The organism is Psychrobacillus sp. INOP01, from assembly GCF_018140925.1.
In the GTDB taxonomy this organism is placed as follows: domain Bacteria; phylum Bacillota; class Bacilli; order Bacillales_A; family Planococcaceae; genus Psychrobacillus.
Genome location: NZ_CP073315.1, coordinates 230,686 through 288,356, shown reverse-complemented (window position 1 = coordinate 288,356; position 57,671 = coordinate 230,686). Strand labels below are relative to the sequence as shown.

Genomic DNA, 57,671 nt, shown 5'->3' with positions numbered 1-57,671 from the left:
GCAGTTGCACATGGTTGTACAGGTAAAGGGAATGACCAAGTACGTTTTGAGGTTTCTATTAAAGCTTTAAATCCAAATTTAGAAGTAATTGCACCAGTTCGTGAGTGGAGCTGGAGTCGTGAAGAAGAAATTGCTTATGCAAAAGAAAAAAATATTCCGATTCCGATTAATTTAGATAGCCCATTCTCTATCGATCAAAACCTTTGGGGTCGTGCAAATGAATGTGGTATTTTGGAAGATCCCTGGGCTGCTCCACCTGAAGAGGCTTATGATTTAACAGTTTCTTTAGAAAATGCACCAAACACTGCCGATGTAATTGAAATTGAATTTTTAAAAGGAGTACCTACTTCCATAGATGGAGTAGAATATCCATTACATGAATTAATATTAAAATTAAATGAATTGGCTGGAAAACATGGTGTTGGACGTATTGATCACGTTGAAAATCGTTTAGTTGGTATTAAATCACGTGAAGTATATGAAATTCCTGGTGCGCATACCTTACTTCTAGCACATAAAGAATTAGAAGATATAACATTAGTAAAAGAGTTGGCACACTTTAAACCAGTAATGGAGAAAAAGTTAACGGAACTTATATATGAAGGGCTTTGGTTCTCTCCACTTAGAACTGCGCTTGAGGCATTCTTGAAGGAAACACAGCAATATGTTAACGGAACAGTGCGTGTAAAGTTATTTAAAGGGCATGCTATTGTAGAAGGGCGTAAATCCCCTAATTCTCTATACAATGAGAAATTAGCAACGTATACAAAGGATGATGAATTTAATCATGCTTCTGCTGTAGGATTTATCGAGTTATGGGGTCTACCAACAAAAGTTCACGCAATGGTGAATAAGGGAGCAGAGAAGGTGGAAGTATGACAAAACTATGGGGAGGCAGATTTCAAAAATCTGCCGAACAATGGGTCGATGAATTTGGAGCATCAATTGGGTTCGACCAAACTTTAGTTTTAGAAGATTTAGATGGAAGTATTGCACATGTTCAAATGCTAGGGGACTGCGATATACTTCCACCTGATGATGTTCAAAGTATTTTAGGTGGCCTAGTTCAATTAAAAAAACTTGCTGTTGAAAACAAATTAGAGTTCACAGTTGCCAATGAAGATATTCATTTGAATCTAGAAAAAATGCTCATCGATTTAATCGGACCTGTTGGTGGTAAGCTGCACACGGGGCGTAGTCGTAACGATCAAGTAGCGACTGATATGCATCTATTTTTGAAAAATAGAGTAGTTGAAATAATTGAGCTGATCGAGCTTTTCCAACAAACACTAATAGCGCAAGCTGAAACACATGTGGAAACACTTGCACCAGGCTATACTCATTTACAAAGAGCACAACCAATTTCATTTGCCCACCATTTAATGGCTTACTTCTGGATGCTAGAACGTGACAAAGATCGTTTTAAAGATTCTATGAAGCGTATCGACATTTCACCGCTTGGAGCAGGTGCTCTCGCAGGGACAACCTTTCCAATAGATCGCAAAATAGCCGCTGATTATCTCGGTTTTGTGAATGTTTATGCAAATAGTATGGATGCCGTAAGTGATCGAGACTTCATCGTAGAATTTTTAAGTAATTCTTCTATGCTGATGGCTCATTTATCTCGATTTGCTGAAGAAATTATTTTATGGTCTAGCTCTGAATTTAACTTTATTGAACTAGATGATGCTTTTTCGACTGGTTCAAGTATTATGCCTCAAAAGAAAAATCCAGACATGGCGGAGCTAATACGTGGGAAAACAGGTCGTGTTTATGGAAATCTGATGGGGTTACTAACGGTGATTAAGGGACTTCCACTTGCTTACAACAAAGATATGCAAGAGGACAAAGAGGGTATGTTCGATACTGTACATACAATCGTTGGATCATTGAAAATTTTTGAAGGCATGGTTCGTACGATGGATGTTCATACAGACAGACTGCACGATACTGTCCACAAAGACTTTTCAAACGCAACAGAACTTGCTGATTATTTAGCTGCAAAAGGTCTTCCATTCCGTGAAGCACATGAGGTAACTGGGAAATTAGTGTTCCTATGCATTCAACGTAATTATTTCTTACTGGATCTACCGCTTGAAGATCTTCAGCAGGCAAGCAGTCTGATTGAGTCGGATATATACGATGTATTATCACCGCTAGCTGCGGTTAGAAGACGAAATTCACTTGGAGGAACTGGGTTCGATCAAGTAAAAATCCAAATTTCAGAAGCAAAGACGCGACTAGCATAACAAAACCTGTAGACACTCGTATGATTACGAATCTGTCTACAGGTTTTTTTTATACTTTTTCTAGTTTTTTTTTTCAATAGTTGAGCAAATAATCTAAATATATTATACAATTTATTGACATTTTGAAATTATATATTTATAGTTAAATGTAAGGGCTTACAATTTATTATTATCAACTAAAACGTTTTTGAAGAATGCTCAGAAGGAATTCTCCATAAAAACGTTTTTTTTTCTATAATACTAAAACGTTTTCGTAACGTTTTACATGTGCTTTCGGAAAGGGGATTTTAAGTCACATGATAAAGTATTCACATGGTAAAGGAGACCTTGAGAATTGGCTTGTTTCGGAAGAGGAATTCCAACCAGATACGCTTGGGAAAAGTGAAGCAATTATGTACCTTGGTAATGGTTATATGGGATTGCGCTCTGCCACTGAAGAACCGTACATGAAAGAAACTAGAAATTTATTTGTCGGAGGTACTTTTAATAAAGCTGGAGAAAATGAAGTAACAGAATTGCCAAACATAGCTGATGTAACGAGGTTTGATATTCGAGTAGATGGTGATCAATTCAGCCTTGAATTTGGAAAAACAAAGGATTACATAAAACAATTAAATTTAAAAACAGCAGAGTTGAGAAGATATTTTGTCTGGACATCTCCAAGAGGAAAAGTACTACAGTTTGAATTTAAACGATTTGTATCTCTAGATAATTTACATCTAATTAGCATGAAAATGTTTGTTAAAAGCTTAACAGAACCTGTTAAAATTTCTTTTGATACTGGAATTGATGCACAAATGAATAACTCAGGCTCGCAGCATTTTCTAGAAGGTGAACGGAGAATATTTGATAAAAAGGATATTCAGCTAGTCCAAACAACTAATGAGTCTAAAATAGATGTGGTGATCAATTCTACTCACAGAATTACTATCAATGATGAACAAAGAATTGCTGATCCTGAAATGAACATGTCTCGTAGAAAAGTATGGCTTACCTATGATATTAATCTTCGGCCAAACGATAGGTTAGAAGTGGAAAAGCTAACAACAGTGTATACAAGTCGTGATAAGGATTTAGATATTACTGAATATACTACTAGGCAGCTTCGAGAAAAATCATTAAATGATGCACGAAACTGTGCCATGAAAGGATACGATTCACTCCTTCATTCACATACAGAAGCTTGGAATAATAGCATATGGAATGCATACAAATTAGAGATTAATAGCGATAATCCATATGATCAACTTGCATTGCGATTCTCTCTATATCATTTAACGATTATGGCTCCTGCACATGATGAGCGAATGGGAATTGCAGCAAAAGGATTGAGTGGAGAAGGTTATAAAGGGCATTCATTTTGGGATACAGAAATCTTCATACTTCCATTTTTCATTTTTTCCAATCCAGCAGTTGCAAAATCCCTATTAACTTACCGCTACAACGGTTTAACAGGAGCTAGAAAAAAGGCAAGGGAAAACGGATATAGCGGCGCAATGTTTCCTTGGGAGGCGGCTTGGCCCTCTGACGGAGAAGTAACTCCGAAACTAGGAGACATTGATATTGTTACAGGGGAACAAACGAAAATTTGGTCAGGAATCATTGAACAACATATTTCTGCTGACATCGCGTTTGCAATTTACCAATACTTTAATGTCACTGCTGATCATGAATTTATGGACCATTATGGATATGAAATAATTTTTGATACCGCAAGTTTTTGGGCAAGTCGGCTTGAGTGGGATGCAGGTAAGCAAGAATACCATATAAATAAAGTTATAGGTCCTGATGAGTATAAGGAGCATGTAAACAACAATGCTTTTACGAATTACATGGCTTTTTTTAACCTGAAACTAGCAATACGTTATTATGAAGCGTTAATGAAAGAAAACCCAAGACTAATAGAAGTATTGAATAACAAATTAGATTTGAAAACAGCTTATCCAATTTGGCAATCAAAAGCAAAAAAAATCTATTTGCCACAGCCAAGTGAAGAGGATTTGGTAATTCCTCAGGATGATACTTATTTAAAGCTTAAAGAAATTGATCTTACGAAATATAAAAATCAAGAAAAATTAAGAACAATATATCGTGATTATAATCCAGAACAAATTAATACCCTTCAGGTTACGAAGCAAGCAGATATATTACTCTTATTTTACCTGTTAAACCAAACTTTTTTACGGGAAGATATGCAGCTATCAAATGCTATAAAAGAGGCTAACTTTTATTATTACGAACCGAAAACATTACATGATTCTTCGTTAAGCTTGGCAACACATTCCATTTTAGCAAATGATATCGGTGACGCAGATTTAGCTTATTCTCTTTTCAGGAAATCTACAGAAGTCGATTTAGGACCCCAAATGAACACATCAGATGATGGTATACACGCAGCATCCATGGGCGGTATTTGGAAAGCAGCTATTTTCGGCTTTGCTGGTATTAGACTCGTAGATGGGAAACTTACGATAAATCCGAAATTACCAAAGCAGTGGCACCATATGAAGTTCACTATTCAGTGGAAAGGTCAGCCAATCACATTATTCTTAACAAAAACTACTTTATCTGTAAAAGTAGAAAACAAGAAAAAAATAGAATTTGAGATTCAGGATCAAATCTATGCGTGTGATGATGAAATAAATATAGAGTATGAAAACAAAAATAGGTAGTTATAAAATGAACTTTCATTTTATTTACTATAGAATTTCAAATCGTAGGGGGAGGAATTTAAATGAAGTTCCAAAAAAGAACGTGGAGTAGTCTATTTATAATCGCTTTGCTATTACTATTAAGTGCTTGTAGTGGCAGTGATGAAGGTTCAACAGGAAAAGAAAATAATGGTGATAGTGATGAAGCTTCTACCCAAAAAATTACTATCTTCCAAAGTAAAGTAGAAATATCCGATCAATTAGAAGCACTTGCGAAGGAATATACTACTGAAACTGGCGTTGAAGTGGAAGTATGGGGAACAACAGGTGATGATTACTTTGAACAGCTACAAATTCGTTTGAATAGTGATCAAGGTCCATCCATATTCAGCCTTCAAAATGTAACGGAAGCTGAAAAAATGAAATCTTATGTAGCTGATTTGTCTTCTGAAGAATATGCAAAAGACATTGCTCCAGGAATGGAATTAAAAGTAGATGACCAAATCGTAGGAGTTCCTTATGGAGTAGAAGGATTTGGATTAGTTTATAACAAAGATTTAGTGAAACCAGAAGATGTTGCGGATTATAAATCTTTTGTGAGCACATTAGAAAAACTTAAAGCGGAAGATATTACTGGACTTGGCCTTTCAAAAGAAGCTTATTTCTTAATTGGTCATATTAGTAACTATCCATTTTCTTTGCAAAGCGATCACTATGAATTCATCGATAACCTAACAAGTGGTGATGTAACAATGGCAAAAACGAAAGAGTTCCAAGAGTTCGGTAAATTTATGGAAGCTATAAAAGCCAATACACCAAGTCCTTTAGATGTGACATACGATAAAGAAGTGGGTGACTTTGCAGCTGGAAAATCAGCAATGATTCATCAAGGTAACTGGGCTTATGGGATGCTTGCAGATTTTGATGTAGATTTTGAGGTTGGCATGCTTCCATTCCCATTAAATGGTACGGATAAATTAGCAGTTGGTGTAGGAAATAACTGGGCAGTCAATGGGAAAAAGGATGAAGCAGAAACGAAAGCAGCAAAAGACTTCTTAAATTGGATGTTTACAAGTGAAACAGGTCACCGATACATTGTAGAGGAATTTGGATTTGTTCCTGCGCTTACAACTATCGAAGCAAATGACTTAGATCCACTATCACAAGACGTATTAAATGCTTCCAATAGTGGTCAAACAATTCCTTGGGCACAAAATTATTACCCAGCTAATATTGTTCCGAACGATTTTGCTCCAAAAGCAGAAGAATTCTTTTTATCAAAAGATATGACTGGTGAAGAATTTATAGAAAATTTAGATGATGCTTGGAAAAACGCTGTAAAATAGTTTAAATTCACTAGGAAGATAGTTTAATAAAGGCTGGGCACACCATTTTAGGGTGTCCAGTACTTACCTATTCGATCCATTTATAAACTATTAGAAAGGAGTGTTTTACATGCAAAATAAAATTAATAAAGGGTGGTATTTATTATTTACTGCACCGTTATTTATTATTTTTTTGACAGTAGTAGTTATTCCATTCGTAATTGGAATATATTATTCCTTTTTTAAGTGGGATGGTATTGCAGCTAATCCAAAGGTGTTTGTTGGCTTTGATAATTTTATCAAGTTATTTGGTGATACACGTTTTCTTGAATCTACATGGAAGACAACTTTATTTACCATATTAGCGGTTATCTCCGTAAATATAGTTGGACTTGTTTTTGCTCTCTTGGTGACATCAAAACTTAGAACATCCAATGCTGCACGTACTATGGTATTTATGCCTTATTTGATAGGTGGATTAATATTAGGTTATATTTGGCAGTTTATCTTCTTAGATGTTTTTACATTGATCGGCGAAGTAACTGGTCTTGAAAATGTCTTTTTTAATTGGCTTATCGATATGGATTTTGCCTTATATGCTTTAGTTTTCGTTTTTACTTGGCAAATGGCAGGATATATTATGATTATTTATATCGCAGGAATACATAGTATACCTAACGATGTAATGGAGGCATCTATGATTGATGGTGCGAGTTGGTGGCAAAGGTTAAAAAATATTACATTTCCTCTGTTAATGCCTGCGTTTACAATTAGCTTGTTTTTAACGCTTTCATCAGCATTTAAAATCTACGATGTTAACCTTTCTTTAACGGGTGGAGGACCTGCAAATTCCACTGAAATGTTTGCGATGAACATTTATAACGAAATCTTTGGATATGGTAATTATGGATATGGTCAGGCTAAGGCAATTATTTTCTTCTTAATAGTAGCTGCAATAACACTGACACAAGTTTATATCACGAAAAAGAGGGAGGTAGAATTGTAATGAAAAAGTTTTATAAAATTATAAAAGAGCTTTTACTCCTCATTGCTGCACTATTCTTTCTATCTCCCATCTATATAATTATTGTCAACTCATTTAAAGATCGACAGGAATTATATGAAAATGTTTTAGCACTTCCTAAAGAATTCAGTTTCCAATACTATATAGAAGCGATGGAAAAAATGAACTTTTTGAATGCCCTTGCTAATTCATTATATATAACTATACTCTCTGTTCTAATTATTGTTGTATTATCCTCTATGACTGCTTGGATGCTAGCAAGAACGGATAATAAGTTAAGTAAAATTATTTTCATGATTTTCATAGCAACCATGCTTATTCCCTTCCAAACATTAATGATGCCTTTAATGCAATTCATGAGCACTATAACTAATACGTTACATATTCCAATGATTAATACTCGTGAAGGCTTAATATTTATGCATATTGGTTTTAGTTCTAGTATTTCCGTCTTCCTGTACCATGGATTTGTTAAGTCTATACCAATTACATTAGAGGAAGCAGCTACAATTGACGGTGCATCGAAGTTTGGGGTTTTCTGGAGAATTATTTTTCCAATTCTAAAACCAATCACAGTTACAGTAATGATTTTAAACGTTATTAATATATGGAATGATTACCTACTACCTTCTTTAACACTTACTGATAAGGGACTTCGAACAATCCCACTATCTACTTTTTATTTCTTTGGAGAATTTACGATTCAGTGGAACTTAGCAATGGCTGGCTTGATGCTGACGATCATTCCTGTTGTAATTTTCTATGTTCTTGCACAAAAACATATTATTAAAGGTATTGGGGAAGGGGCTGTAAAATAAAGTCTATTTCTGTGGGAGGTAAGTAAATGCAAGGATTCTCAGGTTTTACAGGAGCATTGTACAGTACAACCGAATGGATTATGCGATTTTCTGTTGTTAATATTTTGTGGATGATTATCAATCTTCCTATTGCGGTTATTCTATTAAGTTTGTACGTTAATAGTTTCAGTATGGAGTTTGTACTTTACTATGTGCCTTTAATACTTCTAGTCCCTATATTATTTGTCCCAAGTACGATGGGATTATTTGCGATGGCTCGTGATTGGGTGTTGAAGATAGATCATCCATCACTTATGAGAGCGTATTTTTCGCATATGATATCTAATTACAAAAAGAGTGTTTTAGTTGGTCTAATGTTGACCTTTATATGGCTTATTTGGATAATGGATTTTTATTTTTTTACTGATGAAAACGATTTATTGCTTATGGTATTTTCGATTGTGGGACTTGTGTTATTTGTCTTTACGATTAACTTTTTTTCATTGAATGTGCATTTTCAGATGAACATTCGAGAATTGTTAAAGAATACGTTTTTTGTAACGATTGGAAGTCCGCTATTATTTTTTGTAATCCTACTTAGTAATTCATTTTTGTTTTACTTAAGTGCTACAAAGCTTATTGTTTTTTTTCTATTTTTTATAGGTTCTCTAAGTGCCTATTTCTCTTTTGCTATATTCTATAGATTTTCATTGAAGATGCAAGAAAAAGCTATCATTAATAAAAGTACTTAAGTATTTTAGAGTCTTAGACAGTTAGCTCTCCGTAGAATGAAGGTTTACACAATAAATTTAGGAAGTGATTTATAGAAGTGACTACTATAAAAGATGTTGCAAAAGAAGCTGGAGTTTCAGTAAGTATTGTTTCAAAAGCCTTTAATAATTATACGGACGTTAATGAAAAAACAAGACAAAGAATTTTCGAGATTGCCAACCAGATGGGCTATACGCCAAATATAGTAGCGAAAAACTTATCATCCAAAAAGCAAATGACTATTGGATTGATTTCATCTGGTGTTCTTAACAATAGTGAAAAAGATAATAATGCATTTAATATATTCAAAGGAGTATATACAGCCGTGTCGTCTAGTCAGTTTGAATTGTCCATCTACTTAATAGATTCACAGCGTCAGAAGAAAAAGAGCTATGCTCAGTATTGTCGAGAACGAAATATTGGCGGTGCACTCTTACAGGGAATACGTATTGACGATCCATACTATATGGAGTTAATTGATACAAATATACCTTGTGTTGTTCTCGATATTATTCCTGAAACGAATAATGGGCTAGTTGGAAGTGTTTCAATTGATAACGTAAAAGCTAGCAAAGAAATTGCCTTGTATTTAATTGAACGAAATCATCGAGATATTGCTGTGGTGGCAGGAAGAAAAAAAACTTATGTAAATTCAGAGCGGATTAAAGGAGTTACAGAAGCTTTTAAGGATAATGACATAGAGCTAAATACTGAGGAGATTATGTATGCTGATTTTTCGGAGCAAGTAGCATATGAATTAGCAAAAGAATATTTGAAAACAAAGCGTCCTACTGCTTTTCTTTGTTTTAGCGATCTAATGGCATTTGGAGTCATGAAGGCAGTAAAGGAAATTGGTTTGAATATTCCAGGGGATATATCTATTACTGGATTTGACAATTTAGTATTTAGTAGTTATACAGATCCACAACTCACAACAATAGGTCAAGATTTTTTTGAAATCGGGAAAGTAGCAGCGCAATTACTGCAAGACTTAATGGAAAATAAACTGGATCAGAAGCATGTAAATGTGGAACATCGATTAATAGAACGGGGAAGTGTCAAGACAATTTAGCTTTAGTTAAAGCTTTCCCATTCCATCTAATAATTTTCGAAGAAAGGAAAGGATATAAATGACTCAGTACCCAAAAGCCTTTATATATGATTTGGACGGTGTTATTACGGATACAGCAGAATTTCACTATTTAGCATGGAAAAAACTTGCAGAGGAGCTTGGTATCTCATTTGATAGACAATTTAATGAGCGACTAAAAGGAATTAGCCGCATGGAGTCTCTTGAGCTAATTCTACAATTGAATCCTTCTTTGTTAAAGATGAGTAATGAGGAAAAAGTAAGATTAGCCAGTAAAAAAAATGAATTCTATTTAGAATTAGCAGAATCAATAAATGAAGAAAACGTTTTACCAGGAATTGAAGATTTACTAAAAAACAATAAAGAACAAAATATTAAAATTGCTCTTGGTTCAGCAAGTGAAAATGCAAAAAATGTAGTAGAAAAACTAGGACTCATTAGTTACTTTGATTATATTGTAGATGCATCGAAGGTTTCTAAGGGAAAGCCTGATCCTGAAACGTTCACAACTGCAGCTGATTACTTAGGTATCCCATATGAGGAGTGCATTGGAATTGAAGATGCAGCAGCTGGCATAGAAGCCATTAACAAAGCGAATATGTTCTCGGTTGGTGTTGGTTCACTAGAACATTTATCTCAGGCAGACTACTTAGTTGAAGATACTTCTAAGTTAGATTTTAAAGAAATAATGAATAAATACAGCGAAAAAAATAGCTGAGGTGAAATTTAATGACCTGGAAACTAACTAAATCAGAAATAGATAACCAAAGTCTTCTGCTAGATGAAAGTCTTTTGTCCATAGGGAATGGTTATCTAGGTGTTAGAGGAAATTTTGAAGAGGGATATAAAAGTGCATATAGCTCTATTCGAGGTACATATATTAATGCTTTTCATGATGAAACGGAGATTAGCTATGGTGAGAAACTCCATGCATTTCCAGATATACAGCAGAAAATCTTAAATGTCATTGATGCACAAACGATAAATATTTATTTGGATGATGAGCAATTTTCGTTATTTGATGGGGAAATAGTACAATTAGAACGAAATTTGCATATGGATGCGGGTTATGCCGAGCGAATTGTACATTGGAAATCTGCTAAAGGCAAGGAAGTCAAAATTCATTTTAAAAGACTTATTTCGTTAGTTACGAAAGAATTATTTGCGATAGAAGTCAAAATAGTGCCAATAAGCAATATTCAACTAGTTAAAATTGTTTCTATAGTCGATGGTAACGTCTCCAACTTTGTAGATAAAAACGATCCTAGAGTTGCTTCTGGCCACGCTACAAGACTTCATGTAGCAGAAATTCGAAAGGAAGAAAATTATAGTATTGTGAAAAATATTACGTATGCAACAAAGCTAGAAGTTGCTTGTGTTTCCTCTTCTATGATTGATAAAAATGAATACGAGTATTCGAGTAAATTAACAGAAAGTAGTGTCGAAGAGACCTATTTATGTAACGGAAATGAGCCTATTCAATTTACAAAATATAATGTGTATACAGACACATTAAGACATGGGGATGCTATTATTGATGAAGCGCTGGCTATTCAACAACAGTTAAAAGGGACATCTTTTGAAGGTCTTTTATTAAAACAAAAAGAGTACTTAAATAAGTTTTGGAGTACAGCTGATGTGAAAATCAATGGAGATGCTTCCCTTCAGGAGGGAATTCGTTTTAACCTTTATCAACTTTTACAATCAGTTGGAAAAGACCCGGTAAGTAATATTGCTGCAAAAGGTTTATCAGGAGAGGGATATGAGGGACATTATTTTTGGGATACTGAAATTTATATATTCCCAGTCTTCTTAATGACGAATCCGGAAATTGCCAAAAATTTATTAATACAAAGATATTCTATTTTGGATAGTGCTAGAGAAAGAGCGAAGGAAATGGGACATAAAAAAGGCGCGTTATTTCCGTGGAGAACCATCACGGGACCTGAAAGTTCTGCATTCTTCCCAGCAGGTACAGCACAGTATCATATAAGTGCAGATATAGCCTATAGTTATATTCAGTATTATTTAGTAACAGTGGATGAAGCATTTTTAAGAGATTATATGGCGGAAATTCTTTTTGAAACTGCTCGTCTATGGATTGATGTAGGGCATATGAAAAATAGACTTTTTAGAATTGATAGTGTAACGGGACCTGACGAATATACATGTATTGTAAATAATAATTACTACACAAATGTCATGGCAAAACATAATTTGCTATGGGCTGTTAAGGCATATAATCTTTTGAAGGTAAAGAATAGCGATTTACTGAACCAATTAAGCGATAAATTAAATTTATCTGAACTAGAAGTAAGTGAATGGACAGACGCTGGCGAGAAAATGTACCTTCCATACGATGAAAAGCACAAAATCAATGCACAGGATGATAGTTTTTTACAAAAGGATCGTTGGGATTTAGAAAATACGCCAAAAGATAAATTCCCACTTTTACTGAATTATCATCCATTAACCCTTTATAGATATCAAGTATGCAAACAAGCTGATACAGTACTTGCTCATTTTTTATTGGAAGATGAACAGGATTTTGAAACGATGAATAATTCGTATAATTACTATGAACAAATTACAACTCATGATTCTTCCCTGTCTTCTTGTATATTTAGTGTGATGGCTTCCAAATTAGGTGATAAAGAGAAAGCTTATGAATATTTTAGAAAAACAGCGCGATTAGATTTGGAAAATACACATGGCAATACAAAGGACGGGCTTCATATGGCGAATATGGGGGGGACTTGGCTTGCAATTGTTTATGGTTTTGCTGGCTTAAGAGTGAAAGAGAGCGGTCTTTCATTGACACCTTCTCTTCCTGAACATTGGGATTCACTTGAGTTTAACTTGCAATATCAAAATAGAACATTAACTATCAAAATGGAAAGAAGTACAGTAACCTATTCGCTAATAGAAGGAGATAGTATATCCATTTCACATAAGGGAGAGATTATTGACCTTGAAATAGGTGAAAATATGAAGTTGGCGGTATAAAAAAGAAGCCTTAGTTGTGATATAAAGCATAAATTTTCCTTTTGGAAAGTTTATGCTTTAATTTTTTAGTGGTAAACATATGCTCTCAATTTTGAGTGAAAATCATTTGCTTAATTAAAATGGTCACAAACCATAAAAAAAGTAATTCACAAACAATAAAGAACTCTGTGTTATGTTTTGTCCTTCTTCCTTCGTAAATTTATACGAAGAGCAATTGTTTTGTCTACTCAATACGAGAGTTGAATAAAGTAAACATGATTGTATTGAAAAATATTAAATTTTTCACTTCACATACCTAACTATTCGCATGATATTAACGGTTGGCTTCGGGGCTTTGGGATGTAAAAACAAGTGTATTAAAGAGTTGTAAAGTTGTCCGTAATCACCCATTAATAGCAAAAACAATTCCTGTACATGGCCATGTTATGGATCCAACAACAGGACTTCTAGATCTTATATCAGATGGGAATGCATATATCGAATAACGGAATCATTCGTAATGGAAAAAGACTGTCCAGAAAAAAATACATCTGGACAGCCTTTTACATTTAAATGTTCTTTATGATTTGTTAATTTTTTTGTAGGAAATCTTCGGTGGATTCTACAGCGCAATACATACCGTTAAGCGCACCGACAAACGCATAATGAACTTGTTCAGCTGGAACGACCTTACCTTCATAAGACAAGTCTCGTGTTGCACATGCATCTTCAATAAGTGTAGTTTCATAGCCAAGATCCACTGCAGCTCTTACTGTGGCATCAATACACATATGTGTCATCATACCTGTAACCACTACCTTAGTTATTCCTTTTTCTTTTAATTTGCTTTCTAATTCAGTCTTTAAAAAGCTGTTAGGGAAATGTTTGATAATAATGCTTTCATTTTCCAATGGTTGAACAGTTTCATGTATTTCAGCTCCCTCCGTATCCGGAAGGAAGAATCCTAATGCTGGGTCAGCCGCGATATGTTGAACATGAAAAATGTTATCTTTGTTATTCTGTCTAAACCATTCAAGTACTTTGGCAGCATTAGCGGTTGCTATTTCAGGTTTGCTTAATTCCATCTTTCCATTTGGAAAATAGTCATTTTGAATATCTACAATAATAAGAGCTGTGCTCATTTTTCTCCACCTCATTCAAAGTATTTTGTTACACTATAATTCTAGAACGTTTAATAGTTTTTATCGATAGGTTGACGAAACACTTTTATCTCAAAAAATTTCATGGTGAAAGGAATTTATAATGGAACTTGATAATATTGATTTTCAAATTCTTCGGTTATTATCCGAAAATTCACGTGTACAATGGAAAGACCTAGGTGAACAAATTCATATGACAGGACAAGCAGTAGGGAATCGTATAAAAAAACTGGAGGAAAATGGGGTTATTAAAGCTTACTCTCTAATAGTTGATGAGATGAAATTAGGACTTACTTATACTGCGTTTGTCATTATTTATATGAAAACAGCAAACCATGATTCGTTTATACGATTAATGAATGATCGAAAAGAGGTAGTGGAAGTTCACCGTGTATCGGGAGAAGCCTGTTACCATATAAAAATAAAAGTCAGTTCTCAAGAACAATTGAATCTTTTTTTGGATAAAATTCTTGAGTATGGGAATTATACTGTACATTTATCCATCCAGGAGATTAAACTACAGAATCCGATGACAGCTACATGACAAAAAAACGATTTACTTTTCTAGGTGCATCGTTTCTAAATTACTCGGGTGGTGCGGTTAGATTATAATAAAAAAGGCAACTTTCGGTTAGAAACTGAAAGCTGCCTTTTTGTGTTGATTTTCTAAACTCTGCATTTTCTTTTCTGTTATTTTTCTTTATTATGCTCTCCCCATTCGCACATTTCCTGGATAAGTGGCCAGAGGGTTTGTCCTTTTTTGGTAAGGCTATATTCGACCTTTGGTGGGATTTGGGGATATTCCTCACGATGAACTAAGCCATCACTCTCCATTTCCTTTAATGTGGAACTTAGGGTTCTATAGGTTATTTTTCCTATCATACGCTGAAGTTCATTATAGCGTACTGCATTATTTTTTGATAAATAGTAAATAACGAGCAGTTTCCATTTACCGTTGATAATAGAAAGTGTGTATGAGGATCAGCAATTTAGTTTTTTATATGTATCAAGAAATAATTGTGGCGTATGTCATGCTATACTGCCTCAGCTGAAGGATTTACTGAAAGAATTTCCACTAATACAGTTAGGGCATATAAATGCAGATGATGTCGAAGAAATAGCTGGGCGTCTTTCGGTTCTTACTGTACCTGCACTACTTTTATTTGTAGATGGTAAAGAAATTATAAGGGAAGCACGATTTGTTCAAATGCAATCTTTGCATAAAGTGGCGGACCGCAAGAGCTAGACTTTTTATACAAACCGGAAGAGTTTTTGAAAATCTTTGCTGAATGGCGCATTGTTCACTTTTTCATGGGAGAGGTTGTCCACCATGAAGGAGAATTCCATAATGGGGAGTCCCATGTAATCCAATTTGTTGGGCAAAAACCAGAGAAGTGAAGGTCGTAAATTGAGATTATTAGGTTGGAAAAATGATTCAAATTAGCTGAATAGCAATAAAAGACGACTCTGCAAATTTATTAGAGTCGTCTTTTTTGATACAGTACTATTTCATATCATTTAAATGAAGGAGTACCTTTTTTTAGTAGACCTATTTAAAGCCATAGTAATATGGACATTAAGCAATTTTATCTGGATTGTAGAAGAATACATTCTAACGAAACTAAACAGCCAATCACCGGTTCAATACCGTCAATTGGCTACATAATAGGGTGTTTTATTCCTGTCTCAAAAAAGATAGTCAGTGCCAAATCATGATAGTGTTCTTTATATTACTTCATCTTCAGAATCCAATCAGAGATGTACTATAAAAAGCTAATCAAAGAAGCGATTTATAGAAAGTGGGACTGGCCACTCATTATCTCGGGTCATCTGTGGGGATACAAAAGGATATACACCACACGTTTACTAAACTTCAATATACCTCCATACACTATATACTAGAGCTAGATCCTATCTCCTTTTGTGAAAAAAATTTAAAAAGCGAAAACCCTAAAAACAATAAAAAAACTATATTTCTGTTTAAAATATTTAGTAAAACACTTAAAAAAGCGTTTACATTTAGTAAAAGTCAGAATATAATGAAAATGTTATTAAAAAAGGAGGATCACCATGAAGTTAGTAAAATTTAAAGCCATTTTGTTTTTATTTATTGCAGCAATTTTGTTATTAGCAGGTTGTAGCTCATCTTCAAGTGGAGACAAACCAACAGATGGAAAAGTTAAACTTCGTTTTGCTACGTGGGATGTTGGGGAAGATGTTGACTTACAGCAAGATCTAATCGATAAATTCAATGATTCACATGAAAATATCGAAGTAGTTTTAGAAGCATATGGAAGTGAATATGACACAAAAATTACAGCTGGTATGGGTGCTAAGGATGCTCCAGATATTATGTATATGTGGAACTACCCACAATATAAAGGTGCACTAGAGCCTCTTGATTCCTATATCGAAAAAGAAGGTGCTGAGTACAAAGATAATTTCTATGAAACATTATGGAATTATAATTCAGCAGATGGGCAAATTTTAGGATTACCAGTTGGATACACGACGCATGTTGTTTACTACAATAAAGCGATTTTTGATGAAGCGGGTGTAGAATATCCAAAATCAGGTTGGACATGGGAGGATCTTCAAGAAACCGCTAAGAAAATAACAAATAAAGATTCAAAAGTAAGTGGTTTTGCTTTTTCAGGGAAACCGGATCCATACGATTTTGAAATGTTCCTTTGGGGCAATAACACATCTTATGTTGATAAAGATGGAAATTTAAAAGGAAACTTGAATTCAAAACAATCAGTAGAAGTATTTGAAATGTTCCAAAACATGGCGAAGGATGGTTATGCCATCACGACAGAAGGTTCTGGTTCAACAGAAATGAAATCTGGTAAGGTTGCGATGTTTGTATATGGTGCATGGGGTTTAACTCCATTGAAAGAAGCTGGCATTGACTATGGCGTGGTAGAATTACCGACATTTAAAGGGGGTAAAAGCGTCAGTATTTTAAGTTCTTCAGGGGTGTCAATTTCTAAAAACTCAGAATATAAAGATGAAGCATTCGAATTCGTTAAATTCTGGACTAATGAGGAAGCGAATAAGGGAAGAATTGGTTTTGAACTTCCAGTTTTAAAATCGGTTGTAGAAAGTGAACAACTCGAACAGGACCCAGTGAAAAGTGTATTCTATTCAATGCTCGAAAAGAGTGACGGATATACGCCTTCATCTTTCATTGTTGAAGATTGGAGTAAAGTATCTGAGAATCTGACACAGACGTTTGAATCTATCTTTAATCCAAGTACTTTAGAGAATCCGAAAGAGGCATTAAATAGTGCTATTGAGTAAAAATATTAATTTTTAATAAGGTAAGGCGCTTTTTAAGTGCTTTACCCTATTTTCTAATTCGATGAAGGGGTCATCTTATGCAAAATATAACGAAAAAAACGACTAGCTATCGGCTAATAAATAAGAAAGTACCCTATTTATTTATCCTGCCATGGATTATTGGGTTTTTGGTGTTCACTCTTGGGCCACTAATTTTCTCATTAATCATGAGCTTTTTTAATTGGCCGATTACAAGTGAACCAACATTTGTGGGAATCGAAAATTATAAAACAATGTTCACTCAAGATCCACAATTCTATAAATCTATTATCATTACATTTAAATTTGCTGCAATTTTTGTACCATTGAATTTAGCGATTGCTTTAATTTTAGCGCTTCTCATTACTCAACCATTAAAAGGAATGAAATTTTTCCGTACTATCTTTTATTTGCCCGCGGTTGTTTCAGGGGTTGCCATTTCTATAATTTGGGGTTGGATATTCAACTCTGAGTATGGAATTTTAAATTATATACTATCGTTAATTGGTATAGAAGGTCCAAAGTGGCTTGTAGATCCTAAATGGGCAATTTTAACAATCGTAATTGCGAGTGCCTGGGGCGTTGGAATTATGATGCTAATCTTTTATACCAATATTAAAGGAATCCCAACAGAATTATATGAGGCGGCAGCGATTGACGGTGCTGGTCCATTACGTCAGTTTTTCAGCATTACGATTCCAAGTATTACTCCGACAATTCTATTTAATGTGATTACATCTGTAATCGGAGCACTGCAGCAGCTGACGTTGGTTTTATTGTTAACCGGTGGTGGCCCGTTAAAATCAACCTATTTCTACGGAATATATGTGTATAACAACGCCTTCAAACACCATCAACTTGGTTATGCAAGTGCAAACGCATGGTTTATGTTCATCGTGGTTTTACTATTAACTTTGTTGATCTTTAAGACATCATCCACTTGGGTGTTTTATGAAAATGAAGTGAAAAAAGAAGGGAAGAAAGGAAGAAGAAAAAAATGAAGATGCCAAAAGGATTTAAAATTATCACGTTCAGCCTTCTAGGATTATTTTCACTTTACTTCATATTACCATTCGTGTGGGTAGTCCTTTCTGCATTAAAAACAGAGACTGAAGTCTTTAGTTATCCTCCAAAGATTTTTCCAGAAGTACTACAGTGGAAAAACTTCATTGATGCTTGGAATAGTCAACCATTTGGCGTCTATTTAAAGAACTCAGTCATTGTTACTGTGATGACAACTATAGGTCAGTTACTATCTTGTTCGTTGGTTGCATATGGATTTGCTAGATATAACTTCAAATACAAAAACGCTCTTTTCATCTTAATGTTAGCGACAATGATGATTCCTTGGGACGTCACTATGATACCTCTATATATGGAATTCAATATGTTAGGGTGGATTAACACATTAAAACCATTGGTTGTCCCAGCGTTTTTTGGATCAGCATACTATATATTTTTGTTGAGACAATTCCTAATGAGTATACCGAAGGATCTTGAAAATGCAGCTAGAATTGATGGGGCAAACGAATTTCAGATTTTCTTTAAAATTTTCGTGCCGATTATGAAAGCTCCACTTATCTTAATTGCAGTGCTCAATATTTTGTCAGTATGGAATGATTACCTTGGACCACTAATTTATCTTCAAGACCAATCAAAATATACATTAGCATTAGGGTTAGCGGCATTTAAAGGAGTTCATGATCTGCAGATTCTACCAATAATGTCGATTACTTTAGTCATGATCATTCCACCAGTTGTTATATTCCTAATTGCACAGAAGTATATCGTTGACGGAATCAGTGGTTCGGTTAAGTAAGAAATATAAATACCAATATATTGTTAAATGGAGGAAGATAATATGAGACGGGAAATGAAGAGGTGGGAAGATATTCACCTAACGGGAATCAATAAACTTCCTGCTCATGCCGATTTTTATAGATATGGAACGAGAGAAAATGCTCAAACATTTATAAAAGAAAATAGTATTGGCTATACATTACTGGATGGAATATGGAAATTCTTGTTTGTGGATGCACCTGAGCTGTCGCCTATAGGGTTTGAAAGAAAGGACTTCAGCATCGAAAGTTTAGATGATATGGAAGTGCCTTCAAGTTGGCAGATTAAGGGCTACGGAAATATGCACTATACAGATGTTTTGTATCCATTTGCCATCAACCCGCCGTTTGTGCCGCAGGAAAATCCGACTGGTATCTATTTTAGAGAGCTTGTTGTTGCTGATTTAACAGATAGTGAAGCGCTTATTTTAAAATTTAATGGCGTAGATTCTGCATTTGATTTATATGTGAATGGAGAGCATGTCGGTTATAGCAAAGTTTCAAGAGTGCCGTCTGAATTTGATATTACAGAATACATAAAGGTGGGCAGTAATCGTCTTACTGTTAGAGTATATCAATTTTCTGATGGGACTTATTTAGAAGACCAAGATATGTGGTGGCTCTCTGGTATTTTTAGGAGTGTTGAACTCTTTAAAATCAACAAAGAAACTCTTTGGGATGTCCATATTGAAACCCTACCCGATGAAAGTTATGAGAATTTCGCATTAAAAATTGGTGGAGAATTTTTAACAGACCAAGTAACAGATGTGGTCGCAACGCTTTATCATCATGACAAACAAGTCGACAAGTTTGACATGGAAGTGGTTGACGGGAAATTCGAAGTGAGCAGAGTCCAGGAAAAGCCACTTTTATGGAATGCCGAGGAGCCTAACCTGTATACACTTCACCTCGAGTATAGTCTGTTAGGTGAAAAGGAAATTGTGCCATTACGTATAGGTTTCCGTGCCATTGAGATTATTGATAACGAAATCCGTGTTAACGGAAAACGCGTATTCTTTAATGGTGTGAACCGCCACGACTCACATCCAAAGACAGGTAGAACAGTAAGCTACGAGGATATGCTTCAGGATATTAAAATGATGAAACAGTACAATATCAATGCTGTTCGTACAGCGCACTATCCAAATAATGATGTATTCTATGATTTATGTGATGAATATGGTCTTTATGTCATTGATGAAGCAGACCTTGAATGTCACGGTTTTGAAAATACCGGAAACTACAATTGGATTTCTGACAATGAACTATGGGAAAAACAATATGTAGATCGAGTAGTACGCATGGTAAAAAGAGACCGTAACCATCCAAGTATCATCATGTGGTCATTAGGAAATGAATCAGGTGCTGGCAGAAACTTTACGGCTATGTACAATACCATCAAAGTGATTGATACTACTAGATTAGTTCATTATGAAGGAGATAGAAATGCCTCATACAGTGATGTATACACAACAATGTACACTCGCTTAAATCGTCTTGAAGAAATTGGGAAGGATGCGGAAGGTAAAAAGCCACATATTTTATGTGAATATGGACATGCGATGGGGAATGGACCTGGCGGCTTAACGGAATATCAACAAATTATGAGAAAATATCCTAGATTGCAAGGAGGCTTTATCTGGGAATGGTGTGACCATGGAATTGAAACGGCAAACGACAATGGTGAAACCTACTATTTATACGGTGGAGATTACGGTGATTTCCCTACAAACGGCAACTTCTGTATTGATGGCCTTGTATTCCCAGATAGAACGCCGTCACCAGGTCTTTTTGAATACAAAAAAGTAATTGAACCGATTGTCACGGAGGAAGTAAACTTAGCTGAAGGGAAAATTCGTATTAACAATTTATACGATTTTAGAAACCTAAGCGGAGTGACCCTTCGCATTGAAGTAAAATCAATCGGTACACTAATCGAAGCGCAGGAAATGCAGTTGCCAAGTATCGAAGCACATGAATCGTTGTCTATTACGCTGCCGATAGATGTAGTAAAAGCTGCCCAGCACGAGGATGTTCGTATCTATTTAAGCTATCAGGAAACGGATGATACTCGCTATGCGGAAAAAGGTCATGAGATTACAAGAGAAAGCTTCTTATTAGAATCTACAAAAGTTGAAAAAGAAGTGAGGACTATCACTTCAACGGGATCTGACTTTGTCATGAAGGATGAAGGTGCTTTGTTCACAATTGAAAACGATCAGTTCGAGGCTGTTTTCTCAAATGTGTACGGCGCACTAGAATCTTTCAAATATGGAGGGGAAGTAATTATTAACAAAGGGCCAGAAGTGACCCTCTGGAGAGCGATTATCGACAATGATATGTACAAGAAGGATGACTGGGTTAATAAATACTTCCTTAAAAACACCAAAGAACAATTAGCAGATATGACTTACGAAGTGACAGCAGACTATGTGGATGTCATGATTACTAAATTTTTATCTACCGTGAACCAAGCATGGGGCTTCCATCTGACATATCACTATCGTATGACGAAAAATGGCGCCTTGAACATTGATCTACAAGGTGAAAAGCTATTACGGGGTCATGAAATTCCAGAACTGCTTCCACGCATTGGCGTAACGATGCATCTTAATGAGGATTACAACAACGTTACCTGGTATGGTCGTGGTGATTCTGAATCCTATCAGGATACAAAACGCAGTCAACCAATTGGCTTATATAATAAAACTATTCAAGAAATGCATACTGATTATGTATACCCGCAGGAAAATGGTTCACGCAGTGATACTTCCTTCTTAGCTGTAGCAAATGATGAGCAGGCATACTTGATTAATTTTAAAGAAACATATGATTTTACTATCCATGATTATGAAACAAGTGCGCTTGAAGAGGCGAAGCACCGCGGTAATATTAAGAAGTCACCATTTAACGTGTTGACGATTGATTATAAGCAAAGTGGTGTTGGAAGTAACAGTTGCGGAGAGGAACAATTACCTCCATACCGGGCTATGATTGAGGATTTCCATCTTCAAATTGAAATAAGAAAAATAGACAAGAATAGCCTAGCGGAAGAAAGTAAAATTTTTACGGTCCGTTAAATAAGTAAGCAGAGAAAACTCTGCTTCTTATTTTGTTTGACGAAAGGAGAAGCTCATGAAATTAAACATAGAAGAAATCCCTTTTTCTCGATTCGGTTCTTATTTTTGCGTATCGAAGGAAAAGGATACAAAGGAAATTTATATACGTGATGTTCATGGTGGAGACGATGCGCCATCAAAATTATTTAAATTGGATCTGTTACAGGATGGCATTGAACAAGAATTTGATATCGCCGCTTCGGAAACATACCTGCGCTTTTATTTAGTGAAGAATATAGAGAAATATGCAGAAATTATTATTTCGGAAGAAGACGAGCTTCATATTGAGGCTAACGGAGTTGAAGTTCGTTTGCAAGCTAATAAAGTGAAGTACGATACCCTTCACGAATATGAGGATGGTATGTATGAATATCATATCTATCCGAAAGAATTGAAGCTGATGATTAGTAATCTTTCGGGTATGATGTCTGTTGACGCACCTTGGAATGTGATTGGAAATGACTATATCGACATCCGTTTAAGTAATGGACACTTTGTCATTGAAAGCTATCGCACTGTGTTTAAACCGAAAGAGTATGCAAGCTTCCAAGCAGGAAAAGAAAAGGTTGAGAGGCTCTATCAGGAGTGGGTTGAAAATAATACCGAAAAAAATGAGGTATACCAAGACTCGATTGATCGTGCTGTTTATATCACTTGGTCAAGTATTGTTCACCCGGACGGAGTACTGAAAAATTATGCCATGTATATGTCAAAACTCTGGATGTATAACATCTGGTCTTGGGACAATTGCTTTAATGCCTTACATATTGGAGAGAAGTATCCAGAGCTATCTTATTCTCAGCTGAAAATTTTTATGGACATGCAGGATAAGTCTGGAGCCTATCCGGATTTTGTGAATGATAAGTTTGTGTCTTATAACTGTATTAAACCACCGGTCTTTGCATACGCCTATGAAAAATTGATGGAAATGAATGACTACTTTAAGGAAGAGAGTCGTCTAAGAGAGGTTTATGAATCAACTAAAAAAGTAACACAGTACTTTGATTTATATCGAACATATGAAGGTAGACTTCCGCATTATAAACATGGTAATGACTCTGGTTGGGATAATTCCTCATTATTCCATCGTGGAATGACCGTTGAGGCACCAGATCTAGCTAGTTTTTTAATTCGAACATATGATGTTTTATCGAAATTTGCTAATCTTCTTGGGGAAAAGAAAGAAGCAAAGCGATTTGCTGAAAAAGCAGATATACTTTTCACTCTATTAATGGCACGTCTATATGATGAAAAAGGCTTCTTTGGCCGTGTAGGTAAAGATGCTGAGAAAATTGACATCCGCTCCAGTCTGATTTTGCGTTTACCGGTTTTAATCGGATATCGCTTAGATAAAAAAATCATGGACCAACTTGTAGAGGACCTTGTAGAAAACTTTGAAACAAAATATGGATTTGCAACGGAAATGCCATCAAGTCCATTGTATAAGGAAAACGGTTATTGGCTTGGACCAATTTGGGCTCCTGTTACCTACCTTATTATTGATTCATTAAAGAGTTTTGGCTATAGCGAAATTGGAGAAAGAATTAAAGAAAAATATCTAAATCTCACGCTTGTCGGTGGTATGGCGGAAAACTTCGATCCGCATAGTGGAAAAGGGCTCGTCGATACTTCCTTTACTTGGACATCAAGTGTGTTCCTATCGTTAATCGAAGGTAAATAGGTGGAGGATTATATGCGGAAATATATTGGAGAATTAGGGCTTGCGGTAGTTGCGATTATTTGGGGAAGTGGATTTGTTGCAAGTGCAGTGTCACTTGAACACTTTACACCATACCAAATACTTGGAATCCGTTTTCTAATTGGTATTATTTTGTTAAGTCTTGTCTTTTTTAAGAAACTAAAGAATATTAAAAAAAGTACAATTATTAAAGGAACTATCATTGGGGTCTTTTTATACTTGGCATTCGCTTTACAAACGGTTGGATTGGTGTATACAACCCCTTCGAAAAATGCTTTTTTAACCGCCGTGAATGTGGTCATTGTACCGTTTATTACGTTTTTCATTTTTAAAAGAAAAATGGATAAGTTTGAGTTGTTTGGTGCATTACTTGCAATCATTGGCATCGGCGTATTGTCACTAAAGCTTTCAGGCGGCGTCAATTTCGGAGATTTCCTTACATTATTATGTGCTGTAGCGTTTGCCTTCCATATTATCTACACAGCGAAGTTTGTAAAGAACGAAGACCCTGTACTATTAACGGTTGTGCAAATGGCAGCAGCTACTGTACTAGGATTTATTGTCGTCCTTTTTAAAGGAGAGACAAATTTTGTGTCAAACTTTGAAGGAGTATCGGCTGTTTTATATTTGGGTATAATCTCCACCACAATTGCTTTTTTACTTCAGACAGTCGCCCAAAAATATACAACAGAAACAAAGGCGGCCATCATTTTATCTACAGAGGCATTCTGGGGAATGGTATTCTCTATCATTATTTTGAGCGAAGTTTTAACCGGAAAAATGGTCATCGGAGCAACACTAATCCTTGCAGCCATCATTATTTCAGAAACGAAGTTGGTGTTTTTTAAAGGAGACTATCGTGGAAAAGTGCAATAGTTACGATTGTATACTACAATAGAAATAAAATCGGATAAAGTAGGTTTTAAAAATGGCGACAATTAAAGATATAGCAGACTTGACTCAGCTTTCCGCTGCAACAGTTTCTCGAGTTTTAAATTGTGATGAAACACTCAACGTGACCCCGGAGACACGAAAGCGAGTTTTCGAGGCAGCAGAGGAACTAAACTATGTTATCACCTCAAAACAGAAAAAAGTGAAAATGAAAGGGAAAATAGGGCTCTACTATTCTTTTTCACTCGAAGAAGAATTGGTTGATACTTACTATCTTTCGATTAGGGTAGCATTGGAAAAAAAGCTTAAAAGTATGAGGATGGAATATTCAAAGATTACGAAAGATGATACCAAAAAAAGTGTTTCAAAGTTAGATGGAATCATTTGCCTGGGAACTTTTAGAAAAGCTGATATTGAAGTGATTAAGAGCTTTGATAAACCGTCTGTATTTGTAGATGCGAATCCAGATGAGAATTATTTTGATGCAGTGGTTATTAATTTTAACTCAGCAACAAAAAGTGCACTTACCTATTTAGTAGAGTTAGGTCATGAAAATATCGGCTTTATCGGTGGTATCGACACGGATATGTTTGGCAACCGATTCAAAGATTTGCGACAGGACGTCTTTGAAGTCTATTTGAAGGAAAAGGGAATTTTTAAAGAGGATTTCGTTAAAATTGGGGGCTACAATCCAAAGGACGGCTACCAGATTTTAAAGGAAATGCTAAGCCAAGATGAAAAACCAACAGCGCTATTTGTCGCAAATGATTCGATTGCAATTGGATGCTACAAAGCGGCCTACGAACTAGGTGTTAAAATTCCAGAGGATCTCAGTATCGTCGGTTTCAATGATGTTTCCTCTGCGCAATACATGGTTCCGCCGCTGACCACAGTGAAGCTGTACACTGAAGTTATGGGAGAATCCGCAGTCGACTTACTGCTTGAACGCATCGCAACGAAACGGGCAATATGTAAGAAAATAACGATTCATACAAAGCTTATTGTAAGAGGTAGTGCGGTGACTGTAAAGAAATAGTTTGAAAAACCACGAATCCCAATTCTCGTGGTTTTTTGTTTGAATGAAAAAGTTAAGAAATCCGTAAAACCGCGGATTTTTTATGTGTGATGTAAGTAGGTGTATTTAATGTTGTATAGTCACTAGCGTCGGATTAGAATAATTCAACCCATAGGTGGAGTAGTGAAACAGGGACATTTTTTGATCCAGATCGGATTGCTGAATCATATTGGGAACTTTTCACTAAACATGATAAAAAGGAAATCCTATATCAACAATAAATGATAATAAGTACAGTTCCATTAACGAACGATTTAATGGAGCAATGAAAAAAGCCTAATTTCTCAATTTAATCGAAATTAGGCTTTTTAAAATTGAATTTTTCTTAACGTTGTAAATCCGCATTTTCTTGACGCTACCCCTAATCTAATTTAATAAGGACAGCTAATTTTGAAGACAGCTCATCAACTTCTTCTATTTAATAAGACGAAACATATGTGAATGCGTGGGTATATAAGAAAGTGGATTCATCAAATGAATCATGCTAAATTTACTCCTCTATGCCAAATGTATACACAGTTTGCTTTTCGTATGTTTCATGTGCTTCTAGAATAATTGTAGGAAATCCCTCATGATGTAATGAAGCAGGGGAGGCTTGTGTCTCCAAACAAATCCCTAAATGTTGCTTTGACCTTCCTTTTTCTAATTCAAGATTTTCGATAGAGCTATTTGCTGTGTACAACACGACTCCCGGCTGACTGGTCTTAATAGTTAATTTGCGTCCACTTGTTTCATCTATTATGCAAATATCATCTTGTTTTATGTGATTCAATATAAAATAATGATCATAACCATGGTTAGCAATTAAGTTTTGTGAATAGGTGGAGTTAATACCATCAGCAATTTTTCTGCCGCTTCTAAAATCAAATGGAGTATTTTCAACATGCAACTTCTTACCGGTTGGAATTAATTCTGCATTAAGCTCAACAAACGTATCACTATCAATAGTTACGACATGATTGTGTATGGGTGAAGCTAAATTTCCAGTCAAATTAAAATATGAATGATTAGTCAAGGTAAATGCAGTAGTTTTGTTAGATTTAGCTAAATAATCTATGATCAGCTCATTTTTATTATTTAATGTATAAGTAACCGATACATCCATAGTTCCAGGGTATCCACCTTCACCTTCGTGGCTTCGATGTGTTAATGTTACGCCAACTGTATTTTCTGTTTGAAAGGGTTTAGTTTTCCAGATTATTTGATGAAATCCCTTTGAGCCTCCATGTAAATGGTGAGAGTTATTGTTTGCTTCTATCATATATGTTTGATTATTTAGCGTAAACGATGCATCTTTAATCCTTCCAGCTACACGGCCGATAATCGTTCCTAAGAAGTTCGTGTTATTTTCGTAGTCTTGATAGTTTTTATATCCAAGTACTACATTTTGTATATGCTGATTTCGGTCTGGAACGTTTATTTCGGTAATGCATCCACCGAAGTCTAAAAATCTAATGCTCATGTTATTATCATTTAATAAGGTGTACCGTTTCCATTTTCCGTCGATACTATGCATCTTTATTTTCATTTAAGTGACCATCTCTATATTTAATGACTTGATAAATCGTTCGAATTCGGTTTGTTTTTTAAAGACCCCTGCATCTCCAAGTACTTTTGCAAATTTATCCCCGAGTTCTTTTTCCAATGCAGATTCGATTTGTTCTAAATCGGATAATTCTCTATACTTATCTTTTAGTTGTTCAGCCCATTCTTGATGGTAGGTAGCTACTTCACTTTGTTTACCAAGTAAAAACTGTTTGATTTCAGCTAGTTCATCCTTTAGTCGGGCTGGTAGAACTGCCAATCCCATTACTTCAATTAAACCGATATTTTCTTTTTTTATATGATGAACATCTGAATGTGGATGGAAAATTCCAAATGGATGTTCTTCAGTTGTTCGGTTGTTCCTTAAAACAAGATCAAGTTCAAATTTCCCACCTCGCATTCGAGCAATGGGTGTGACTGTATTATGCGGTGTATTTCCAGTAAATGCTATAATTTCCGCTTTCTTATCACTATAGTTTTTCCACTTTGTAAGTATGTTATTTGCAGCTTGAACTAGTGAATCTTTTTCATCACTTTGCAAACGAATAGTTGTTAATGGCCAATCTAAGATCGATGCGGATACGTTTGAGTAATTTTTCAAAATAAATGAGAACGCATTCGGAGCATTCGTCATCGGAAATTCATATCTTCCTGCTTGATAATGATCATGACTTAAGATGGAACCACCGACAATAGGTAAATCAGCGTTTGAACCAATAAAGTAATGTGGAAATTTTTCTATAAAAGTTAGTAATCGTTCAAAAGTTTCTCTGCTTATTTTCATTGCACGATGTTCTTCAGCTAGCAAAATACTGTGCTCATTATAATAGACATAAGGTGAATATTGTAGATACCAATTTTCATCTCCTAGTTGTATCCGAATGATCCGATGATTTGCTCTAGCTGGATATCCCAAGCGACCTGCATATCCTTCGTTCTCAATACACAAAACGCATTTTGGGTAATCACTAATAGTCTTAAATTCTCGTTCTCTCTTAATTTGTTCTGGATCTTTCTCAGGTTTTGACATGTTAATGGTAATATCCATTTTACCGTAGACTGTTTCGGTTTTATAATGGATATTTTTCTTGATTCGATTCATTTGAATATAGTTACTATTTTTACTTAATTCATAAAAGTAATCTGTTGCTTCCTTGGGAGAGTTTGTATATTTTTGTTGGAAAATTTCATTGATAATGGAAGGTCTCGCAACAAAGCAGTTCATAATATTTGCTGATAGAATTTCCTTGTCATCGAAAATGTTCTCAATTACGTTATTTTCTACAGCAAAGGCAGTAATTTTTTCGAGTAGATTTGGAATTGAATCCTCTGTTATCTGCTCAGTTATATCATTATAAGATTCAATGTTTAAAAGTGAGAGTAATTGGTTAAAAATATAAATTCGGTCCGAATCACAAATTAGCTTAGTTTCAATTGCTTTTTGAATAAGTCCTTGAATATGTTCATAAATCATTCGTTTGACACATCCTTGTTAAAGCCATTTGGATTATTAAGGTGCCAGTTCCATGCATCTTGAATGATTTTTTCAATAGAATTTTTAGTAGGGTGCCAATTTAATATCGTAGCTGCTTTCTCAGAACTTGCGATTAGTATACTAGGGTCACCTGCACGACGTTCACCTAATTTTTCAGGAATTACTCTGTTAGTTACTTTTCGAGCTGTTTCTATCATTTCTTTAACAGAAAACCCTTGATTACTACCTAGATTGAAAATATTACTTTTTCCACTATTATTTAAATAGGCTAGTGCTAAAATATGTGCATGGATAAGATCTTCAATATGAACATAATCACGTATGCATGTGCCATCTGGTGTATCATAGTCATCTCCAAAAACGGTTATATGGGAGCGCTGTCCGAGAGCAGTTTCGAGAATAATGGGGATGAGATGTGTTTCTGGACTATGGTCCTCGCCAATTTCCCCAGATTCTCTAGCACCAGCAACATTAAAATACCGTAAAGAAACATGTCGGATTCCATATGCCTGTTCACACCATTTCATCATTTTTTCCATCGTCAGTTTTGTTTCCCCATATGCATTTGTGGGATTTGTTGGTATATCTTCTGTGATAGGAATAGAATTTGGCTCGCCGTAAGTCGCTGCGGAAGACGAGAAGACGATTTTTTTTACATCATATTCTTGCATGACTTGTAGTAATACTTGAGTCCCATGAACATTATTATCAAAGTACTTAAGTGGTTCTTGCATGGATTCACCTACCAGTGAATTAGCTGCAAAATGTATGACTGAGTCAATAGATTCTGTACTAAATACCTTTCGCATAAACTCGATGTCTCTACAATCACCTTCGTAAAATTTTGCTTCAGGATGAATAGCTTCTCTATGTCCAGTTTGAAGATTATCTATAACAACTACATCTGACTTTTGATCTATTAGCTGATAAACCGCATGTGATCCAATGTATCCTGCCCCACCTAGAACCAATATACTCATTTAAAACACTCCCCCAGTAATTTCTCTAGCTCCATCATCTATTGTTGCAGTATAAAATGACGCTTCATAACCGATTTCATTAGAATAGATTTTATTAACATTATCTTTAAAGCTATCAAGCTTACTCTTTTCAACAATTACAATTGCACAGCCACCGAAACCGGCTCCTGTCATACGTGCCCCTAATACCCCAGGCTGATCCCAGGCAGCTTTTACTAATGTATCAAGTTCAATTCCTGTTACTTCATAATCACATTGAAGAGATAAATGTGATTCGTTCATTAACAATCCAAATTGATCTAGATTTCCTTGTCTTAATAGTTCTAGAGCTTCTAATGTTCTCTTATTCTCATAAACTACATGTTTTGCACGTTTTAGATTTGTTTCTTCTTGAATCAGATATTTATGCTTCTCAAATTGCTCAATTGTTAAATCACCTAGATTTTGGAGTGGAAGTTCAGTCTGTAAATCTTTTAAAGCCTCTTCACATTGGGCACGACGTTCATTATATTTTGAACCCATTAGAGTCCTTTGTTTATTCGTATTAATAATCATGATGACGTGATCATCAAGCTGTATAGGGGCATATTCATATTCTAACGTTTGGCAGTTTAATAATATTGCATGATGCTTTCTTCCTCTTCCAATAGCAAATTGGTCCATTATACCGCTATTAACACCGATATATTCGTTTTCTACTCTTTGTCCAAGTTTAATCATTTCAAGCCGGTCGATTGATATATCAAACAATCCTTCTAACAGAACACCAGTGACCATTTCTATTGAAGCGGAAGAGGATAGACCAGCGCCATTTGGGATATTTCCATAAAATAAGATATCCATTCCACTCGATATTTTCAAACTGTTTTCACTAAAATATTTAATCATCCCTTTAGGATAGTTCGCCCAGTCATGTTCTTCATTAAAAGATAATTCTGTAAGATCACATTCGATAATTCCTTTGTCAGGAAAATTCAAGGAAAAAAAACGTATCAAATGGTCTTCTCTAGTTTGAACAAGTGCATATGTACCGAATGAGATAGAGGCAGGGAAGACATTGCCCCCATTATAATCAGTGTGTTCACCAATTAAATTAATACGTCCGGGTGCAAAAAAGAAACGTGGTGTTCTAGTAGTGTCGAATACAGTTTGGAATTCAAATAGTAAATTCGGATTTTTCATAGATTTACCCCCTGTATTTAGTAAAATATTTTATCTTAATTTAGTGTACTATATTTCGTTTGAATGTTCAAAATTATTTTTCTACTTACAGATTGATAATTTCAAAAGAAAGTAGATTACGTTGGTTGGAGTAGAGGGTGGGAATTTCAGCACGAACTGAAAGCACAACAGGAACGCTTCAAGGAGCAAAGGCAAAGAGCGTCACATAGTGTTTCAACACCTTCGCGACCAACACCCTGTTTGGCCGAGGAGTTTGGAGTTATGCCTGTGGAAAGCGTCCTCCTCGAAAAGAGATCAACATTATTCGGTTTTCACTGTTGAATATACATTTATGAAATTGACTCAATTACATAGGTTTTTTATTTATTCGTATATTTGAGGAATAAAAAATAAATATTTTTGTTATTCAGTATAGACAGAATAATTAGTTTGTGGTAAATTTTTAAAAACGTTAGTAAAAGTTTTACTAAATTATTAAAGTTGTATTTTACTTATTTTGAAAGCGTGTACAAATTATAGATAAAGAGATTGAGTGGTGAAAATAGTGACATATGCATTGGGTGTTGACGTTGGCGGTACAAAAATCGCGGCGGTGATAATAAATGAAAAGGGAGAAATATTAAGACGTTCAGAAGTTGCAAGTAACCCTACTGATAAAGAACTTATGTTTAAACAAGTTATTAAATGTATCGAGTTGGTACTTGAGGAATCTAAAGTAGTGATACAGGAAATAAGTGGAATAGGTGTAGGGATACCAGGAAAAGTGGATCGTGAGAATGGTATTGCTGTTTATCAAAATAATTTGTCCTGGACAGGCTTTCCAATTGTAAAAAGATTACAAGACTACTTTTCAATTGAAAATATAGTGATAGATAATGATGTATATATGGCTGCATTTGCAGAGTGGAAAACATCTAATGCAAATAAACAAGAAACCTTTGTATATTTAACAATAAGTACTGGAATTTCTTGTTCCATTATCCATCAAGGCTCATTTATACGTGGAAATGGATTTGCTGGCGAACTTGGATTATTGCCTGTTTTCGCAATGTCTGCAAAAGATAGTATGGAAAGATTAGAGAAAACGGCTTCAGGTCCTGCAATTAAAAAGCTAGCGGAAAAATCTTATGAAAACACTGAACTTACAACAAAAGAATTTTTTACAAAATATAAAGAAGATGACCCTGAAGCAAAAGTGATAATGAAACAAGTAGTGGATTCTCTAGCACATGGAATTTATTCGATTATTTGTTTATTAGATCCACATAAAATTGTTATTGGTGGTGGAGTAATGAATAATCATCCATTTTTATTAAGTTTAATTAAAGAATCATTGAAACAATATTTAATTCCAGAACAACTCCATAGCCTCAGTAGATTGTTCCCAAGTGAACTAAAAGAGAATTCAGGGATAATCGGGGCGGGATTAAAAGGAATTGAAAATATTAATAACAACTTAGTGAAGGAGGGAGATCAAGGGCATAGTAAAAACTACTAAAATATTGTTAGTCTTTCAGTAAATATGTTTGAAAATAAGGAAAAGGGGATTCGACTAATGAAAAAAATCACATTGTTAATTGTAGGGGTACTATTAATGGCGATTCTTGGTGCATGTGGAAATGAGAGTAGCAGCGCTAAGGAGGATAATAAAATTACTCTATGGTATTGGAATAGAGGACTAGACGAAGCTGTATTAGAAAAAGTCAAAGAGGAGTTCCCTGATGTAGAGTTTGTTGCTCAAAAGTTACCTCCAGGTTCAGATTACAAAACGAAATTAAGTTCATTATTAGCTTCAAAAAATAGTGATGATGCACCTGATTTAGTATTAATGAATATATGGGTTTCAGAATACTTACCACATGCTGACAAGTTTGCGAATCTTTACGAATACGGTGGAGCGGATCTTGAGAAAATATATCCAACTTGGAAAACAAGTCAAGCAGTTACTGGTGATGGTAAGACGATGATTGCAGTGCCAGTAGATACTGCTCCAACAGGGTTCTTCTATAGAGAAGATATTTTTTCTAAAGCAGGAATTGCCAATTCACCTGAAGAACTTTCGGAAAAAGTAAGTACATGGGATGGCTATGTCGATGTGTTAACAACGTTAAAAGAGAAAACAGGTGGTTATGCTGTCACATCAATTAAAGATGCATTTTCTAACTACGTAAATAAATTAGATAATCGTGTTTTTGATGAAAATGATAACTTTATTGGTGATCAACAACATATTAAAGAGGCTTGGGATAAAGTAATTGAATTAGATGAAAAAGGATTAGTTTTCGGGAATATTGATGAGCTATCACAAGAATGGAATGCAGCACTTAATAATGACGAGATTGTTGGTTACGATGGACCAGTTTGGGCAAAGGACATATTAATTGATACAACTCCAGATACTGCTGGTAAATGGAAGGTATCTAGATCTCCAATTAATGATGGTAACGATGGTGGATCATTCCTTGCGGTATTGAAATCATCAAAAAATCCAGAAGTAAGTGCAGAAATTGCTAAATTTATCAATTCTTCTGAAAATCAAATTACTTCATATAAGAACCTAAGTTTATTCCCTGCTGAAATGGATGCCTTGGAAAGTGATGAACTTGATCATAACGAAGAGTTTTTTGGAGGTCAAAATACGACAGAAATATTTGCAGAATCAGCTAAAAATGTAAAAGAAGCATATAGAGGCTCAAAAGAATCTATAGTATTTACGGCATTCAGAGACGAATTAGATTTAGTGAAAGTAAAAGGCAAAGATCCTGAAGAAGCGTGGTTAGATGCATTAGAGAAAATTGAAAGAGATTTAGGTCTGTAAAAAATAGGGGAATTTTAATTCCCCTATTTTCATTAAATTTAGGTGGTGAGGTAAAATCGGAACTATTAATCATCATATAGATAAAAAAAACACATGGAAAGAAGTAAAGAAGAATAAAGGCGCATACTTGCTTATATCACCATTTTTCTTAATTTTTTTCGTTTTTGGTATTTTTCCTGTTGTATTCTCTATATACCTTTCTCTATCTAGCTGGGACGGTATAGGGACGATGGAATTTGTAGGTTTCCGAAACTTTGAGTATTTATTAAAGGATCCTTTATTTTGGAAGTCTATCGCTAATACGCTAATCATTTGGATATTATCGACAATCCCAATGATAATACTGGCTTTAGTTATTGCCTTCTTATTAAACTCAGCATTTGTGAAGTTTAGTGGACTATACAAAACTTTATATTTTCTTCCAAACGTAACGGCAATAGTATCAGTTGCAATTGTTTTTGGTGTTATCTTTGCACCTAACTATGGCTTAATAAATTATTTTGTTACCTTACTTGGATTTGATGCTATTGATTGGCATAATAATTCATTTGGAGTGAAGCTCGCTATTTCAGCGATGATTATTTGGCGATGGACTGGATATAACGCAATAATTTTCCTTGCAGGTTTACAGAAGATATCCGGTGATATATACGAGGCTGCTAAGATTGATGGTGCAAGCTCATTCCAGATATTTACTAAAATCACGATACCGTTATTAAAACCGGTTTTACTATTTGTTGTCATTACTTCTACTATAGGTGGAATGCAGACCTTTGTAGAACCCCAATTACTCGTTGGTAATTCCGGTGGAGCAGGTGGTGAAGGTCTAACAATCGTTTTATATCTTTATCAACAAGCATTTGTGAAAAATCTTTATGGATATGGATCTGCAATAGCAATTGGATTATTTTTCATAATAATTCTATTCTCTTTAATTAACTGGAAGTTTGTGCAACGAAAAGGTTGATAAAGATAAAAGAGGTGAAGAAGTTTGACTAAAATGAAGAAATTTATACTACATATGTGTTTAGTCTTGGGAGTTATTATTTCAATTTTTCCTTTCTATTGGTTAATTGTTATGGCTACAAATATTTCAAGTGCTAGCTTTAAATTCCCGCCTATTTGGACCTTTGGTGATCAACTTTTAATAAATATACAAAAAGTGTTTGCTGAAGTCGACTTCTTAAAAGCAATTACTAATACAATTTTTGTTTCAACAATTACAACTACTTTTGTTTTGTTTTTTAGTACATTAGCTGGATTTGTTTTTGCAAAGTTTGAATTTCCGGGTAAAAATAAATTATTTTTTTTCACCCTTGGAACTATGATGATACCAGCACAACTGTCACTAATTCCAAATTTTATTTTGATGCAAGAATTTGGCTGGATTGATAGCTATAAAGCTTTAATAATACCTGGGCTCGCAAGTGCGTTTGGAATATTTTGGATTAAACAATATGCTGAAGGTGCTATACACGATGATTTGTTAAATGCGGCTAGAATAGATGGCTGTGGGATATTCCGAATGTATTGGAGTGTTGCCTTGCCTGTTTTAAGACCAGCAATAGCCTTTTTAGGGATTTTTACTTTTATGGGTGTTTGGAATGATTATCTATGGCCACTAATAGTATTGAATGATCCTACTAAGTATACGTTGATGGTTGCTTTGGCAAATTTAAAAGGTTTACATCAAACAGATATGGCTGTTGTAATGACTGGAACACTATTGGGAACTGTACCACTAATTGTATTATTTTTGATTGTAAGTAAACAGTTTATTTCTAATATTGCGGCTGGTGCTATAAAAGATTAAAGAGTAAAAGGTGGGAAATACCTTGAAAAAAGTAAAAGCAGTATTAATTGGTGCTGGTGATAGAGGGGCTAAAGCTTATGCACCATATAGCATTAATTTTCCCCATGAATTAGAGTTTGTAGCAATTGCGGAGCCAGTTCAGGAGAGAAGAAAAAGTTTTGCTAAAGAATTTTCTCTATCAGATACTCAATGCTACACCTCATGGGAAGAAATGTTGGATCATAATATCAAAGCAGATGTTGCTCTTATTTGCACATTAGATCGAGAGCATTATTTGCCAACTGTGCGTGCAATCGAGAAAGGTTATCACGTTTTACTGGAAAAACCGATGTCGCCTGATCCTAAGGAATGTATATCCATGGTTGAGGTTGCGAAAAAACACAACAAATTATTAACCATTTGTCATGTTTTAAGATATACACCGTTTTGGCAAAATATTAAAAGTATCATAGATGAAGGTAAAATAGGTGATATTGTTTCAATCCAATTAAATGAAAATGTAGAAGTTATGCATATGTCACACAGCTTTGTAAGAGGTAATTGGAATAACAGTGATATATCAAGTCCAATGATCTTACAAAAATCGTGTCATGACATGGATATTTTAATGTACTTGATGAACCAAAAGTGTAAACAAATCAGTTCATTTGGATCACTAATGCATTTTAAAGAAGAAAATGCTCCAAAAGATGGTCCCTTACGCTGTCTGGATGGATGCCCAATTGAAAACGAATGCGTTTTTCACGCAGGAAAATATTATTTAGGTGATGGAAGAGGATGGGCGAAAAAGTTTACCACCGATCATTCCCGAGCTGGTATTATACATGCTCTAAATACAACACCCTATGGAAAATGTGTTTATCGTTCAGATAACAATGTTGTAGATCACCAAGTTGTAAATTTAGAGTTTGAAAATGGCGCTACAGCAACGTTTAGTATGTGTGGATTCACAAGGGAGCAAACACGCATTGTTCAAATTATGGGAACAAAAGGTGAAATCAGAGGAAAAATGGATGACAACACTATATCTGTTTTTGATTTTCTAACTAAAAACGAAACAGTTACGCACTTAGCAGAGCAAGCAAGTGGACATGGTGGTGGAGATGAGGCTATAGTAAGGGACTTTTTACAAGAAGTACGAAACTATCAAGGTGAGGAAAGTAAAACGTCTGCGGTTGTATCTCTTGAAAGTCACTTATTGGCATTTGCTGCTGAATTATCAAGACTTCAAGATGGAAAAGTTATTCAAATTGCAAATTTTTCAAATGAAGCACTTAATGGGGAAGGTGTTGTCTAGTTATGGATAATTTAAATGTTAGAGGAAAAAATCTTTACATGGATAATGAACCGATTCAACTCATATCTGGAGCAATTCATTATTTTAGAGTTGTACCAGAATACTGGGAAGACCGTTTATTGAAGTTAAAAGCATGTGGTTTTAACTGTGTAGAAACTTACGTGCCGTGGAATTTGCATGAACCTAAAGAAGGTAAATTCAATTTTGAAGGTATTGCGAATATAGAAGAATTTATACGGATTGCAGAGCAAGTGGGGTTATACGTTATTATTCGGCCAAGCCCTTATATATGTGCTGAGTGGGAGTTTGGTGGATTGCCATCATGGCTTTTAGCTGATAGTAATATGAAATTGAGGTCTTATTATGAGCCATATCTAGAAAAAGTAGATAATTATTATGACGTTTTAATAAAAAAACTTGTGCCATTGTTACAAACAAATGGTGGACCTATTATCGCTATGCAAATTGAAAATGAATATGGTAGCTTCGGAAATGATAAAAAATATCTCAACTTTTTAAAAGATGCAATGATAGCTAGAGGAGTAAATGTGCTTTTATTTACATCTGATGGACCAACTGATTTAATGTTGCAAGGTGGCACAGTTGATAATGTTTTAGCAACCGTTAATTTTGGCTCTAAACCAGTAGAAGCATTTTCTAAACTTCAAGAGTATTTTCCAAATACCCCAAATATAGTAATGGAGTACTGGAATGGATGGTTTGATCATTGGGGAGAATCGCATCATAAAAGGGACCCAGCTGAAGCTGCAACAGTATTTGAAGAAATGCTTGAACGGGGGGATTCAGTTAACTTTTATATGTTCCATGGTGGTACAAATTTTGGGTTCTACAATGGAGCTAACTTTGGAGATGAATACCAACCAACGGTAACTAGTTATGATTATGATTGTCCAGTTAGTGAAGCAGGTGATATCACCCCTAAATTTTATGCAGTACGTGATGTAATTGCAAAGTACAAGGATATTGGGAAATTATTATTACCAGAACCAATAACCAAAATGAATTATGGAAAAGTTTTAATGACTGAGTCCATTCCGTTATTTGATGCATTAGAAATGATCAGTAAACCAATAGAAAGAGCTAATCCCGAAACAATGGAAAAACTGGGCCAAGCTTATGGATATACACTTTATCGTACATTTTTAAAAGGTCCAAACAAAGAAGCTGAGTTATCTATTCAAGAAGTACGAGATCGTGCATTAGTATTCGTAGACAATGAATATAAAGGGGTAATTGATCGTTGGAAAAATAATACTATTTCTTTTGCGGTACCGAAAGAAGGAGTAGAAATTAGCCTTTTAGTAGAAAATATGGGGCGTGTTAATTATGGGCCAAGGATGTTTGATCCTAAAGGAATAACAGAAGGAGTTAGGTTTGGATACCAGTTCTTATTTGATTGGACTATGTATCCATTACCAATGGACAATCTAGAATTATTAGGTTATAGCTCAAACATTGAAAAGACTAAAGGACCTACATTCTATAAAGGAACCTTCAATGTGGAAGAAATTGGAGATACCTTCGTGGAATTACCTGGTTGGACAAAAGGATTTGTTGTCGTGAATGGATTTAATATAGGAAGGTACTGGGAGAAAGGTCCACAAGAAACATTGTTTTTACCTGGACCAATATTACGTAAAGGTCAAAATGAAATACTAGTTTTTGAACTGCATGGAACAATTACTCCTGAAGTTTCGTTAATTGATACCCATAAAATTGGCTAATTAAAGAGCAGTTTATACACTGCTCTGTGACTATAAATACTGTATTATAGTATATATTAGAATAATCTACTAAATCCGGTAATTATAGAAATGGAAAAGGTGATTGAAAGTGGCAACAATTAAAGATATAGCAGAAAAAGCAGGTGTATCTTCTGCGACTGTTTCACGTGTGCTTAATTATGATGCAAGCTTATCAGTAGCAGATGAAACGAAAAAAAAGATATTTGAAATAGCAGAAGAGTTATCCTATCGAAAAAGTACATCTAAAAGATATGTAGATCAAAAGATTGCCATTGTTCATTGGTATACAGAAAAAGAGGAGTTAAATGACCTCTATTATCTGTCAATAAGACTAGGGATTGAACAACGTTGTAAAGAAATTGGCATGAATCCCGAAGTATACTTTTTCGATAATATTAAAGATATTAAGGCTGCTGAGATTAAAGGAATTATTGCTGTTGGTAAATTTAGTGATCAGCAAGTGAAGGAATTAACAATAATTAATCCCTTGGTCGTTTTCGTTGATTACAGTCCAAATGAAGAAAAATATGATGCCATTGTCATTGATTTTGAAAAAGCAACGAAGAAAATAATCGATTTTTTTCTTTCAACTAATCATAGAAAAATTGGATTTATTGGTGGGAGAGAGAAACTGAAAGGTCAAACTGAACCGATTCAAGACTTACGTGAAAAAACATTTCAATCATATATGAAGGAAAATGGAGTTTATGATGAAAAATTTGTTTATGTAGGTTCCTTCTCTGTTGATGATGGATATAATCTAATGAAAAAAGCGATAGAAGAATTAGAAGACGATTTACCGACTGCCTTTTTTATGAGTAGTGATGTTATGGCTATTGGAAGTTTAAGAGCTCTTCATGAGGCTAACATTGCCATTCCTGATCGAGTAAGTATTATTGGAATAAATGATATGACTGTTTCCAAATACATGTATCCCTCTTTAAGTACAATCAGAGTGTATACAGAAATTATGGGAGAAACAGCTGTTGACACTTTACTAGAACGTTTAAAAGGTAGAAAAATCGCAAAGAAAATATTGATTTCAACAAGTTTGATTATCCGTAACAGTGTAAAAAAATAAGGGGGCAGCATAAATGTTTAATTTGAGTACAGAAAAAATTATACAAATGAATGCAGTACATACGACAAGAGAAATTCACCAACAACCAGTTGTATGGAATGAATTAATATCTGGTTTTTCCGAACAAAATGATACTTTCAAAGGATTTTTAGAATCCATTTATAAAAAACATAATAAGATTCGAGTTATTTTAACAGGTGCTGGTACATCTGCATTTGTTGGTGACACTTTAGCTCCAGAGTTAGCACGACAAAATAAACGAAACGTTCAATTCGAATCGATACCTACAACAAATATTGTATCTAATCCTTCACATTACTTGTTCAAAGATACACCAACAATTCTTGTGTCGTTTGCTCGATCTGGAAATAGTCCAGAAAGTGTAGCAACGGTTAGATTGGGACAAGAGTTAGTAACTGACTTTTATCAAGTTGTAATTACATGTAATAAAGATGGGCAATTAGCGAAAAATATTCATGGTGACGCTAATAGTTTGCTATTGTTAATGCCTAATAAGTCGAATGATCAATCGTTAGCGATGACAAGCAGTTTCACAAGTATGATTATTGCTGCCTATGCGTTGTTTACGGAAGATGTTTTCACAAATAACATAGCTAACCAATTGATTGGTAATGCAGAACAGTTAATTGAAAAAATAGGTGACTATATTGATAACGTAATTGCATTTGATTTTGATCGAATAGCCTATTTAGGATCAGGTTTACTTGCGCAATTATCACATGAAGCTGCTTTAAAAATGCTTGAACTCACTGGTGGTCAAGTCGTTGCAATTCATGAGTCATCACTTGGATTTCGTCATGGTCCTAAGTCTTTTTTGAATGATAAATCTGTTGTAGTTATATTTATATCACAAGATCCGTATACAAGAAAATATGATTTAGACATTCTACGGGAATTGGCTGCAGGAAAATTAGGCGCGAAAATTGTAGTACTAACTGAAACAAGTGATGAAGAAGTTGAAAGTCTGGCTGATGTGGTTATTTCAGTAAATGATGGAGCAAATTCATTTTCAAACGATTTTTATCTTGCATTATTGTATATTATTTTCGCACAAGTTTTAGCAGTAAAGAAATCCATACTATTAGGTATTACACCAGATAATCCAAGTCCAAGTGGTGCTATTAGTCGGGTTGTACAAGGAGTTACAATCTACGAATATTCAAAATGAGAACTATAGTAGCTTCAATCTTTTATTTATCAGTGACTACAAGGGGGAAAAGTGATGGGATACGTACATAACACAAAGGAAATGCTTATTAAAGCTAGAAATGAAGGATATGCTGTTCCCGCATTTAATATCCATAATTTAGAAACAATTCAAGTCGTTATCGAGGCAGCAGTAGAATTAAGATCTCCTATAATTCTAGCGGCAACCCCGGGAACAATGAGTTACTCTGGACGTAGTTATATTCAAGCAATTGCTGAAGTTGCCGCTAAGGAAAATGATATTCCAATTGCACTACATTTAGATCATCATGAGAGTGTTGAATCTATTATAGAATCCCTCGATCTTGGCGTAAAATCTGTGATGATAGATGGTTCGCACGGCAACATTGAAGAAAATATCGCATTATCAAAAGAGGTAGTGGAAAAAGCACATAAATATGGAGCTACAGTTGAAGCAGAATTAGGGAAATTAGTCGGTCAAGAAGATGATCTTATCGTTCAAGCGAAAGATGCAGAATATACAGATCCAAATACTGTACAAGAATTTGTTGAGCGTACAGGCATTGATTCACTAGCGGTTGCAATTGGAACAGGTCATGGTTTGTATGAAACAGAGCCTAATTTGGATTTTGATCGCCTGAAAAAGATAAGTGATTTGTTGGATATTCCACTTGTATTACATGGTGCCTCAGGTATTTCAATAGATGACGTCCGAAAATGTATTTCACTTGGTTGTGCAAAAGTAAATATTTCAACAGAGCTTAAGATTCCTTTTTCTGATGCATTACGCAAGTATTTAATGGAAAATCCAGATGAAACGGATACTAGAAAGTATATGAAACCAGCTAAAGATGCAATGAAAAAAGTAGTTAAAGAGAAAATATTGATGTGTTGGAGTAATGGAAAAGCTTAATATTATGGAGTGAGAGATTATTCTCACTCCATTTGTATATACAGAATATGTATATTCTTACTATTGAAAATGAGGTGTTAATAAGTGATTTTAACGATAACATCAAATCCAGCTGTAGATATTAGTTATAAATTTGACCATTTTCTACTTGATAACTTGAATCGTATTGAAGATGTTTCAAAGACTGCAGGTGGAAAAGGATTGAATGTTTCCAGGGTATTGCATCAACTGGACGAAGATGTTGCTGCATCAGGCTTTTTAGGGGGGTTCTTGGGTAGCTTTATTAGTGCTCAAATTAAGGAAATCGGTATTAAGGACTCCTTTGTGCAAATATCAGGTGAAACTCGAAATTGTGTTGCTATAATCCATGATGGAAAACAGACAGAAATATTGGAAAATGGTCCAGTAATTTCTGAACACGAAACTACAATCTTTATAGAGAAATTTACGGAATATGTGCAACAAGTTGAGGTAGTTACTATATCCGGTAGCTTGCCAAAAGGTCTATCAACAGACTTTTATGTAAAATTAATTGCAATTGCCAACAAATATGAAGTTCGTGTAATTTTGGATGTGAACGGAGAACTCCTAACATCAATATTAGAAAGCGAAAACAAGCCATATTTAATAAAACCAAATAGGGAAGAACTGGGAGATTTACTTGGACAAGAGTCAATTGATGAATTGCAAATAATAAAAGCATTAATCTCGCCACTGTTTAATAGTATTCCATGGGTTGTTGTTACGCTTGGTGCAGAGGGAGCGATTGCAAAACATGGCAAGAAATTCTACAAAGCAAAAGCACCAAAAATTGAAGCAATTAATCCTGTAGGTTCTGGTGATTCTGTTGTAGCAGGGTTCGCGGCAGGTTTAGTTCGTGGATTAGAAGATGAAAATTTAATCAAGTTAGGACTATCCATGGGGGTTCTTAATGCAATGGAAGAAAAAACTGGTCATATTAACGTTGGAAAAATAGACTGGGCTATTGAAAAGATAGAGGTAGATAGAATCGAATAAGTGCATAAAAGAATTAAGTATGTTTTGTTGGTGACTATGCCTATAGGAGGAAGTTATTCTTGAAAAATTTATATTTAATTAATGCTACAATTATTCTTGAAAATAGTGCAGTTCGACAAGGATTTATACATATAAAAGAGAAAAAAATAATGTTAATAGATGATATGGAAAATTACCCACATATATCTGCTACAGATAAAGTATTCGATTGTACCGGAAAACAATATGTGATTCCAGGAATGATTGATATTCATGTTCATGGTGCTGCAGGATTTGACTTTATGGATGGGAAGCATGAAGCTTTTGATGGAATTGGGCTTGCTTTAGCGAAGGAAGGGGTCACCTCTTTCTTAGCCACGACTATGACTAATCCAATCCAACAAATAAATGATACCTTAAAAAGTCTAGCAGAATATAGAGTAAAAAGTAATGAGCCAGGTGCTCCAGAAATGATTGGTATTCATTTAGAGGGACCTTTTATAAATAAAGAACAGAAAGGAGCACAACCAGAAAATTCTATTATTTCGCCAAATACTGCTCTTTTTAAACAATGGCAGAGACTATCGGGTAATGCTATCAAAATTATTACATATTCACCTGAATTAGACGACGGCTTTGAACTTCTAACTGGACTGAAATTGTTGAAAGTAATTCCGTCGATGGGTCATACAAATGCTTCGTACGATGAAGCAATTAGTGCTATTAATCATGGGGTTACCCATGCAACGCATTTGTTTAATGGTATGAAAAGTTTCCATCATAGAGATCCAGGAGTAGTTGGAGCAGCTATTCTCCATGACGATGTTTATGTTGAAATTATTCCTGATGGTATACATTTTCACCCTGATTTACTAAAACTTATCGTAAAAATGAAAACGCTTGAAAAAGTAATCGTAATCACTGACGGTATGCGAGCTAAAGGTATGCCGGATGGGGAATATGATTTAGGTGGTCAGCGAGTATCTGTACGCGATGGAAAATGTTCATTAATCTCTCATGATTCTTTAGCTGGAAGTATATTGACAATGAACAATGCTAGATTGAACCTTGAAAAGTGGCTAGATTTGTCTATACATGAACAAATACTAATTACTTCCACAAACCAAGCAAAACGTCTAGACATATTAAGTCACAAAGGATCTATAAGTGTTGGTAAAGATGCTGATATTGTTGTCATAGGTCAAAAGGGTGAGGTTGATTTAACGATTTGTAGAGGCGCTATTGCATATGAGCGTAGTGGTGCTTTTATATGATATAGTTTAAGAAGTCTTCTAGCTAGTAAATTCAAGCATTAGCTAGAATAAAAGAGGTGTGTCAATGATTGACCAATTAAAAGAAATATTCTCTACACTAATAGTATATAAAGACGGTTCCGATGATTTAAGCATAGATTATAAATGGTTTGCAACTGGCAAAGATGAGATTATTGGTATTCGTAATGACGAATTAACTTCAAAGGATATCTCGTTATTAACTACTTTTCTATCTCCATATAATGTGCAGTTCCCGACACCAACAGAAGCAGAAAAAAACTGGAGGAAGATTATTTTTTCTGCTGAGTTAATCGAAGAGAAGGATTGGAAACCAAGTAATCCTTTTCGGTTCGTTTATTTTTCGTTCAATAAAAATCAAATAGAACCCGTTTTGTTTAAGGATGCCATAGAGGCACTTTTTGATAAGCAAGTACCTATTTTATGGGAGAGCGAGCACGAAGGGTTTATCATAGAGCAACAAATGCTGGAAGAGGAAAGTATTTCATTTGAGCAGATAATCGATATTTTAATGAGTGATTTATATGTGAAAATTAACTTTTTTGTAGGACCATACAAAAAGGATATAGCGGATATTACACTTCACTATAATTCATTGACCAATGTGGCCAAACGCGTTTTCCTTTATACGAACAAATCAGTAGTGACGTATGTGGAAGCTATACCATTTATACTAACAAAGCAGACCGAGGCTGAATTACGATTGGATATTTCTAAAACTATATTGCAAGAGTACATACACGACGAAGAGACGATTAAAATGTTTGAGACTTTTTTCAAGTGTAACTTAAATCTTTCAGAGACAGCTAAAGTACTCCATCTGCACCGCAACAGTCTACAATATCGATTGGAGCGTTTTTTTGATAAGACCGGGATAGATATTCGCCAATTCCATGATGCAATGACGGTATCCTTGGCATTAATAGCTAGAAAATGATTTTTGGTAAACATACACTAAATTTTTCTTCATCTTTGTGCACTATTCCCATTTCTTGAAAATTTAAAATATAGTATTCTATTAGTAATGAAAGCACTTTCAATTCAAGGGGGAAATAGGATGGCTGAACTTAAATTAGTAAATATTAAAAAGGTATATGACAATAACGTAGTTTCTGTAGAAGACTTTAATTTAGAAATAAGAGATAAAGAATTTTTAGTATTGGTTGGTCCATCTGGTTGTGGTAAATCGACGACATTACGTATGATTGCTGGATTAGAGGAGATTTCTTCAGGGGATTTGTTTATCGGTGATAAGCGAGTAAACGATGTTCCTCCAAAAGATCGTAATATTGCAATGGTTTTCCAAAACTACGCGCTATATCCACATATGGACGTTTATAATAATATGGCTTTTGGACTGAAGCTTCGTAAATTTAAAAAAGATGAGATTAAAAAACGTGTAGATAATGCTGCAAAAATTTTAGGGCTGGAGAGCCTATTGAATCGTAAGCCAAAAGCTCTTTCTGGTGGTCAACGTCAGCGTGTAGCACTTGGTAGAGCAATCGTACGTGATGCTGAGGTTTTCTTAATGGATGAACCACTATCTAACTTAGATGCAAAGCTTCGTGTGCAAATGCGCGCAGAAATTCAAAAGCTACATAGCCGTCTGCAAACTACAACTATCTATGTAACGCATGACCAAACAGAGGCAATGACAATGGCTACGAGATTAGTAGTTATGAAAGACGGGGTCATTCAACAGGTTGGTGCGCCAAAAGAGGTATATGACGAGCCAGATAATGTATTTGTTGGTGGATTTATTGGATCTCCAGCGATGAATTTCTTAAATGGTAAATTGGTTGGCAATTATTTTGTGATGGATGATGTAAAGTTACTTGTTCCTGATGGCAGACTTAAAATTCTTAAAGAACGTGGGTATGACGGAAAAGATGTCATTCTTGGTATTCGTCCAGAGGATATTAATGACGAGCAAGTTTTCCTAGACTTCTCTCCTGAAACGAAAGTGAGTGCATCTGTAGAAGTTGCTGAGTTAATGGGTGCAGAAATTATTCTTTATTCGCAAGTGAACAATCAAAACTTCGTTGCTCGAGTTGACTCGCGTTTCAATATTTCAGCAGGGGATACAATTGACTTAGCATTTGATCTTAGTAAAGCACATTTCTTTGATAAGGAAACGGAACAACGCATTAAATAGAAACAAGCCGCTAAAGGGATTAAATTCCTTAGCGGTTTTTATCATTCAACCTGGGGAACATTTCTCGTGATCAAGCTTGTTGTGACTCCCACAAAAAAGATAGTAATAATCGATAGGAGTAGCGTATCAGCAGACAATAATAACCCTCCACATAACACAACTATAGAGTCAATAATAAAGATAAGTATACCTACATTAATACCCGTTTTATCACTAAGTAATTGAGCGACTAAATCTGTTCCTCCAGTACTTGTCTTAAACCTCAGCATCAAACCAATACCAACACCAACAAAAATTCCGCCTGAAATAGAGCTGTAAATCGAACCAATATGTATGAATCTTACCAATGGCTGAAATAAATCAATTAGAAAGGAGGAGATGATCATCCCATGTAAACTATTATAAAAATATTCCCGATAATTGAACCATGCGACGATAAAGATTGGGATACTAAAAAGAATAATCATTAACCCAGGCTTTAAAGCCCAAAGATAATTTAATATTAGTGCTATGCCGATAATCCCACCGTCTAATACCTTATAAGGTATCAAAAAAAGATTAATACCTAATGCTATAAAAATACTACCAACTAGTATAACCAAGCCTTTTTTCATCCAATACATCTTTTCAACTCCCAAGGACATCCATGTTAATAGACTATGAAAAAAAGGAAGTGAAAATGTAAAAAAATAATGCCATGTTAAAGGAAAAAGTTGAATTATTGTAAAACGTAGTTATATCCCTACCTAACGCTATAGGTTAGTTCAAATAAAGGATTTTAAAATAAATTAATTGTTTTACTATTTTTACACTGGAGCTTTTACTTGGGGTTACTAAAGCAAGTAAAGCGAATATAAAGCTAAGCCATAGTCAACATCTTCTACTCCGATTCCCTAAACATACTAGTCCTATGAATGTATTCTTTTCCACCAATACTTTCATAAAAGCCTAGTTCAGATTTATTTTTTTTTAATTAGCCAATCCGTAATAACGATATAATTTGAAATGTAACATTTAAATGGTTGCTTAAGAAGATTCGAAGGTTAAAATGAGGGGGATTATTCAATGAAAGATTATGGTGACGATTTATTTAAAGGCACAGCTTGGTATTATTCACGATATAGACCATTATATTCTGCTACTTTAATCAGATATTTAAGAAATAAGTTTTCTTTAGATGGGAACGATAACATGCTGGATTTGGGCTGCGGTGATGGGCGTTTGTCATTAAGGTTCTCTGATTGGTTTGAAAAAATAGTAGGGTTGGATACAGAGCCAGAGATGATTCAGGAGGCTGAAAGAATTAGTAAAGAAATTAGAGTTGAAAATACAGAGTGGTTTATTGGTGATATTGAAGAATATAAACGAAATACCAAAACAACTTTTAGATTGGTGACTATTGCAAAGGCATTTCACTGGATGGATAGACCACGGGTTCTTGAAAGTTTATATGAAATGGTTGCTGTTGGTGGAGGAATAGCTATTATAGATAATTACTCTCCTAATGAAGCACTTCTGCCATGGCAACAGACAGTTCAAGAAGTTGTAAAACATTGGTATGGGGATGAAAGGAGAGCAGGGAATACTACTTACTGTCATCCAACAGTCAGCCATCAGGAAATTATATCAAGTTCAAAGTTTGACCTAGAGGTTTATCAAATACCTTCGTATGAGCACAAATGGACACTGGATGCTATAATCGGAAATCACTATTCGACTTCTTTTGGTGCTAAACAGTTTCTAGGAGAAAATGTCGATTTATTTGAAAAACATTTAAAAGAGGAATTATTAGCTATTGATAAAAATGGTGTGTTCAAAGAGCAAATAAAAACATCGGTTAAACTTGCTCTAAAAAACATATAAAGAGTATCTTGTTTAACTAATCTCGTGTTTTAGTTAAACACAACAGTCATTTCGATGGTCTATTATTATGTCCAATATATAAAATCGATTTCTATGAAATTTAAAAAACACTTAAAATCTATAAATTTGCACAACAATAAAGACTCATAGAAATATAATTTTATCGCTTAGCATGCGCAGTTCTCAATCTTAACTTATCTACTCCCAATCGATCAATAACATTAATTTGGTCAAAAAGAAAAGTATCGAACGATTTTATATTCAAGTTTTCCCTACCCTTTTTCCAATTTCTATTTGAATTTACAAAAAATTCTCTGTTTTTTATTTTCATTATGTTATGATAATTTCATCATAACTTTCAGTCAGCAGGGGGATTTTTTGTGAAACGTTTTATGCAGTGGGTGCTACAGTTAGTTGTTGCATTCATCGGTATTCTGCTAATTAGTGGATTGCCAATTCTTATTAATGGTTTTCAAAAAGGAGAGTTTTGGTGGAGAGAATATGGGGAACATTTACTCATAATTTTTCCTTTGAATCATTTCCTAGATACATATTATAGTAGTAATATCGGAGAGTATATATTTTATTCTCTAGAAATATTATTTCTAGCACTTCTTGTTGCAGTTGTTTTCGCTCTATCATTCACAGTAATAACGATGTTATTTAAAGAACGTGCACGACAACGCATCAAAACATTGTTTTTCTTTTTGGAATCGGTACCTGATATTCTTGTTATTTTACTTATCCAATTATTAGTTATCATTATCCATAGACATACGGGCGTTTTTATGCGAATCGCATCTACTGGTGGAGAAAAAATCTACCTCCTTCCAGTTTTTTGTCTAATGATATTGCCAATGGTTCAGCTTTACCGCTTAAGTATGCTGACGTTTGAAGCGGAAGAAAGAAAATTGTATGTGGAGCTCGCTAGATCTCTTGGATTTAATAAAGTAATCATTTTACTTATACATATTTTTCGTAATGCTATCATTAGTATTTTCTTTCAATCTAAAAAAACGATGTGGTTTATGCTGTCAAATTTATTCATCCTAGAGCGAATGTTCAATATGCCAGGGATTATGTTCCACTTAAGCGAGCATATGTCTGGAGAGTTATTTTTAATAACTGTTTGTAGCTTTTTCATACCAGTGTTCATAATATATAGCTTTTTTGAGTGGTACTTTTTACGTCGGACAAGCCGTGGAGGTGCTGCTTTATGAAATTACTATGGAAGCAACCCTATTTTGTATTTGGTTTTCTCATAATAGCTTTCTTTCTTATCGGAAGCTTTGTATTTGAATGGATAAATGGTCCAGATCCTAAGCAAACCTATTTTATAATGGAAAAAGGGCGAGTTATCGAGGCAGCACCGCTTTCGCCAAGCTGGATGCATCCGCTAGGTACCGATCAATATGGCTATGATATGTTCGCTAAAATTATGCTCGGTGCAAAATATACGATTATTTCAGCTATGGGGGTCGCTGCAGTACGTATGCTAATAGCCGTGCCCTTGGGATTTGCAATCGGGACATATTGGCAAAAACGTCGTAGCATGATTAATAGTTTCATTGATCCTCTTCATTATGTACCGATGTCTATTTTTTCCTTTTTAATGCTCTATCCTGTGTTATGGGAGCCGATGGAAGGATTCTCCACAACTGTCTGGGAGCGTATTGTTATCCAAGTTGTATTAATGGCCATTATTACGGTTCCGATTGTTGCTTCTCTTATTGGAAATGAAGCTAACTTATTATATCAGCAAGAATATATCCTTGCCTCGAGAACTCTTGGTGCAACAAAGTTTCGAATTATTACAAGACATCTATTCCCAATGATGCGAGAAAAACTATTCGTCCTATACGGTCAACAAGTCGTGGAAACATTAGTTGTCTTCACTCATTTAGGGCTTTTACAACTGTATATCGGAGGGACAGATGTCAGTTATGATCCAATGATGGGTGATCCCCCAAAATCGATTGCGTATGAATGGGCAGGTCTATTTGGGTCATCCTTCCGATATTTGCAGGGAGTTCCATGGCTACCACTTGGTCCAGCTATTTGCTTTGCCTTGGTCATTTTAGCAATTGCTGCGATGATAGAAGGTTATACAAGAGCAGTAAGCGGTCAGGTGAAAATACCAAAGCGCAGGAAAGTTTCATTTGTCTCTGATAGAACAGTTGAATGGAACCAACAACAATTAAAAGAAAAAATGCAGTTACTGTATAAAGAAAAACAAAAACTATAGAGAGGACTCTGTAGTTTTTGTTTACTAATTATTTATCTACTTTTTTTCCTTTTGTTAGTTTCGTGAATGCTTTCATTTCTTTATCAGGGTTTGGGAGATAATTATATGGATTTCCTTCCTGTCCAAACTCCTCTTTTGTTTCAAACTGAATACCGATCTTTGCCCCAGCAGTTGAGGTAGGGTTATTTATAATATTTTCTTTATCACCATCAAAATGCGGAGTCGAATTCACATTTTGATTGTCACTTCTTCGTGGCATTATATCATCTCCTTTGTAGTTAATATGACAAAGGAGAGGTTGTTCTATTCGAGGTTTGGGTTTTTCAATTTTGCTATGTAAATTTATTTAACAGATGAATCGAGGTTTTAACAATGACTATGCCAATTATTGAAACATCAAGATTATTATTAAGAGAAGTTACAAACGAAGATGCATCTGACATGTTACGCTATTTGTCAGACAAGGATGTCGTAAAACATATGGGACTAGAACCTTTTCAATCTGTAGAAGACGCATTGGATGAAATCGGTTGGTATCAGTCTATTCAAGAAGATGGCTCAGGAATTAGATGGGGAATTACACTAAAAGATTCTGGAAAGGTTATTGGAAGCTGTGGATTTCTTAATAGGAGTACAAAGAATTTCCGCACTGAGGTTGGTTTCGAATTAAGCAAAGAATATTGGGGAAAAGGAATTGCAGGTGAAGCCTTGGAAGCAGTTATTAAGTTTGGGTTTGATAATTATTCTTTGGAACGAATCGAAGCTTTAATAGAACCTGCTAATATCCCTTCACAAAAGTTAGTGGAGAAGCAAGGGTTTAAAAGAGAGGGACTACTAAGACACTATGAATATACTTGCGGGAAATTTGATGATTTGTATATGTATTCCATTTTAAAAGGGGATATTTGATATTGACACCACCCTGAATTTTTTGTACGATATGTAAAATCGTTATATGATAAATTCGTTGAAGAAGAGAGTAATCGATACGAGGCTGGAAAGCGAGTTAGGGGTGGTGGGAGCCTAATACACGAAGGGTCGATGAAGCGCACTTTGGAGAAATATCCTGAACGTCTAGTAGGGAAAATCGGGGAAGACACCTCGTTACGAACGTAAAAGCGGTCACAATTGTGGCAACTAGAGTGGTACCACGGGAATTTTAGCTCTCGTCTCTTATAAGAGACGAGGGCTTTTTATATTGGAGGAGAAATCATGAACCTGACAAATCAAATCGCATATGTCATTTCAAATGCTTTAGAAAATGAATGGACTGTTGATCAAGTAGAGCAGTTACTAGAAAAGCCTAAGCAGATGGAATTAGGAGATATTGCATTTCCATGTTTTACGTTAGCCAAGAAATTACGTAAAGCACCGCAACAAATAGCGTTAGAGTTGAGTACGAAGCTACTGGATAATTTAATAGCAAATGTTCAAGTCATTGGTGGGTATGTGAATATTTTCTTCAATCGGACGTTAGTTACAAACCAAGTTTTACAATCTATAACGTCGGATCAACAGCAGTATGGAAGTAAAAGTATTACGCATAAAAAAATTGTGATTGATTTTTCCTCACCGAATATTGCAAAGCCTTTTTCAATGGGACATTTACGTTCAACAGTAATTGGAAATGCGCTAGCTAATATTTCGGAGAAGAATGGGTATGAAGCTATACGCATTAATCATCTAGGGGATTGGGGTACACAATTTGGCAAGCTTATAGTTGCTTATAAATTATGGGGAAACAAGGAGAAAATCCTTGCAGCGCCAATTGAAGAGTTATTAAAGATTTACGTGCATTTTCATGACATTGCAGAAAAAGATAACTCTTTAAATGAACAAGCTCGTGCAGCTTTTAAATCGCTCGAAGAAGGCGATGAGGAGGCACTATCCTTATGGAATTGGTTCAAAGAGGCATCTTTAAAGGAATTCCAATTAATCTATGAACTTTTGGGTGTTAACTTTGATTCGTATGCTGGGGAGGCTTTTTATAACGATAAAATGACTAAAGTGGTCGACGATTTAAAAGAGAAGGGATTGTTAATTGAGTCTGACGGTGCTTTTGTAGTAGAACTCGAAGATATGCCGCCAAGTCTTATTACTAAAAAAGATGGGGCTACCCTTTATGCTACACGCGATCTAGCAGCAGCAATGTATCGTCATCAAACATATAATGCGAGTAAAACCTTTTATGTTGTGGGAAATGAACAAACACTACATTTTAAGCAACTATTTTCGGTTCTTCAAAAAATGGGGTATGAATGGTCTAAACAGCTAGAACATGTACCGTTTGGGATGATGCTCAAAGACGGTAAAAAAATGTCTACGCGCAAAGGTAAAGTCATATTGCTTGCGGACGTGATAGCTGATGCTATTAAAACCGCAAAGCATAATATAATTGAGAAAAATCCAACATTAGAACATAAAGAGGAAATCGCAAAGCAAGTTGGAGTAGGAGCAGTTATTTTCAATGATTTAAAAAACGATCGAATGAATGATATTGAGTTTTCGTTGGAACAAATGCTTAATTTTGAAGGAGAAACAGGACCTTACGTACAATATACGATCGCTAGAATTTGTTCGTTACTCCAAAAAGGTAACTTCGATGCTGAAGCATTCACTTTTTCTTCTAATGGAGTTGAAGCGTGGCCTATTATCCAGCTACTCGAGGATTTCCCGCGTATTGTAGAAAAAGCATTTAATCATGCGGACCCATCTCAAATTGCGAAGTTTAGTTTACTGCTTGCGCGCCAGTTCAATAAATATTATGCTAATACAAAAATTTTAGCCGATGATGGAAAGACTTCTTCTAAGTTAACATTAGCATTTTCGGTATCTGTTGTATTGAAGGAATCCTTACGTCTTTTAGGTGTACCAGCTCCCGAGAAAATGTAATGCTGGAGTTATAAGCTCTTTATACACATTTATAATATACACCATAATTGATATTGAGATAGATTGTAGTTTTGTTAATATATTTCAACAAGTTGCTGGATAAAAATCACTTCTCTAGTTTTTCGTAGAAGTGATTTTTATTGGATATTTATGTTAAAATCGCTGTTAGAGTGTGAAGAAATAAACTTAAACTAAAATAGCATGCTAGTAGTATAAGGTTTTATAACTAATTTATAGAAATTAATAAGTTATTTGTTTTAGAAATCACAGTTAATTAAGGAGTTCATAATGGAGATTTCATTAATAAGACATGGTAAATCACAATTGACAGAAAATGATAAAATAACTTTTGCAGAGTTTAAGAAGTGGGTTGAAAAATATGACTTTAACGGGGTGTTTGAAGAATCAACATATCCTAAAGTCACAATTGAAAAAGTAGCAACTGCAAAGCTTGTAGTTACGAGTGATTTAAAAAGGTCTATTGTCTCAGCGGGCTTATTAAATCCTAAAACAAAAACAATTTCCGACCCTTTATTTCGAGAAACAGAGTTACCTGCTAATCCAACAATATTTTTTAATATAAAGTTAAAGCCAAATAACTGGGCAGTAATTTTAAGACTTCTATGGTTTAGTGGTTATTCTAATAAATGCGAGTCTTTAAAGCAGGCGAAATTGAGGGCAAAAAAGGCTTCACAACAATTAATTAGTTACACAAATGAACATAAATCAGTAGTTTTAGTTGGTCATGGTTTTTTTAATATGTTAATCGCCAATGAATTGCAGAAAATGGGTTGGAAAGGCAAAAGAAAAACAGGTGCAAGACATTGGAGTTGTACTACATATTCCTTGTTGAACTAAAGAGGGGCGTTTCTGCTTAAAGCCGAGACGCTTTTTTACGTACGCAGCAATTTAGTTCAATAAGCAGGAATGGATTTTGTTAATAAATGTAACTTATTTTCTTTTTGATCGTATAAAAGTTAAAGGTAATAAACATATATGATATAACTCTCTTTAAGGTTGAGGGTAACAGAAAACTTTTCTTCAACAAACAAAGCAATTTAGCCGAAGAAGAGGGAGTTATACAAGAAGTAAAAATGACGAAAATCAATACATATCTTATTCAATTAGCAGTTACGATACTAGTTATTTTGGGAGTAACTTTACCTTCCGAACTTTAGAACTGATTAGACCAAATTATGGGGGGATATATCGGGATTGTACTTCTTATTGCAGCATTGATTTGGAGAAAAATAAACAAGTAATTTTGTTAAGCTAGCGAGTGCGTTTCTACAATAAGTGAAGATCCTTTCTCACTAATCGGGCAGGATTTATATATGGATTTATGTAGAATTCACCAAAAGATGGGAGGGAGTTTAAATGAAAAAATGTATTCTACTAATGTCATTTTGTTTTATTTTAATCTTATCTGCTTGTTCCCAAAGTGAAGAAGATACACAGGAATATTTAGGGGTTATAGGTGATGGAAAAACTTTGGGTTATGAGTACACCGTAACAAAAGAAAAAAATAAACTTTCTTGGAAGGTTGGCTACAAAGGAGATATATCTATTATCGAAGAGAGTGCTGCCAATAAAGACGATTTAGTAAATTACATGCATGCTGTAAATGATAGTAAATTGGTATTAGCAAAACTAATTACATCGGTATCATACTTATTAATTGTTATTATAACAACACTTGTCCTATATAAGAAAAATAGAAAAATGCTTAAAGATGGCGGTGTAATTATATCTATATTAACAGGAATTGCAATATATATAGCCTTCAAAGCATCATTTGATTTGAGTAGTTTATTACAAGATGCAAAATACTACTATTTGACACTAACTAATTAAAATAGCAGTGAAGCGTTGGAAAAATTCTTAACCAAAACTGAAAAAAAGTTAGGGAATTGAAATAAACTAAACCTGTTTGAAGAGAGGTAATCAAGGACTATTCCCACAATTTTTTAAATCTGCGAATCCATTTCCATTTAGAGATTATTGATTACACTATGTATAGAAATAGGCGTTTCTTCCAGAAGGAGAAGCGTTTTTATTTATTGAGCTAACAAAGCAAGTTAGTTCAATAAATAAATTGCATAAGAAGGAATTCAAGTAGTTAAAAGAGAATTGGAATATAAGTGGTTATAAAAGTCTTTGGGGGGATAATGATGGATCTTAAGAAGGTTAATAAAATTTTTAAAGTTGTAGGCGTAAAAGGCAGTGGAGCTTTTGTTAATTTTGGTACCGAAGTTCCCAAACTTGCCAAGCAATTTCTAACTCGTTTAGATGAAGTTGAAAATCATTCGAGTATTGAAATAGCTCTTTTCGAACCTAAAAGAGATACTAACCACCTGGAAGGTCACTATTATGTAGGAGTAATTGTTAATGAGTCTGTAAAAGAAGTTCCGGTGGGGATGGATTATATCGAAATTGCTCAACCCTATGTTATGGCTAGGGGAAAAATAATTAATATCGATAACGTACATAACCAATTATTAATATGGGCAGCTGATCAGGGGTATAAAAGGGATTTAGTATCTCATATTGTTGAGACCTATCATCCAATAGAAAATAGTCAGGAAGAAGTAGAGATTTACTTACCAATTCATCCTTAATAACATCGCATTATAGTTGAAGTGGGAACTTAAAATAACAAAAAATTAAAGACAGACAGGAGTTAGATACATGATAAAAGGTTTTGGAGGAATATTTTGGAGAACTAAGAATCTTGAAGTTATAAAAAAATGGTACAGTGAAGTGTTGATGATTGAAATAGATAAATGGAATGGGACGGTGATTAAACCCCAATCAGGAAATGAGACTATCTTTTCTTTCTTTACCGAGAATGACAGTTATTTTCCAACAGAACAACAAGTGATGTTAAATTTCCAAGTAAATAATATAGACGAGACTATTAAGCATCTTGAACAGATTGGTGTACCTCTTGTAAAGGAAAAAGAGATTAGTGAATTTGGTAAGTTTATTTGGATTAAAGATCCTGAAGGTCGACTGGTCGAGCTTTGGGAAAAATAGAGGGTTGTAATCATTTGCTATTAAGCAAACGGGTGCTTTACTTCAAGAAGGAGTAAAGCATTTTTTATATATTCAACTAAAGCAGCAGGTTAGTGAAATAAGAAATTTCTACTTTTAAAAAAACTAACGTGGTGCGTTTACTTAAGAAGGCTTAACGCTTTTATTAAAATTATAGTTATAAGGGGCTTATATAGTTGAGGGTAGGTTATAGTGTTTTAAAAGAAATAAACGAGAAAGCGTTCACCCCCAGTGCATCTGATTATGGATTAACTCAAAGAGAGTTTGAGAACTTTATCTTTTTCCTTGAGCAAAAAGGATATGTCGAAAAAGTATTGAGAGTGAATGAGAGGTTTTCTTTAAATACTGCTCGTTTAACAGCAAAGGGTATTGAGTTATTAGAAGAGAACAAGCTTTATATGGAATCATACCCAGAAAGAAGTGGTTTGAAAGCATGGATACAAGTAGATAAAGAACTGTATTCAAATGGAGCTGAGGCAGAATAAGGGTATAGTTTTATACTAATAAGCTTTTGAAAATATGATAAGATTCACTTAAACTATAGGGTTCTTTAGCTAATCTTGACCATCTTTTCGAAGGTCTATTTTTATGACCAAAACATCAATTTGATATTAGTGATCCATTGTGAAATGTTACACTTAAACTCACACAGCAGGTTAGTGGAATAGGGTATATTTTAAATTGAATGTCTAATTCAAAGGGGTGTTAATCATGAAAAGAGTATATTCTTTATTATTGTGTATAGCATTAGTTGGATGTTCTCAAGAACCAAAGAATGAAATAAGTGAACCAAGTAAACTGTTTGTTAATAAGGGTCAATCATATAATATTGAAGAAGTAGTAAATGACCACTATGATATTCAAAATTTAGAGGGTTTAGACAGATTTGTTAAGAATGTGGAAAATCAAAAAGAAGCAATAATAAATTATATTCAGTATGGGATAGAGGGACAACGAGGAGTTAGGACATTATCGTTTGATGGAGAACAAATTAATGTTTCTCATAGTGTAAATGGTGATTTTATTGAAGAATATAATTGCAAAAAAGTATTAGTTGAAATTGAAGAAGAGATACAAAAGTATATTCTCAGCGAATGTACG

Annotated in this window: 50 protein-coding genes, 2 pseudogenes and 1 other annotated feature (2 of these 53 only partly in view); of the genes and pseudogenes, 44 read left to right on the top strand and 8 right to left on the bottom strand. The window is 34.7% G+C overall.

The annotated features are described in order from the left end of the window. The 10 genes from KD050_RS01490 to KD050_RS01445 form a co-directional block, all read left to right on the top strand. Positions 1-879, top strand: the 3' portion of a protein-coding gene (locus KD050_RS01490; RefSeq protein ID WP_211894516.1) for an argininosuccinate synthase. Its footprint begins 330 nt before the window's first position; 879 of the gene's 1,209 nt are visible here — the last part of the coding sequence; its start codon lies beyond the left edge, outside the window; its stop codon occupies positions 877-879. After that, entirely contained in the window at positions 876-2,249 is a 1,374-nt protein-coding gene (gene argH / locus KD050_RS01485) for an argininosuccinate lyase (RefSeq protein WP_211894515.1), read from the top strand. The genes KD050_RS01490 and argH overlap by 4 nt, the downstream gene beginning before the upstream one ends. 296 nt (positions 2,250-2,545) lie before the next feature. Continuing rightward, complete coding sequence (locus tag KD050_RS01480; protein ID WP_211894514.1) at positions 2,546-4,921, top strand: glycoside hydrolase family 65 protein; 2,376 nt, start codon at positions 2,546-2,548, stop codon at positions 4,919-4,921. A gap of 62 nt (positions 4,922-4,983) precedes the next feature. Beyond that, positions 4,984-6,246 carry a sugar ABC transporter substrate-binding protein gene (locus KD050_RS01475; RefSeq protein ID WP_211894513.1) on the top strand — a complete coding sequence of 421 codons (1,263 nt, stop codon included), beginning with the start codon at positions 4,984-4,986 and terminating at the stop codon, positions 6,244-6,246. Between the two features lie 109 nt (positions 6,247-6,355). Beyond that, complete coding sequence (locus tag KD050_RS01470; RefSeq protein WP_211894512.1) at positions 6,356-7,231, top strand: carbohydrate ABC transporter permease; 876 nt, start codon at positions 6,356-6,358, stop codon at positions 7,229-7,231. Then, the gene (locus KD050_RS01465) at positions 7,231-8,067 is read left to right on the top strand and encodes a carbohydrate ABC transporter permease (RefSeq protein WP_211894511.1); all 837 of its coding nucleotides are present in this window, start codon (positions 7,231-7,233) and stop codon (positions 8,065-8,067) included. Before KD050_RS01470 ends, KD050_RS01465 begins: the two co-directional genes overlap by 1 nt. A gap of 26 nt (positions 8,068-8,093) precedes the next feature. After that, positions 8,094-8,798: a YesL family protein gene (locus KD050_RS01460; protein ID WP_211894510.1), complete on the top strand. Its 705-nt coding sequence runs from the start codon at positions 8,094-8,096 to the stop codon at positions 8,796-8,798. Positions 8,799-8,875: 77 nt separating this feature from the next. Continuing rightward, complete coding sequence (locus KD050_RS01455; RefSeq protein WP_211894509.1) at positions 8,876-9,889, top strand: LacI family DNA-binding transcriptional regulator; 1,014 nt, start codon at positions 8,876-8,878, stop codon at positions 9,887-9,889. A 58-nt stretch (positions 9,890-9,947) separates the two neighbouring features. Further along, positions 9,948-10,625: a beta-phosphoglucomutase gene (gene pgmB, locus KD050_RS01450; RefSeq protein WP_211894508.1), complete on the top strand. Its 678-nt coding sequence runs from the start codon at positions 9,948-9,950 to the stop codon at positions 10,623-10,625. 11 nt (positions 10,626-10,636) lie between these two features. After that, positions 10,637-12,913, top strand: a complete 2,277-nt coding sequence (locus tag KD050_RS01445) for a glycoside hydrolase family 65 protein (protein WP_211894507.1) — start codon at positions 10,637-10,639, stop codon at positions 12,911-12,913. Positions 12,914-13,482: 569 nt separating this feature from the next. On the opposite strand, the gene KD050_RS01440 is transcribed toward KD050_RS01445, so the two are convergent. Further along, positions 13,483-14,034 carry a cysteine hydrolase family protein gene (locus KD050_RS01440; RefSeq protein ID WP_211894506.1) on the bottom strand — a complete coding sequence of 184 codons (552 nt, stop codon included), beginning with the start codon at positions 14,032-14,034 and terminating at the stop codon, positions 13,483-13,485. A gap of 121 nt (positions 14,035-14,155) precedes the next feature. Between KD050_RS01440 and KD050_RS01435 the strand changes: the two genes are divergently transcribed. Continuing rightward, entirely contained in the window at positions 14,156-14,596 is a 441-nt protein-coding gene (locus KD050_RS01435; protein ID WP_211894505.1) for an Lrp/AsnC family transcriptional regulator, read from the top strand. A gap of 146 nt (positions 14,597-14,742) precedes the next feature. Here the strand turns inward: KD050_RS01435 and KD050_RS01430 are convergent. Further along, positions 14,743-15,027, bottom strand: a pseudogene (locus tag KD050_RS01430) (winged helix-turn-helix transcriptional regulator); the annotation flags it as partial. Between KD050_RS01430 and KD050_RS01425 the strand changes: the two are divergent. The 9 genes and pseudogenes from KD050_RS01425 to KD050_RS01390 all read left to right on the top strand — a co-directional run bounded on the left by KD050_RS01425 (position 15,008) and on the right by KD050_RS01390 (position 25,956). Further along, a complete protein-coding gene (locus KD050_RS01425) occupies positions 15,008-15,298 on the top strand; it encodes a thioredoxin family protein (RefSeq protein WP_235753896.1) in 291 nt (96 codons plus the stop codon). The pseudogene KD050_RS01430 and the gene KD050_RS01425 overlap by 20 nt on opposite strands. After that, positions 15,277-15,450 (top strand): annotated as a pseudogene (locus tag KD050_RS21215) (SAM-dependent methyltransferase); the annotation flags it as partial. The gene KD050_RS01425 and the pseudogene KD050_RS21215, both read left to right, overlap by 22 nt. Before the next feature lie 672 nt (positions 15,451-16,122). Beyond that, a complete protein-coding gene (locus KD050_RS01420) occupies positions 16,123-17,355 on the top strand; it encodes an ABC transporter substrate-binding protein (RefSeq protein WP_211894504.1) in 1,233 nt (410 codons plus the stop codon). 77 nt (positions 17,356-17,432) lie between these two features. After that, positions 17,433-18,374 carry a carbohydrate ABC transporter permease gene (locus tag KD050_RS01415; protein WP_211894503.1) on the top strand — a complete coding sequence of 314 codons (942 nt, stop codon included), beginning with the start codon at positions 17,433-17,435 and terminating at the stop codon, positions 18,372-18,374. Then, on the top strand, positions 18,371-19,192 hold the full coding sequence (locus KD050_RS01410) for a carbohydrate ABC transporter permease (protein ID WP_211894502.1): 822 nt from the start codon (positions 18,371-18,373) through the stop codon (positions 19,190-19,192). The genes KD050_RS01415 and KD050_RS01410 overlap by 4 nt, the downstream gene beginning before the upstream one ends. A 42-nt stretch (positions 19,193-19,234) precedes the next feature. Then, positions 19,235-22,291, top strand: coding sequence for a glycoside hydrolase family 2 TIM barrel-domain containing protein (locus KD050_RS01405; protein ID WP_211894501.1), 3,057 nt, complete (start codon positions 19,235-19,237; stop codon positions 22,289-22,291). A 55-nt stretch (positions 22,292-22,346) separates the two neighbouring features. Then, a complete protein-coding gene (locus KD050_RS01400) occupies positions 22,347-24,011 on the top strand; it encodes an amylo-alpha-1,6-glucosidase (RefSeq protein WP_211894500.1) in 1,665 nt (554 codons plus the stop codon). A 12-nt stretch (positions 24,012-24,023) separates the two neighbouring features. Then, positions 24,024-24,905 carry a DMT family transporter gene (locus tag KD050_RS01395; protein ID WP_211894499.1) on the top strand — a complete coding sequence of 294 codons (882 nt, stop codon included), beginning with the start codon at positions 24,024-24,026 and terminating at the stop codon, positions 24,903-24,905. A gap of 52 nt (positions 24,906-24,957) precedes the next feature. Beyond that, on the top strand, positions 24,958-25,956 hold the full coding sequence (locus KD050_RS01390; protein ID WP_211894498.1) for a LacI family DNA-binding transcriptional regulator: 999 nt from the start codon (positions 24,958-24,960) through the stop codon (positions 25,954-25,956). Between the two features lie 529 nt (positions 25,957-26,485). Here KD050_RS01390 and KD050_RS01385 read toward each other — a convergent pair. The 4 genes from KD050_RS01385 to KD050_RS01370 are packed head-to-tail and all read right to left on the bottom strand — an operon-like array spanning position 26,486 to position 31,197. Beyond that, a complete protein-coding gene (locus tag KD050_RS01385) occupies positions 26,486-27,523 on the bottom strand; it encodes an aldose epimerase family protein (RefSeq protein ID WP_211894497.1) in 1,038 nt (345 codons plus the stop codon). Continuing rightward, positions 27,524-29,014: a UDP-glucose--hexose-1-phosphate uridylyltransferase gene (gene galT / locus KD050_RS01380; protein WP_211894496.1), complete on the bottom strand. Its 1,491-nt coding sequence runs from the start codon at positions 29,012-29,014 to the stop codon at positions 27,524-27,526. Then, the gene (galE, locus tag KD050_RS01375; RefSeq protein ID WP_211894495.1) at positions 29,011-30,015 is read right to left on the bottom strand and encodes a UDP-glucose 4-epimerase GalE; all 1,005 of its coding nucleotides are present in this window, start codon (positions 30,013-30,015) and stop codon (positions 29,011-29,013) included. Before galE ends, galT begins: the two co-directional genes overlap by 4 nt. After that, entirely contained in the window at positions 30,016-31,197 is a 1,182-nt protein-coding gene (locus KD050_RS01370) for a galactokinase (protein ID WP_211894494.1), read from the bottom strand. A 544-nt stretch (positions 31,198-31,741) separates the two neighbouring features. Here KD050_RS01370 and KD050_RS01365 point away from each other — a divergent pair. The 13 genes from KD050_RS01365 (at position 31,742) to KD050_RS01305 (ending at position 46,516) form a co-directional block, all read left to right on the top strand. Further along, positions 31,742-32,695, top strand: a complete 954-nt coding sequence (locus tag KD050_RS01365; RefSeq protein ID WP_211896166.1) for an ROK family protein — start codon at positions 31,742-31,744, stop codon at positions 32,693-32,695. Positions 32,696-32,752: 57 nt separating this feature from the next. Next, positions 32,753-34,015 carry an ABC transporter substrate-binding protein gene (locus KD050_RS01360; RefSeq protein ID WP_211894493.1) on the top strand — a complete coding sequence of 421 codons (1,263 nt, stop codon included), beginning with the start codon at positions 32,753-32,755 and terminating at the stop codon, positions 34,013-34,015. Positions 34,016-34,244: 229 nt separating this feature from the next. Further along, positions 34,245-34,982, top strand: a complete 738-nt coding sequence (locus KD050_RS01355) for a carbohydrate ABC transporter permease (protein WP_235753895.1) — start codon at positions 34,245-34,247, stop codon at positions 34,980-34,982. 33 nt (positions 34,983-35,015) lie between these two features. Continuing rightward, positions 35,016-35,828 carry a carbohydrate ABC transporter permease gene (locus tag KD050_RS01350; protein ID WP_211894492.1) on the top strand — a complete coding sequence of 271 codons (813 nt, stop codon included), beginning with the start codon at positions 35,016-35,018 and terminating at the stop codon, positions 35,826-35,828. Positions 35,829-35,850: 22 nt separating this feature from the next. Continuing rightward, entirely contained in the window at positions 35,851-37,125 is a 1,275-nt protein-coding gene (locus KD050_RS01345; RefSeq protein WP_211894491.1) for a Gfo/Idh/MocA family protein, read from the top strand. Positions 37,126-37,127: 2 nt separating this feature from the next. Beyond that, positions 37,128-38,870 carry a glycoside hydrolase family 35 protein gene (locus KD050_RS01340; protein ID WP_211894490.1) on the top strand — a complete coding sequence of 581 codons (1,743 nt, stop codon included), beginning with the start codon at positions 37,128-37,130 and terminating at the stop codon, positions 38,868-38,870. A 109-nt stretch (positions 38,871-38,979) separates the two neighbouring features. Further along, positions 38,980-39,972, top strand: coding sequence for a LacI family DNA-binding transcriptional regulator (locus tag KD050_RS01335; protein ID WP_211894489.1), 993 nt, complete (start codon positions 38,980-38,982; stop codon positions 39,970-39,972). Between the two features lie 13 nt (positions 39,973-39,985). Beyond that, entirely contained in the window at positions 39,986-41,161 is a 1,176-nt protein-coding gene (locus tag KD050_RS01330) for an SIS domain-containing protein (RefSeq protein WP_211894488.1), read from the top strand. A 54-nt stretch (positions 41,162-41,215) separates the two neighbouring features. Beyond that, the gene (locus tag KD050_RS01325) at positions 41,216-42,073 is read left to right on the top strand and encodes a tagatose-bisphosphate aldolase subunit GatY (RefSeq protein WP_211894487.1); all 858 of its coding nucleotides are present in this window, start codon (positions 41,216-41,218) and stop codon (positions 42,071-42,073) included. Positions 42,074-42,157: 84 nt separating this feature from the next. Then, the gene (locus tag KD050_RS01320; RefSeq protein ID WP_211894486.1) at positions 42,158-43,090 is read left to right on the top strand and encodes a hexose kinase; all 933 of its coding nucleotides are present in this window, start codon (positions 42,158-42,160) and stop codon (positions 43,088-43,090) included. Between the two features lie 59 nt (positions 43,091-43,149). Next, entirely contained in the window at positions 43,150-44,343 is a 1,194-nt protein-coding gene (gene nagA / locus KD050_RS01315) for an N-acetylglucosamine-6-phosphate deacetylase (RefSeq protein WP_211894485.1), read from the top strand. Between the two features lie 64 nt (positions 44,344-44,407). Then, positions 44,408-45,298, top strand: coding sequence for a PucR family transcriptional regulator (locus KD050_RS01310; RefSeq protein WP_211894484.1), 891 nt, complete (start codon positions 44,408-44,410; stop codon positions 45,296-45,298). A gap of 120 nt (positions 45,299-45,418) precedes the next feature. Further along, entirely contained in the window at positions 45,419-46,516 is a 1,098-nt protein-coding gene (locus KD050_RS01305) for an ABC transporter ATP-binding protein (RefSeq protein ID WP_211894483.1), read from the top strand. Positions 46,517-46,557: 41 nt separating this feature from the next. Here KD050_RS01305 and KD050_RS01300 read toward each other — a convergent pair whose 3' ends face one another. Continuing rightward, positions 46,558-47,139 (bottom strand): YitT family protein, encoded by a 582-nt coding sequence (locus KD050_RS01300; protein WP_211894482.1) that lies wholly within the window; start codon positions 47,137-47,139, stop codon positions 46,558-46,560. A gap of 442 nt (positions 47,140-47,581) precedes the next feature. On the opposite strand from KD050_RS01300, the gene KD050_RS01295 reads away from it, so the two are divergent. From KD050_RS01295 to KD050_RS01285, 3 genes are all read left to right on the top strand, one after another. Continuing rightward, positions 47,582-48,379, top strand: coding sequence for a class I SAM-dependent methyltransferase (locus KD050_RS01295; RefSeq protein WP_211894481.1), 798 nt, complete (start codon positions 47,582-47,584; stop codon positions 48,377-48,379). Between the two features lie 380 nt (positions 48,380-48,759). Continuing rightward, on the top strand, positions 48,760-49,599 hold the full coding sequence (locus tag KD050_RS01290; RefSeq protein WP_211894480.1) for an ABC transporter permease family protein: 840 nt from the start codon (positions 48,760-48,762) through the stop codon (positions 49,597-49,599). Then, entirely contained in the window at positions 49,596-50,624 is a 1,029-nt protein-coding gene (locus KD050_RS01285; RefSeq protein ID WP_211894479.1) for an ABC transporter permease, read from the top strand. Before KD050_RS01290 ends, KD050_RS01285 begins: the two co-directional genes overlap by 4 nt. A gap of 28 nt (positions 50,625-50,652) precedes the next feature. On the opposite strand, the gene KD050_RS01280 is transcribed toward KD050_RS01285, so the two are convergent. Next, entirely contained in the window at positions 50,653-50,883 is a 231-nt protein-coding gene (locus KD050_RS01280; RefSeq protein ID WP_211894478.1) for a hypothetical protein, read from the bottom strand. 113 nt (positions 50,884-50,996) lie between these two features. On the opposite strand from KD050_RS01280, the gene KD050_RS01275 reads away from it, so the two are divergent. The 8 genes from KD050_RS01275 to KD050_RS01240 all read left to right on the top strand — a co-directional run. Next, positions 50,997-51,533 (top strand): GNAT family N-acetyltransferase, encoded by a 537-nt coding sequence (locus KD050_RS01275; protein WP_211894477.1) that lies wholly within the window; start codon positions 50,997-50,999, stop codon positions 51,531-51,533. Positions 51,534-51,582: 49 nt separating this feature from the next. Further along, positions 51,583-51,801 (top strand) — a binding site (T-box leader). Between the two features lie 35 nt (positions 51,802-51,836). After that, on the top strand, positions 51,837-53,516 hold the full coding sequence (gene argS, locus KD050_RS01270; protein WP_211894476.1) for an arginine--tRNA ligase: 1,680 nt from the start codon (positions 51,837-51,839) through the stop codon (positions 53,514-53,516). A 288-nt stretch (positions 53,517-53,804) separates the two neighbouring features. Continuing rightward, entirely contained in the window at positions 53,805-54,374 is a 570-nt protein-coding gene (locus tag KD050_RS01265) for a histidine phosphatase family protein (RefSeq protein WP_211894475.1), read from the top strand. A 519-nt stretch (positions 54,375-54,893) separates the two neighbouring features. Further along, on the top strand, positions 54,894-55,370 hold the full coding sequence (locus KD050_RS01260) for a hypothetical protein (protein ID WP_211894474.1): 477 nt from the start codon (positions 54,894-54,896) through the stop codon (positions 55,368-55,370). Between the two features lie 317 nt (positions 55,371-55,687). Then, positions 55,688-56,134, top strand: a complete 447-nt coding sequence (locus KD050_RS01255; RefSeq protein WP_211894473.1) for a GyrI-like domain-containing protein — start codon at positions 55,688-55,690, stop codon at positions 56,132-56,134. Between the two features lie 70 nt (positions 56,135-56,204). Continuing rightward, on the top strand, positions 56,205-56,552 hold the full coding sequence (locus KD050_RS01250; protein WP_211894472.1) for a VOC family protein: 348 nt from the start codon (positions 56,205-56,207) through the stop codon (positions 56,550-56,552). A gap of 194 nt (positions 56,553-56,746) precedes the next feature. Beyond that, complete coding sequence (locus KD050_RS01245) at positions 56,747-57,055, top strand: hypothetical protein (RefSeq protein ID WP_211894471.1); 309 nt, start codon at positions 56,747-56,749, stop codon at positions 57,053-57,055. A gap of 226 nt (positions 57,056-57,281) precedes the next feature. Then, positions 57,282-57,671: the 5' portion of a DUF4362 domain-containing protein gene (locus KD050_RS01240; protein WP_211894470.1), read on the top strand. 54 nt of this gene lie beyond the right edge of the window; only the first 390 of its 444 coding nucleotides appear in the window; the start codon lies at positions 57,282-57,284; its stop codon lies beyond the right edge, outside the window.

What these genes read in the sequence shown, in the direction of transcription:
- KD050_RS01250 (WP_211894472.1), top strand. Translation starts at nt 56,205, where the DNA reads ATGATAAAAGGTTTTGGAGGAATATTTTGGAGAACTAAGAATCTTGAA.
- KD050_RS01325 (WP_211894487.1), top strand. Translation starts at nt 41,216, where the DNA reads ATGGGATACGTACATAACACAAAGGAAATGCTTATTAAAGCTAGAAAT.
- argS (WP_211894476.1), top strand. Translation starts at nt 51,837, where the DNA reads ATGAACCTGACAAATCAAATCGCATATGTCATTTCAAATGCTTTAGAA.
- KD050_RS01305 (WP_211894483.1), top strand. Translation starts at nt 45,419, where the DNA reads ATGGCTGAACTTAAATTAGTAAATATTAAAAAGGTATATGACAATAAC.
- galE (WP_211894495.1), bottom strand. Translation starts at nt 30,015, where the DNA reads ATGAGTATATTGGTTCTAGGTGGGGCAGGATACATTGGATCACATGCG.
- KD050_RS01355 (WP_235753895.1), top strand. Translation starts at nt 34,245, where the DNA reads ATGGAATTTGTAGGTTTCCGAAACTTTGAGTATTTATTAAAGGATCCT.
- KD050_RS01405 (WP_211894501.1), top strand. Translation starts at nt 19,235, where the DNA reads ATGAGACGGGAAATGAAGAGGTGGGAAGATATTCACCTAACGGGAATC.
- KD050_RS01440 (WP_211894506.1), bottom strand. Translation starts at nt 14,034, where the DNA reads ATGAGCACAGCTCTTATTATTGTAGATATTCAAAATGACTATTTTCCA.
- KD050_RS01340 (WP_211894490.1), top strand. Translation starts at nt 37,128, where the DNA reads ATGGATAATTTAAATGTTAGAGGAAAAAATCTTTACATGGATAATGAA.
- KD050_RS01465 (WP_211894511.1), top strand. Translation starts at nt 7,231, where the DNA reads ATGAAAAAGTTTTATAAAATTATAAAAGAGCTTTTACTCCTCATTGCT.
- KD050_RS01390 (WP_211894498.1), top strand. Translation starts at nt 24,958, where the DNA reads ATGGCGACAATTAAAGATATAGCAGACTTGACTCAGCTTTCCGCTGCA.
- KD050_RS01280 (WP_211894478.1), bottom strand. Translation starts at nt 50,883, where the DNA reads ATGCCACGAAGAAGTGACAATCAAAATGTGAATTCGACTCCGCATTTT.
- KD050_RS01410 (WP_211894502.1), top strand. Translation starts at nt 18,371, where the DNA reads ATGAAGATGCCAAAAGGATTTAAAATTATCACGTTCAGCCTTCTAGGA.
- KD050_RS01330 (WP_211894488.1), top strand. Translation starts at nt 39,986, where the DNA reads ATGTTTAATTTGAGTACAGAAAAAATTATACAAATGAATGCAGTACAT.
- KD050_RS01435 (WP_211894505.1), top strand. Translation starts at nt 14,156, where the DNA reads ATGGAACTTGATAATATTGATTTTCAAATTCTTCGGTTATTATCCGAA.
- KD050_RS01360 (WP_211894493.1), top strand. Translation starts at nt 32,753, where the DNA reads ATGAAAAAAATCACATTGTTAATTGTAGGGGTACTATTAATGGCGATT.
- KD050_RS01310 (WP_211894484.1), top strand. Translation starts at nt 44,408, where the DNA reads ATGATTGACCAATTAAAAGAAATATTCTCTACACTAATAGTATATAAA.
- KD050_RS01480 (WP_211894514.1), top strand. Translation starts at nt 2,546, where the DNA reads ATGATAAAGTATTCACATGGTAAAGGAGACCTTGAGAATTGGCTTGTT.
- KD050_RS01285 (WP_211894479.1), top strand. Translation starts at nt 49,596, where the DNA reads ATGAAATTACTATGGAAGCAACCCTATTTTGTATTTGGTTTTCTCATA.
- KD050_RS01420 (WP_211894504.1), top strand. Translation starts at nt 16,123, where the DNA reads ATGAAGTTAGTAAAATTTAAAGCCATTTTGTTTTTATTTATTGCAGCA.
- KD050_RS01370 (WP_211894494.1), bottom strand. Translation starts at nt 31,197, where the DNA reads ATGAAAAATCCGAATTTACTATTTGAATTCCAAACTGTATTCGACACT.
- KD050_RS01275 (WP_211894477.1), top strand. Translation starts at nt 50,997, where the DNA reads ATGACTATGCCAATTATTGAAACATCAAGATTATTATTAAGAGAAGTT.
- pgmB (WP_211894508.1), top strand. Translation starts at nt 9,948, where the DNA reads ATGACTCAGTACCCAAAAGCCTTTATATATGATTTGGACGGTGTTATT.
- KD050_RS01445 (WP_211894507.1), top strand. Translation starts at nt 10,637, where the DNA reads ATGACCTGGAAACTAACTAAATCAGAAATAGATAACCAAAGTCTTCTG.
- argH (WP_211894515.1), top strand. Translation starts at nt 876, where the DNA reads ATGACAAAACTATGGGGAGGCAGATTTCAAAAATCTGCCGAACAATGG.
- KD050_RS01350 (WP_211894492.1), top strand. Translation starts at nt 35,016, where the DNA reads ATGAAGAAATTTATACTACATATGTGTTTAGTCTTGGGAGTTATTATT.
- KD050_RS01255 (WP_211894473.1), top strand. Translation starts at nt 55,688, where the DNA reads ATGGATCTTAAGAAGGTTAATAAAATTTTTAAAGTTGTAGGCGTAAAA.
- KD050_RS01265 (WP_211894475.1), top strand. Translation starts at nt 53,805, where the DNA reads ATGGAGATTTCATTAATAAGACATGGTAAATCACAATTGACAGAAAAT.
- KD050_RS01415 (WP_211894503.1), top strand. Translation starts at nt 17,433, where the DNA reads ATGCAAAATATAACGAAAAAAACGACTAGCTATCGGCTAATAAATAAG.
- KD050_RS01295 (WP_211894481.1), top strand. Translation starts at nt 47,582, where the DNA reads ATGAAAGATTATGGTGACGATTTATTTAAAGGCACAGCTTGGTATTAT.
- KD050_RS01460 (WP_211894510.1), top strand. Translation starts at nt 8,094, where the DNA reads ATGCAAGGATTCTCAGGTTTTACAGGAGCATTGTACAGTACAACCGAA.
- KD050_RS01300 (WP_211894482.1), bottom strand. Translation starts at nt 47,139, where the DNA reads ATGTATTGGATGAAAAAAGGCTTGGTTATACTAGTTGGTAGTATTTTT.
- KD050_RS01260 (WP_211894474.1), top strand. Translation starts at nt 54,894, where the DNA reads ATGAAAAAATGTATTCTACTAATGTCATTTTGTTTTATTTTAATCTTA.
- KD050_RS01395 (WP_211894499.1), top strand. Translation starts at nt 24,024, where the DNA reads ATGCGGAAATATATTGGAGAATTAGGGCTTGCGGTAGTTGCGATTATT.
- KD050_RS01475 (WP_211894513.1), top strand. Translation starts at nt 4,984, where the DNA reads ATGAAGTTCCAAAAAAGAACGTGGAGTAGTCTATTTATAATCGCTTTG.
- KD050_RS01400 (WP_211894500.1), top strand. Translation starts at nt 22,347, where the DNA reads ATGAAATTAAACATAGAAGAAATCCCTTTTTCTCGATTCGGTTCTTAT.
- KD050_RS01470 (WP_211894512.1), top strand. Translation starts at nt 6,356, where the DNA reads ATGCAAAATAAAATTAATAAAGGGTGGTATTTATTATTTACTGCACCG.
- KD050_RS01385 (WP_211894497.1), bottom strand. Translation starts at nt 27,523, where the DNA reads ATGAAAATAAAGATGCATAGTATCGACGGAAAATGGAAACGGTACACC.
- galT (WP_211894496.1), bottom strand. Translation starts at nt 29,014, where the DNA reads ATGATTTATGAACATATTCAAGGACTTATTCAAAAAGCAATTGAAACT.